Genomic DNA, 54,956 nt, shown 5'->3' with positions numbered 1-54,956 from the left:
CCTTCGAGTGTGATCAGTTTTCCTTCTGGCATTCTGGCTATATATCTAATTTATAATGAAAAAGCTTATCCATTTTCCAAAATAGTTTAATTACGGGATAATTTCGGAGGTAATCATGGACATCCAGACCACAACCCGCACCGAACTCATCGACATAACCGACCGCGTGCGCGCAGCGATAAAAGAAAGCGGCACAGAAAACGGCATCTGCGTCGTATCCACACGCCACAGTACGGGCGGCATAATAATCAACGAGAACGAGCGCGGGCTTAGAAGCGATATACTGGACATGCTTGAAGCGCTCGTACCGGAAAATAAGAGCTACGCCCACAACCAGATAGACAATAACGCAGATGCGCATCTGCGGGCCGTGCTGTTGGGAGCAAGCGCGGTCATACCGGTCGAGGGCGGACATCCTGTACTGGGAACGTGGCAGAGCGTATTCTTCGTTGAGCTTGACGGACCCAGGACCCGTCACGTTGATGTGAAAATACTAAAAGGGTAAAAAGAGAAAAATAGAGAGCTAAAAAGTATCCAGCTCTCCCCTGGCTATCATTTCTGTGACCTTGGTGATATCAGCAAGCCACTGGTCGATGATCGCCTCGGATTCTGATTTTATCACGCTCATATTCGCACCTGCTTCGGGTATCACCTGCGCGCTTGCGATAAGCGGCTGGTCTATCGGATGCCCTATCTGCGACAGGATGCGGATATGCACGTCCTCGATTCCCGGGACTTTTTCTGCGATATCGTTCGCCATCCGGTTGGAGAGGAGGTTGTACAGCTTGCCGACATGGTTTATCGGGTTTTTACCGCTTGTGGCTTCCATGCTCATCGGTCTGTTAGGCGTTATCAGACCGTTACACCTGTTCCCCCTTCCCACCGAGCCGTCATCGCCCATTTCCGCGGAAGTCCCGGTAACGGTCAGGTAAACGCACCCGCTTTCTTCATGATCGCCAGTATTAACAAAGACCTCCACTTCACGGTTGGTATATTTCATCGCAAGGTCGCATATTTTATCGCTGAGCTCTTCTTTTATGGAGAAATAGTGTGAAGCATCGTCTATGTACTTCCCTATCATTGCACAGGCGACGGTGAGGGTGATCTTATCGTTCTTCCTCATGCCCATGACCTTAATATCTGTTCCAATGGCAGGGATATCTTTCTTGAAATTCAACACCATTTGCCGCTCTGTATTATAGACTATATTCTCAGTTTCGGAGAAGGGAGCGAACCCCACACCGAAAGATGTATCATTTGCCATAGGCGCTTGTCCGCGCCTGAAAACGCTCTGGAGGTCTGTTGACCCGACGCCAAGTTTGCAGTCGATGATAATATCATGCTCAGAATCGATGTCCGGAAGGGTGTTTTTCAGGTATTGTTTCGCAGCCTTTACAGCCGTGGTATCAGTGGGGATTTTACAGTCCTGGAATTCTTTTGTCGCCCTCCCTACGAGAAGCACATACATCGGCGATATCAGTTCCCCACCTTTGTATTCCGGGCAGGAGCGTCCAGCCACGACCTCGACCTGATCGGTATTATGGTGAAGGACTGTTCCGCATTTTTTGATGTATTCATTGCATAGCGAGCGGCTTACAGCCTCAGCAAAGCCATCTGCCATGCTATCCGGGTGCCCAACCCCTTTTCTCTCTACTATCTCAATCTCCTGTTTTTCTATAGGAGTTTGTGTAAGTTTCTCCACACGAATGTTTCTTGGCATTAAATTACCTCTAATGGTTTACTCTATCTGATGTTATTTTGTGTATAATAGCTTTCGGTTTAGGTAAGGGTAGTTAGAAGCAAAATATCTTTTTAGGGGCGAGTTTATAAATAGGTCGGTGTATTTGTCTAATTCCGAACCGATGAAACCTATAACCGAATCAACAAAAGACCTCCTAAAAAAACACGGCTATCATCTCGCCGGCACCCACGGTGCAGTGAAAACATGCCTCTGGCTTAACAAAAGCCTGCGCAACGATGGGGACTGTTATAAATCAAAATTCTACGGTATAACCTCACACCGCTGCATCCAGATGACGCCCACCCTTGTATGCAACCACCGCTGCCTCCACTGCTGGCGCGCTGTTGAAGCGCCCGTGGAAGTCCCCGAAAAATGGGATTCTCCGCAGGACATAGTGGAAAGCTGCCTCGCCGGGCAGCACAGGCTTGTATCGGGCTATGGCGGCTCTGAGATTATGGATAAAACGAAGTGGAAAGAGGCTTTTACACCCAAGCATGTTGCTATTTCGCTTTCAGGTGAGCCGACGATATACCCTTATCTGCCCGAACTCATTGAAGAATTCCACAAAAAAGACCTGACAACTTTTGTAGTCACCAACGGAACAAACCCCGGAATGGTCGGAGATATCAAGCCCACGCAACTTTATATCAGCCTGAATGCACCTGATAAGGAGGCATATGGAAAGGTATGCAGACCGCTTGGAGACACATGGGAGAACATAAAGCATTCACTAGAAGTTATGAAGGATTTCAAGGCGAGGACTGCAGTCAGGATTACTCTGACAAAAGGTGTGAATGTGTCCGCGCCCGAAGGCTATGCGCGGCTTATAGAAGCGGCAGAGCCCGATTACGTTGAACTGAAAGCTTATATGCACCTTGGATTTTCAAGAATGCGGCTGTCGCGGGATAACATGCCATCCCACCGGGAGGTGCTGGAATTCTCAAAAGAGGTCGCTCTGGCGCTGGGCTATCTTATCGCGGATGAATCAGAGGCAAGCAGGGTTGTTCTACTGTCAAAAGACGGGGAAAAGCGGGATATTGTGTAATTATAATTCTCGGTCTTTTTGGGCATTATCAGATGTTCCGAGCATTCCTCATAAGCTCAAATAAGCGCTATAACCCATGCCAAGCCTTAAATAAATTTGAACCTATTAAAGAGCAGTAGATATATAACCCTAAACAGGATTGTATAGAAGAGATACATTAAAAACAACCGGAAGACTAAATCTGTAAATAAGGCAAAGTTTTCCGAATTCATATGAATTAAATATGTCCGAAGGAGAAGCAGTTCTAATCGAGGAAATACTGGAAGAACCTATCGAAATCCTTGTAAACATGGCGAAAAACGGGGAGATTGACCCCTGGAATGTCGATATAGTCGAGGTTACTGATAAGTTCCTGAAGCAGCTTGAGGCGCTGGAAAAAATGGATCTGCGCATCTCTGGAAGGACATTGCTGTATGCTGCCATACTGCTTCGCATGAAATCCAATGCCCTTGTGGACATAGAGGAACCGCAGGAAATAATCGATGACGATTACGAGCAATTCGAGATCAGTGATTATCCAGTGCCTGCGCTGCCGTTGCGCCGTACGTCCAGGCGGCCTGTGACGCTTGAGGAATTGCTTTCGGAATTAAAGAAGGCTGAGCTGATAGAGAAGCGGAGGCTGGAACGCTTTAAGAACATTAAGGACGAACGCCGCGCCACGCTCAAGGAGGTGCTGTCGATAGCCCACGACGAGGATGTCGAAAGCAGGGTCGGGAAGATGCGGAATTTGCTGGACGGGCTTTTTGAGAACCAGCAGAATATCAGGTTCTCAGACCTTGTCCGGACACTTGACAGGTCTGGAAAGGTAATGGCATACCTGGCGATATTATTCCTTGCAACAAAAAAGGAAATATGGCTTGACCAGGAAGAACTTTTCGGTGAGCTTTTCATTCGCAAACAGGGGGCATCGTGAGCGAAGGAAAGGAGATCATAGAAGCTGCGCTGTTCGCTTCGGGTGAACCCCTGGATGAGTTGCAGCTTCGTAACCTTACAAAATTAAAGAACGTAGGGGATATAGTCAGGCAGTTGATGGACGAGTACGCGCAGCGGGGCTCTGCCATAGAGATTGTAGAGATAGAAGGGAGGTTTGTGATGCAGGTCAAGCCTGAGTATGCGGAGAAGGTGCGGCATATAGCACCAAAGGAACTGCGCTCCCCTGTGCTTCGCACGCTATCTATGATTGCGTATCACCAGCCCATTACAGTGGCAGAGCTTGTTGACAGGAGAGGCGCCGCCGCTTATGATCATGTGAGAGACCTTGAGGAGAGGGGCTTGATATCGGCAGAACCACATGGCAGGACGCGGATGCTGCAAACTACGGCGCGGTTTGCAGAATACTTTAACCTTGATTCAGCAGACCCTGAAGCTATCAAACACAAGATAATCGAGCTTGCGCGCGAGCAGAAGATGGGGCTTGATAAATGGCTTGGGAAGCAGGGGATAGGCGTTACCCCGATGTATGAGTCGTTGATGGCACTTTGCGGGATCGCGGAATTTGAGGTGGTTAACCCGTATAACCCTACGGACGAGGAGCGGGACCGTGTGCAGGATCTCGGAGTCCTTGTGATTTCAAAAGGCTATGGAGAGAAGATCGGCAAGTATTTTGACGGCAGGATAATCGAGGTCTCGGCAGCAACGTTCGATGACCTTATCAATTCGATAAACTTGCTCGCCGAGTACGGGAGTAAAATAAAGGTCAAGGAAAGCATCGAACGTATCTCCGGTTTGAAGGATGAGTATATCGAGAAAACGTACTCTATCACCACGAAAGTGGCGCCGCAAACAGAGATGGTGTCGCGCATCGTCAATGAACTGCGCCTGGGGATCTCATCCAATGGCGTAAAGATAGCGCCTGATTACGGTACATCGAGTGAAGGCAAGGAGATAGGAGGCGGGGCTGATATCCTGGTTCCCACGCATAAGAATGCCGAAATGGATGTTGTGAAGAGGATATGCCAGAAGTACGATGCTGTGATCGAGGGATTAAAAAAGGTAAAGAAGTAATGGGTCAATACCCATACCGCGGCACTCCTGTACTTGTCATGTATGCAACTAACAATGCTGCAAGAACTACTGCTAGTATAATACCCAGTATTATCGGTATAAGTATAGCAAGAATTGCCCTTCCGGTAGTTAGCCCATGAAGCTGTCGAATCCCGATAATCTCCACAATTAATGACCATATCGAGGCGATTATGCTTACAAGCGGTATCCAGCCAAGCAGCAAAGACGGGGTTGCTCCATACATAACAGCTTTTATTGTTTGCACAATTCCTTTTCTTCCGCCCACAATGTAAACGAAGATATGAAGTATCGCTCCTCCTATGAATGCACCTGCTATTGCAAGTATCATAAACATCACAAAGAATACTACAGCTGCACCTATTCCGGCTCCGGCACCCATCATCATTCCAAAGTCCCTGAATCCCATCATAGAACCGAACAGGCTGCCTGCGAATGTAAACATTAATGCAAAAAGTGCTGAATACGCAACAGCAATAATTGCATAATATTTTAGAGCTTCTTCCAAGGTTTCATCTTTCAAAGAATCAAATGTCTTTGAAGGTTCCAGTAACAATCCTTTTACTTTTTCAAGGAAATCCATATAGTACCACAACCAATTAAAGAAGTATCTTATTATATATAATTTTGCATGATTACTCATCTGCAGCATTGATTTCTGCATATAAACCAACGGAAGCAAAAGTATATTTTGAATAAAATGGATTAAAATATCTGAAGCTGTGGGAATAAAGGTGACTCTAAATTATCTTTAAATCACAGTACATCATAAAATACGGCTGAATTAAAATCCGGTGTTAATTTATGAAAAAAATCCTGGCACTTACTTTACTAATTCTATTGACTTCCGCAGCCAATACACAGGCACAATCTGAACAGCTCCCTTTCAATATTACTTATGTCGTTTCCGTTCCCCATCTCACGCCGGGTGACAGGAACGTGGGACTGGAGTTCACGGTACAGAATAATATAGATGCGCCTGTGGATAATGTAAAAATATACCTTTTCCTGAGATACCCTTTCTCCGCATCTATACCTCCCAATAACAAACTCGGGGAGATCAGCTATCCGGGATACCTTATCGCAAGCGGAGGTTATGGGAATGAATATACGCAGTATTTCAACCTGGCCGCGGGGACCGCGCATAAGACTTTTTTCAAGATCGACGTGGAGAGGAACGCAACATACGGACAATACGACATACCATATACAGTTTATTACGGGCAGAATAAAGAATCCACAGGCAAGATAACGCTTGCTGTCAAGGGGAATACGCTTGTAGAGGTCAGGAGCGTGCAGGTTATAGCGAACAGCTCACAGGTCGAGCCCGGCGAACCGTTCAAGATGGCGGTCTCGCTTGAGAACGTCGGCGATAACGAGATAAAATGGCTGAAGCTGACGCTGAACCCAAGGGACAAAGAGCTCGTGCCGTTGTCCTCTGACTCCGAGCGTATTTTTAAAGACCTGTCCCAGGGAATGGAAAAAGATGCTGAATTCTGGTTCTCAATGGAAAAGAATGCAATTATCAAGAACTATCCTGTTGACCTTATCCTTGATTATATGGATGAAAGGGGCATTGAATACAACGAGACAAAACTCGTAGGTATAGTCGCAGCCGGCAGGGCAAACCTCGATATCGCGAAAAAGACAACTGAACCTGCAAGAATACAGGAGAATGAGCCCTTTACGCTGACGGTGAAAATCGAGAACACTGGCACGGGGGATGCAAAAGGCGTAACGGCGCGCCTTGAATCAGGACTTGAAGGCGATACCCTGGCATACCTGGGAGAAATCAAAAAAGACGATTATTCCAATGCCATATTTACCCTTGATGGGGCAGGGAGCGGTAAAAAGTCGGCAGTTTTGAACATAAGTTTTCAAGACGATTTCGGAAAGCGCGAGATACAAAGAGAGCTTATCCTGATAGTCGCTCCTGCTAACAGCAGTAACCCTCTTCCTGTTATAATCGGTTTGATCGCGATACTGGCTTTGTTGTATTTCTGGAAGCTAAGGAAACACTGATATCATGAAGGCGTGGCTTTTCCTTGCTATCAAGGACATGTCCAAAAGAAGGCGCGAGACCCTGATGGTCATCCTTGCCATAACTATTGGCGTAGTAGGTCCTATTTTTACAACCGCACTGAACAACGGGATGCAAAATGCGTTTGTAGGAAACGCAGTCGATGTTTTTCTCGGGCATATGCAGATACAGCCGAACACAGGTGATGATGTAATTGCGAGGTCTGAAAGCGTGGTATCAAAAGCCTCAGGTATAAAAGGCATTGTAGGGGTGGCGCCAAGGGTAACAGGGGGTGTGGAGATAGAATCGAAAACAGAAAAGATCGGGATCGCTATATTCGGTGTCAAACCGTCGCTTGAAGAAAAAGCCTCCACGCTCTCTAAAACCGTAGAAAGGGGGGAATTCCTTGACGATAAGGATAAATATGAACTGTTGATAGGGACTTCTCTTGCAGAAATCCTGAAAGTTGATGTGGGAGATACGGTTCTTATCCTGTACCAGGACAGAGAGCCCATAGAGTTCAGGATAAAGGGTATTATCAGCACCGGGACATGGGAGCTTGACAGGTACGGCATAATTGCTACATATGATACAGTCAAACAGCTTGTCGAAAAAGATGATGCTACCAGCATTCTTATACGGCTTGAAAATCCCGATAATTCATTAATGTATAAGACCATACTCCAGAAAGAGACTACTCTTCCGAACGTAAAGACCTGGCAGGAGCTTTCAGCCGGCATGGCGGGGATGATAGAGACCTTCGGCGCCATATCGCTGCTTACCTCGGCGATCCCCGTATTTGTCGCAGCTATCGCCATAAGCCTGATAATATATACTACAGTGAAAAACAAGATACGCGAGATAGGTGTTCTCAAAGCGATGGGGGCAAAAGGGTCTATGATACTGAAAATCTATCTTGCAGAGGCTCTTTTTATCGGCGTGATCGGGACTATGCTTGGCACCGTCGGCAGCATGTTCCTGGTAGAGGGCATGCGCCAGAATCCTCTTGTAATGGAGCCCGAATATGGAATGAAGCTTGTTATTATCCCGTGGATTTCTGCGCGGTCGATAATCGCGGCGGACCTGGCTATACTCATGACCTGCATCATAGGCGGTATGTACCCTGCATCGGTGGCGGCGAAGACGAATATCATAAAAGCCATATGGGGAGGATAGTTGATAGAACTTAAGAATATCCGGAAGATATATTACATGGGCAAGATAGAGGTACCGGCGCTCCGGGGCGTGGATTTAGATATCGGCAGGGGCGAATTCGTGGCACTCATGGGTCCTTCGGGGAGCGGAAAATCCACTTTGCTGAACATGATGGGGCTTCTGGATGCGCCAACATCGGGAAGCATCTTTATCGACGGTTCTGACGTATCCTCGTTGAACGAAAACGAGAGGGCGGATTTCAGGCTAAGGAAGCTCGGTTTCGTTTTCCAGTTCTTCAGCCTGCTTATGGAACTCAGCGCGCTTGAGAACGTCGCACTTCCCATGATCATGGATAACAGGAAATACGACCGGGCTGCCTCACTTCTGGAGCTTGTGGGACTGGGCGACAGGGCGGACCATACCCCGAATGAACTTTCAGGCGGACAGCAGCAGCGTGTTGCGATCGCGCGAGCCCTTGCGAACGAGCCGGCTATACTGCTTGCGGATGAGCCGACGGCTAACCTGGATACCGAGTCCTCAAACCAGATCGTGCAGCTTTTCAGGGAGCTGAATGAACAGCGCGGGCAGACCATAATCATGGTAACGCATGAGCCAGACCTGGGGGAAAAGGCGGACAGGATTGTAAGGCTGAAGGATGGGAGGGTTGTAACATAAGGTAAATTAATATCTCAGAAATTATTTTCTTAATTATAAAAATTACTCGAAGAAGCCCCAGCTTGAACCAGAATAAAGGGCGCGTCAAAAGACGCCCCCTGACTTTCATTTATTCCTTCTTCAACTCCGCATGCCCTCCATCGCCTTCCGAAGCCTCTGGCGCGCTTTTTCCGCCCATCATGTTATAGCCCTTAGCCAGGTTCGTGTTCACATGCAGCACTCCCTCGTTCAGGTGCGCGAACACGTAATCCTCAGTGATAACAGGCAGGGCATCAGCTACGGACTGATTGGAAACAATCATTCCAAGAGGCACATATCTGCCATCGGGGATGGTCACGCCCACAACCCTTGCCGCAGGCTCGATCACCACATTGTTACCAACCTTTGATTTGAACACGAACGCCTGCATGCCCACAAAGGTATCATCGCCCACGCTCGCCGGGCCGTGAACCTGCGCCTGATGAGCCAGTGAGACCCTATCACCGATGTACACGGCGTATTTTTGGCCTTTGACCTCGACCAGGTTCTTCTCTACCGGTTTTCCTTCCTCATCAGAGGTCTCAAGCGCATGTATCGAAACACCGTCCTGCACGTTCGTATCATTGCCTATATGGATTGGCATCCCTTCATCGCCCCTCACCGAAGCCTGTGGTGAGACCATTACGTTCTTACCGATGTACACTGCTCCTATTACGGAAGCCTGGGGATGGACATATGCTGAAAGCTCAATGTCAGGCTTGATGTTTTTATTGTTCCAGGGAGTCATAGGGCTTGCGCCTACACTTGATTTGCTGTAAACTTGTTCTACACGCTCAACGCATCCTGTTGCTAAGAGGACTGCCAGTACTATGAGTATAGATATTTTGATATGGTTTGGTTTAATAATTACCACCCGATATGTTTTCAGAACATTGCTACTACTTAAATTTTTTCAAAAAAATTCATCCATGTATTCTTATTCGGCTTGTTTTTCCTGGTCAATGGATTTTTCGAAGTGTTAAATCTGCCCGATTCCATGGTATTTTTCGAATTCTTTGAAATGATGGCACTTATCAGCCTTGTATTATTTGCGCGTGACTGGTATGCTGTATTAAAAACATGTGCGCATAAAAAATCCCTGCCGCAGGAACTTACTGACACCACCAAATATTAGAGCAAACTTCGGAAAATGGTTAAAAATCTTACAGATGTCAATCGATATATTAATATATAGCTAAATATATAGGTCAATAGTAGTTTTAAGATGGTGTCGAAATGGAAGAAAGATGTCCGAAATGCGGTGAGCCGTTAATAACCAAAACCATTAAAAAAGAACTTGGTCTTGGCAGCATTGATTACCCTGTTGCCAGGGTATGTCCGAAATGCAACTGGAACATAGATTTGACAGGCGCGAAAGATATAAAACCATCTGTAACGCCTGTGATTGAAGATGTTAAAAAAGTAGAGGTAAAACCTTCTGTTGTCGCAAAACCGCCGGTTGTACCTGTCCCTTCCGGAGCGCAGCCAGCAGCGGGGACAGGGGGTTTCAATAAGGTACTGACGATAGGTCTGGCAATACTGGTCATCGGGGGGCTTATCTGGGCATTTTCGTCTAATTCAGCAGCACCGAAACAGTCGACCCCGGCATCAACTTTATCTCCGACGCCGACTCCGGCAATTACGGCAACAGCGGCAACACCTGTGGTCACAGTGGTCACAGGCACCCAGTTCCCGGAAATTACTCCTACGGGAAATAAGACTTATATTACATTAGACCGCTACAGGATTTTTAGAGGCGCTTCTTTAAATCTCAGAGCAGGTGATGAAGTTATCTGGTCCAATGAAGGACTGGACCCAATTACTGTTGCAAGCGATGATATCCCGGGATTCACGGAAAAAGTCCTGGATAACGGCAGACAAACATCACCGTATATGTTCAAGACTTCCGGAACCTATATTTATTACGTTAAAAATAATAAAAATGTGAATGGAACTATAAAGGTAACTTAGACCATGGTCCAGTCAAGCTGGAAACCATCAAGGGTCATAAGGATTATTTTTTGCTTTATACCCGGAAGTTCATAAGGCATATCCTCATACCCTATATACAACTCCTCGCCAGGGTTAATCTCAGGCGGCGGGTTGAGTACTTTTCCAAAAAAGTATTTTTTATTTGTTTTGGTATCCACTACCACAACATTTCTCCAGCCTTTGGCCTGTGCAACACGTACGACTGTGCATTTCCTCTTGACTTTTTTTAGCCTTTTTTTTATTCCGTCAACCTCGGTTTCAACAGTCTGGATAACATCGGTATCTTTATCATTCATTTTCAGGTCACCTTAAGATACCTTGATATACCTGTCCATATGTATTAAAGCATACTATCCAGGTGATTTACATGGGACTTCCAGCCACCAAACGTTATTTGATTGAGTTGCTCCACAAACACAAACTTACATATGAACAGCTTGGCAATTATTCTGGAATAGACCCGGAAAGAATTAAAGCCATTAAGAAAGGTGAAGAAGCAACAGTAGAAGAAAGACTTAAAATAAGGAACCTAGCTTATTCATTATCCGACCTTCGCTCAAAAGATACGGGCGAAACGATGGATTAACTTTTTAAAAATTGCCGGGTATAAACCGGCAATTGATTTCTTTTAAATTGAAATATTTTACAGGGATTATACGAACATCCCTGTCACTTCGTCTTTTTTCTCCTTGATAATCATCTTATCATAAGCTTTCTTAAAATCTTCCACGGTTACCAGCTTACCTTTTCTTCTGATAACGTTCATGCCCGCTTCGGTAACAATGGCTTTAAGGTCTGCGCCGCTTAATCCTTCTGTCAGCTCTACAAGCTCGTCAAAGTCCACGTTATCAAGCTTCATGTTCCGCGAGTGTATCTTCAGTATCTCCAGGCGTCCTTCGGCATCAGGTCTGGGTACTTCGATTATCCTGTCAAACCTTCCGGGTCTTAATAAGGCGGGGTCAAGAAGATCGATACGATTCGTGGCTGCGACCACTTTCACATCACCCCGCTTATCAAAGCCGTCAAGCTCCGCAAGCAGCTGTACCATTGTCCTGTTAACTTCCGATGAACCCGTAGTGCCGTCGTAGCTTCTCCTGCTTCCGACCGCATCTATCTCGTCTATAAAAACGATACTTGGGGATTTTTCCCTTGCTATATCGAATACATCCCTCACAAGACGCGCGCCTTCCCCTATGTATTTCTGGACAAGCTCGGTTCCGCTCATCCTGATAAAGGTAGCCTTGGCCCTGTGTGCAACTGCTTTGGCTATAAGGGTTTTCCCGGTACCGGGTGGACCGTATAGCAGGATGCCATTGGGAGGCTCAACCCCTACTTCCGCGAAAAGCTCAGGATTCGTAAGCGGAAGCTCAAGTACCTCGATAACTTCATCTATCTGCCTGTTCAGACCACCTATCATATTATAATCGACATCGGGAGCTTCGATCAGCTCCATTACACGTGCTCTTACATCTGCCGATTTGGATAATACCCTGACGATCGCAAGGTTATTTGTAACCGCTACACGCGCACCTGCTTCTATTTTTGTTTTAATTTCATCAGGCACCCATGTGACGATCTCCTGGTTGCTGCCGTGCTGCCTTAGAAGCGCCATGTCATCAAGCAGTTCCACGACACTGCAAATGAACAGGGGCGGCTTTTTCAACTGCTCTATCTGCTTTTGATATTCCTGGATAGTCTGGACATATTTATTGTTCAGGATCGCTGCTTCAAGAAGCCTTGAATGCATCTCTTTTACCTGATCACGCAGGGATTCTACCATTTCCCGCAATTCTTTTATCTCTGTCCCGCTATCCTTTTGAATCGTACTGTCTGCAGCAGGATTTTTCGCTATAGCTTCTTCCATGAGCGAAGGAATATGATTTTATAGCATATAAATATTGGGTGCATAAGTTTATAAACTTCCAGCAGAATTAACCCTGCCCATGAAGATTATTGCATTTGTTGGAATGCCTGCATCCGGAAAATCCGAAGCGTCAAATATCGCCCGGAGCCTGAACATACCGGTCGTGAACATGGGCGACGTTGTAAGGGAAGAAACCGCAAGGTGCGGTCTACCTCCCACTGATGAGAATATCGGCGGCACGGGAACCAGGCTTCGCAGGGAAGAGGGTATGGATGCGATTGCAAGAAGGTGTGTTCACAAAGTCCATTTGCTTGATTCGCCTGTTATTGTTATCGATGGTACAAGGAATATAGAAGAGGTAAATTATTTCAAAAACCAGTTCGGAGACGATTTTAAGCTTGTAGCCATAGATGCTTCTTTTGATATCAGGTTTGAGAGGGTTAAAAAGCGCGCCCGTTCTGATGACATGTGCAGCACAGAGGAATTAAAAAGGCGCGATGAACGCGAGAAAGGCTGGGGACTGGATAAAGCGATAGAAATTGCGGATATAACTATAAGTAATACCAGCTCCCTTGAAAAATTCCATGAACAGGTCAAAAAATTGCTCATAAATTTATGATAGCAACAGTAAAGGTCTTTGCACTTGTACACCCTACGGAAGTCCGGGAAAAAGTTGAAACTGCGATCATGAATTTAATCCCTGTAAAACTTTTGCTACAGGATTTTGGTGTTCCGGGGCTCTACGGGGAGGGGGACATGGGAAGCCTTCGAAAGTTACATCAGCTTTTAAGGGAACACTGCATCCTTGATACGGCGCGCCAGGTATTCATGAATGGCATTGAAGTGAATACCATACAGTTCAAGCTGAATAAACAGGTAGCTTATGTGGGGAAAGTGAATTTCCCGGCTGGTGAGGAGAGCCTGGGTTCGATACATATTGAAATATCTGCCGGGAATAAAGAAGACCTCATGACCATCATCGACTGGCTTTCACCCCGCACGGTTGATGGCAAACCCGTCGAGGAGATCGAGCTGTAATGGGCTTTCCCGAATATCTGGCAGCAAGGGAGTCCCTGGCTATTATCGGGAAGCCGGTAATTACATATATTCTGATAATATCGTTATTACAAGGTATCCTCTCGTTTCTTTATATCATTAAGAGAAAAAATGTATATTACGATTATTTGATAAAATTTATATATATTAATACAGGTCTTTATGTCCTCGGCTTTATTTTTCTCATCCGGTTCCACATACAGATTTATAATACGGTTTTGATCGAATACCCGGCGGTTTTACGGCAATTGATACCCGTGGACAGCAGCCGCTTCATCATCCCGCTCTGGATCGAATCGGAGAAACTGTACTTCTGGGCTATGGTAGCCTTTATTTTTGTTCTGGTAATGCAGAGGCGAAAAGACATTATTGCCTTTATTGGCATAATTTTGTCGATCTTCTCAACGCTCATATTTTTCCTCTCCAACCCGTTTAAAGAACCGTTACCCGCCGTCCACAGCGAGATTACCATGTGGTATTCCGCGCTCGGAAGGGGAGATGGGACGATTTTCCAGGTAGCCGGGACATTATACGGGCGCATCACATACTACTACAATTCAGCCTATATGTGGACGCACCCGCCAATGCTGTTCATTGCATACGCTTCTCTTATAATTACCTTTGCTGCATGCGTTTACATGCTCATCAGGAAGGATAAGCTCTATGATGAGATCGCGTACAGGTATGCAAAGCCGGGATATATCCTGCTCACGGCGGGAATGCTTATCGGCTACCCATGGGCTATAGAGGCGTGGAAAGACAGCGCGTGGTGATGGGACCCCAAAATAAGCGGCTCGATAATGATGTGGGTGCTTTACAGCGCATACCTGCACGCCCGTATATACGCTAACAGGGATAAAATGTGGAGAACGACTGCGTATACAGGGATAATCTGCTTCGCATCCCTGGTATTTACTTACCTGCTTACCTATATCGTTCCGGGGATACATTCGGTGGTGCAGCCATGAGGCTTAAAAACTACGATTATTATCTGATAATCTTTACAACCCTTATTCTTTTTGCGATAGGTCTGGTCAGCGTTTACGGGATTACTTATTACAATTATCTTTCAGTTGACCCGCAGTGGACCCGGACTGCCCAGTACGGCAAGTATATAGATGAAATGAATTCGTACATCTACCCGTTCCTTTTGCTTCTGCTTATATCGCTTGGCCTGTGCATTCCCAAAAGGCTGTTTGAACAGGATATACTGGTAAAATTCGGTGCTGCAGTGCTGGGAGTGATGGTCATGCTGGTATTTTTAAGAGGCATAGGGACAGGATTGGGTTTTATGCTTGCGGTTATGATAGCGGTACAGGCTGTCATTCTTATCCTGACATTCAAAAAGAGCCAGGCGATCAGGTTCGAGAAAGAAGGATATATGATAAGGCTTGGCTCATCGCTCCTGCATCTGGGGATTGTTATACTGGTCTTTAATTTTGTAAGCTTAAGAGATAATCCTTTCCATATTCTGATATTCTGGACCGGGACGCTGCTTGTAGTCGCAGGGAACATTTTTTCCTTTTACCCGGAAAGGGTAACATCACTCATGATTTTGATAAAGTGAACGCAATCCTATAAATATTGAAAAACATAATTATTGATTGATGGAGCATATTCTGGAATTCGGGACAAAGAGGGTAAAGCCTAACATCAGAACGCTGTTCGATATGAAAGAGGTCGCTTATGACCGGGAATGGCTTTCCGGGGCGGGCAACATTGTATTGTATTATATGTACCGTGAGCTTTCCCTGAGTAAAAATGACGCGCTCACAATGCGCGAGCACGGCTTGAGATACGACATCACAGTCATTCCTCCCCGCATGCTGGGACGTGAATTCGTGAAGACCGCAGGGCACTACCACCCGGTTGTACCTGGCACCGGCATGACATTCCCGGAAATATATGAAGTCTTAAGCGGCGAGGCTCATTATGTTATGCAGAAGCCTGAGGGCAATAGGATAAAGGACGTAGTGCTGGTAAAAGCAAGCCAGGGGGATAAGGTAATTATTCCTCCCGGATACGGTCATCTCACAATCAATGCCTCTAATAAGGTGCTGAAGATGGCGAACTGGGTCGCGCGGGATTTTGAGTCCGTATATGCGCCAATAAAGGAAATGGGAGGAGGCGCTTATTTTATCCTGGAAAACGGGATCGTGAAAAACTCCCATTATATTGAAGTGCCGGAAATAAGGGCGCTTGCTCCCACAAATGTCCGGGAAGCAGGGCTGCAGAAAAACAAAGAAATGTACGGACTGGTAAGGGATATGAAGAAGCTTGAGTTTTTAACAAAACCCCAGGAGTATGCCTGGTTGTTTGAGGAAATTTACAGTTCCTTATAAGATTCATTTTTTGCGACCGGAATGGTTTGCATGAAAAGATATATTATTCCCCACGACTTGTTGAGCAGGAAGTGAAATAATGAAACTGGTAATACCGCATCCGGGTCATTTTTTAGCGCTGAAAGAGATATGCAAAGAGGCGACCGGGGACGCTTATGAGATCTATATGGCAGGTACGCCGGAGGTGCTCGGTAGCGGCAGGATTACACTGCACGCCCCAATGCTGGATGAGATTGTAACGCAAACCGAGTACCTGCATGACAGGAAACTGAAAATCGGTATCGTTATGAATCCTTCATGCATGGGGGGACAGCATTTGACTTCACAGGGTTACAATATGTTCAGATGGTATTTTGGGAAGCTGAACGATATCGGAGTGGACTCGGTGACGGTTGCCGAGCCTTACCTGATAGAAATGCTCAGGAAGGAATTTCCAGATATAAAGGTCGTGGTGTCTACCATATCTCATGTTGATTCGCCTGAGCGGGCAAGGTTCTACCTGGAACTCGGTGCGGATGCTATAACGCTGGATACCAATATCAACCGGAACTTCGATATCCTGGAAGCCATAAAGGATGTCGCGGACTGCGAACTGCGGCTTCTGGTGAATGAGGCGTGCCTGTACAAATGCCCGTTTCGGTATTCCCATTTCAATCTTTTTTCCCACATGACAGCTCTCGGTAACAAGCCCAGTATTTTCAGCGACTATTATTATGAAAAGTGCATGTCTTTCAGGGTCAGGTATCCGGAGCTGGTAATTAAGTCCCCATGGATAAGACCGGAAGACCTCGGTGCCTATGAGGCGCTTGGTATAGATTGTTTCAAGATGTCCGGGCGTGCCAACACGATACGCTGGATAATAGATTGCATGAAAGCTTATTCGAACCGTTCTTACGACGGGAACTTGATGGACCTGCTTGACTGCCCCAGTGAACTGCGCGATATGTTCTATATCCCTAACAAGGAACTGGAAGGCGCTGTAAAACAGTGGATGGGTTGCAAAAAATTCTGTCACAGGTGCGGATTCTGTAAAGCTACAGCGGAAAGAGTTATCAGGGTTTATGAATTTAAAGACCGGCAAAGAAAGACTTTGCCCTTAAAAGAGGTTAGAACAAAATGCGCGACTTCGTAACTAAGATCCCCGAGAACCGTGGAAAGCTTGAGAGCACCATCAGGAAATTCAAAGGAGCACCGGTCTATATAATAGAATTAAAAGTGTTTGGAACTGCGTGCGGGTGTATGGGCATGCTTGCGGATCTGAGGGGATTGCAGACAGAGGATCTGGAAGTTTACCGGAAACAATTCGTCGCTATCCTGTCTGAGATCAGCAAAGACCTCGGTCTGAAGCCTCATCTGATATATGCCCGTACCCTGCCCGGGTCTTTTGAGGTGGTGGCGTTCACGGCGCGCGAACTTTGCAACAGGTGCAAGAACGAGCTTGGAAGCTTTGAAAAACCAAGGCCGGATTTAATAATACTCGGTAATTATGCAAGGTCGTAATGATAAAGCCCGGCTGGCAGCCGAAATAAAGGACAAAAAATATATCGATAACTATATAGAGAAATGGCTGAACCTTGAGGCACCTGATAAACCGTACATTGAATGCGAGATATGCGGGTATATCAGTAATGCCTCTATCCACCAGCATCTCCTGGCACCTGAAGAGTTGGTCCCGAATTCCGGTGATAACCGCATACTCCACTTATGTTCAAACTGCAATTACGAGCTTCGCACCCTTATAGACAGGCACCTTACCGGGGTAGTGCCTGGGATGATACAGCAGGTATGTGAAGAGGCTTTTAACAGGTTAAAAGATATGAAAAAACAATACAGGGACGCGCATAAGAACTTAGAAAGGATAGAGGTTTGACTTTTTAGCAACCCGGACATCCCATCTTCTGCCCTGGAATCACCTTAGCACATGATATTCAAAACCCTGGGTGGTTACCAATCCATAGGTTCACCGCTATAAGCAAAGAGGCATTATCGCTATATTTTAAGACCTCTTCCCTGACCTGCGAAGGGATTATAATTTTCGAGTATAATTCTTTCAAGAGATTGAGCTTTCCAATCTTAGCCAGCAGAAGAAGCGGACTGGCGTCACTTACCACGGGCATATTCTAAATCTTCTTTTAACTCTTCAAGATCATATTGAAAAACGATCTTTTGTTTTGGTAACTCAGCCAGTAGTTCAGCCAGAGAGACCCCGGCGATCTCAGCGGCTCTCCAGAGCGTTATCTCCTGGTTCTGGTACATTCTGAGCACTTTTTGTATTTTCCACTCGCGCAGCCCCTCGTCTATAAGCTTTAATATGAAAGAGTCAGTATCGGTTCTTTCTTTTTTGGACCAATACTCGATCTCTTTTAATATATCTGCTGGAATCTCGTTTGCTATCGTGGACATTTCCATTCATCCTGGATTTGCAATAGTAACACTGACTTCTGACTTTAATAAGTTTTCCGAAAGTCTGAGAAGGAAATGGTTCCTGAACTGCCTTATTTAGCCGGGAATGAATTTGGCGTTGGGCAGAAACGAGATATGATGTCCAGATATGAACTTAGCCAAGAGGAATCAATAAGTTTACGAGGTTTGTAACGATGATTTGAAGAACTGAAAGGTTTGGAATTAAAAGCGCAACACTTTGATAATACTTTTTGACAATCCCGGCGCAAGAGTACCGCTTCCTCCAATAGTTCCGTCCGGTCCCATGTTGAATCCTGAAGGAAGAGATGTTCCAGCAGCAATTGAAAATTTATATGGTGGGTTTCCTCCCGTCACAAACCCCGTACTTAATGTACGAGGCCTGTAGCTATTGATTTTGCATGGTGTTTATCCTGCGTTTCAATATACTTCTGTACTACCTCCCATCCTTGCCCTACGGACCCGTGGAAGCAACTCGGTGCCCAGAAATGATCGCCGCACCAATCCCTGAGATGCGGAAATTCCTCTCTCAGTATCCTGCTCGACCTTCCTTTTAATTTCTTTGCAATAAAGCTCAGCGAATACTTAGGAGGATATTTAAAAAAAATGTGAACATGATCAGGATTCACAGCTATCTCTATTATCTCAATACCCATCTCTACACAGGTTTTGCAGATAATCCCCTCAGCGATCATCGCCACATCTCCCACGAGGACCTTTCCTCTATATTTGGGAGAGAACACAAGGTGGTCTGTCAGCAGTGATACCGTATGCCTGTCATGCCTGAGCTCTTTCTTGTTACCATCCATATAACCGATACACTGACGCCTATACATAAAGTACTTCAGCAAGAGCGGCGCGAAAGTATTCCTTAGAAAAAGCGAGAATAGATACGTACACCCTAATATAATAAACTCCCCATTCACTTTCGCCCCGCTCCCGCAACAATTTTTAACCCGTAGCGCCTTTTAAGTCCCAATGAACTTCATCCATGCGAGCGATTTTCACCTGGGTTATGCTCAATACGGGCTCCCCGAGCGCTTCCGTGACTACGCCCGCGCTTTTCATACTGTCATTCAGCACGCCATTGATCACAGGGTGGAATTCATCCTTATCTCAGGTGATTTATTTCACAAGCGGAACATAAACGCGCCCACCTATAGGCAGGCGCACAAGGTACTTTCGGAATTAAAAAAGAAAAGTCCTTCCGCAGGCGTTTATGTCGTTGAGGGAAATCATGATCTGGCATACCACCAGGATGGCTATAGCTGGCTTGATATGCTGAATTCCGAGGGTCTGCTTAAAGTTATAAAGCTGAAAGAGGCAGAGGCTGACGGCGTCAAACTAATGGGTGATTTTATCGAACTGGACAACGTCCGCATCTTCGGTGTGAAATACATCGGCTCAAGCACTGTTTCTGTAATTCCCCAGATAGCAGAGGAGATAAAAAAAATAACCGCCGCCCGGGGAGAAAAATACACGATACTGATGATGCACTTCGGCATGGCGGGGCAGATGAGGCAGGAGGCTCCAGGGGAGATCCATTATAACTCTCTTTTACCCTTAAAAGAAGTCGTGAATTACCTCGCGCTCGGGCACTATCACATGAATTACGAAATTGACGGCTGGATTTTCAATCCGGGCAGCGTTGAAATGATCGCGATGAATGAATATGGTTTACCGAAAGGCTTCTATCACGTAAGGGACAGCGGCACAAAACTCATAAGCCCGGTAACCCGCCCTGTGAGGCGCATCAAACTGGACATAAGCAGCATCGCCACCCCGGATGAGCTGTATTCGAGTATTGGTTCAAGGCTGGACAGGGAACCATCAATCCCACCGGACCCGCTGATTGAACTTTTGCTCTACGGCAACATGAATTTTCCAAAATCCGATATAAACCTGGAGCGCATAAAGGATATGCTGTCTGAACAGTTCAAGCCTCTCTGGTCGGAAATAAAGATACTGAAAAGCAACTCGCAATACACGCTCAACGAGGGGGACGTGCGCGGGCTGACGCGCGAGGAGATAGAGCACCGCGTTTTCTCAGACAGGGTAAAACTTGACGGCAGGTACAGGGACAATGCGGAAGAGATAGTGAAAACGATTATCGAAGCAAAAAGGATGGCTGCAGCAGGGGTTGAAGAGAGCGCGATCCAGACGGAGTTGAGATGGTGTTTTGAAAAAATAAAAAGCTCTCTGCCGGATAATGAAGATAAGACGGGTAAAAAAGCTGCCGGTCCAGCACAGAAGACTCTCCTTTCACGGATAGGGGATGCCTGAATGCTGATAAAATCGGTTGAATTAAAGAACGTAAAATCCTACAGCCATGAGACAATCGAATTCCTTGAAGGCATCAACGGCATCTGCGGTCAGAACGGGCACGGGAAAAGCACTATCCTTGAAGCTATCGGCTATGTGTTGTTCGACTATCCTCCCTACAAAAAGATAGATGACTTCCGCAGGCACGGCGAAAAATCAGGCTATGTCGCCATAACCGTAGAAGGCAGGGATGAAATTGAATACACGATAACCAGGAAATTGGGCGGAAGCGAGTATTATATTAAAACGCCTGTCAGCGAGATCAAAGGAAAAAAGGATGTCACGGACTGGATAGCATCCAATCTCCTGTATAATGTCAGGTCAACGGGGGACGTGCCCTCTATTTTTGAAAATGCAGTAGGGGTTCCCCAGGGCACGTTCACGACAGCGTTCCTCCTGAACCCCGAGCCGAGAAAGAAGATCTTTGACAATATCCTGCGGGTGGAGGAATATAAAGAAGCATACACTAACCTGCGGGAGGTAACTGCGGCTATTGAAAAGACGATTGATTCGATGGACAGGGGGCTGATACCCCTGCGAACCCGCACAGAGAAGTATCCTGAATTGAAAAAAGAAAAAGAAGACATGCAAAAAGAGGTTGAAGAGCTGAAATCTGATATCAAAGAGATAAACAAAAAGCTCTCCTCTCTAAATAGAAAAAAAGAAGAACTGACAGGCAAAAAATCCCGGCTGGACGCTCTTACGTCACAGATAAAAAGCGAACGCATCCGCCTTGAAGAGGTAACAAAACAATTTGAGAGAATAAACTCAGACCTAAGGCGTGCGGAATCAGCCCGGAAGATCGTAAACGAACTGGCTCCTGTTGAGGAAATGTATAAAAAAGAGAACGTTACGCTTAAAGAATTGAACGGCGACCGCCTGAAGAGGGATAAGCTAAAAGAGGATATAACGAAACTTGATCTTAAAATAAACTCCTTTACGGAAAAGCTAAAATGCTCATCCAAACTTACACTGGAAAATAAAGAGCTTGAGGGAAAAAAGAAACAGCTTACCCCAAAAATCGAAGCCGCGCACAAACTTGAAGAATCCATTGGCAAACTTCAAAAAGAATTGAAAGAGCCCATGAACGATATAATCTCACGCCTTTTGAACCTCAGGGAGAAATCAAAGCGCATAGAGGATATCAGGCGCGATATCGAGGAGCAAAAGACCAGAATATCACATCTTTTACCCCTGAAAATTAAGCAATCGGAGCTTGAAGCCAGGATAAAGGATCGGAAAGATAGCCTTGAGGTGCCGCTTCGGGAGCTGTCATCCGCAATTCCAGTGCTAAAAGAGAAGGAAGCCCGGGCCGAAAAATTGCGAAGTGAAATATCACACCTTGTATCCAGGAAGAACCAGCTTCTTCCGGCAGTAAAGAGGCAAAAGGTGCTTGAGGATGAAATGAAATCTCTTTCTTCTTTCCTGGATTCGCTCGGGAAACTTGGCTTTGAATTAAGACAGGCAACTGAAAAAGAGCAGCGAGCGAACGCGTTATTGGTAGAGATTGAGCAGCTTGGAAATAAGATTGCTGCGCTTCTTCCTCTTGTCGAACAGCAGACAATGCTTGAGGCGCGCCAGCAGGAACTGAACCAGAAGCATGCTGCTGTAAGCTCTTTGCTTAAACAAACCCGCAGCAACATGAAACTTGCCGGAACGCAGGGTTTATGCCCGATCCTGAATGGGATTAAATGTACTTCGGTCAGCGATTTTACCCGTTATTTCAATGATGAGATAGAATCCCGGGAAAAAGAACTAACAGAAATAAAGAGCCAGTTAGACCTGATATCAAAAGAATCAAAACAGCTCAATAATCCCATAAAACAGCGCGACGATATGCTGGTGCTTATAACAGCTAAAAAGAAAGAATTCGGCGCTTATAACGGTGTTTATATTGAGGTAATTTCGTGTCGTTCAAGAATTGAGGCTTTGGTCTCATCGTATCCCTCGCTCGGGATTGATATACTTACCGGGAATGAGGATGAACAGAAGGCAGTTTCCCTTAAGCTGCAATCCCACAAAAAGGAATTGGAAAAAACACAAAAATCAGTTACGGAATTTGAAAGCGCAGAGGCTCTGATAACATCAAAAAATAAAGACCTTGAAGACCTCTCCAGCGTTCCCGCTGCCCTGGCTGAGTGCGGTGAGAAGATAAAAGAACTGAATTCCAGGTTCGGATTGAGTGCTGAAATCGATGGTGTTAAAGCCGCTCTTGAAAAAGTTATGCTTGAAATAAGCTCGCTTGGGGCATCTTTAAAAGAAATGAACGACCCCTCCGGGCAGGTAGCCACGATAGAGTCGCTGGTAGCGTCAAAGCAGGGGGATTTGACCTCTTTGAAAGAAGTCCCTGCGATGATATCCGCCTGTTTAAAAAAGCTCGAAGAACTTAATAAGAAGTACAATTTAAAAGACGCACTGGAAGGAAACCCTGCCGAACTTAAGCTGGTGGATGAACTGATCGAATCGAAAACCAGGGAACTCAAAGCGCTGAACTCACCCGATAAAGAGTTTGAGAACCTGAACGATATTATCGGAAAAAACCTGAAAGATCTGAAAGCTCTTGAACATGTTCCTGCATCGCTTGAATCGTGCAGGCACGAGCGGGATGCAATTGCAGCCGGGTTCCTCCTGACATTTGACGGGCTTGATGAAAAAATCGCATCTGCGCAGGATAATATAACAAAGCTTGAACCTGAGCACAACAAATATTTGCAGGCTCTCCCGCTGGCATCAAAAGCGAGTGAATATGCGCAGGAGTGCGGAAAACTTAAAGAAAATATATCATCGATCAATTCTGCGTTGAACGAGGCTCTGCGCAAGTATGAGGAGCTTTCACGGGAATTCAGCGAGCCGCTTCTTAACGATACTATCTCGCAGCTTGAAGAACTTGGAAAAACCGTAAGCAGTAAGGCGGAAGCTACAAAGGGGAAAAACAAGAGCCTTGAGAAGCTTGTGCGCGAGATCGCAGGCATGGAATCGGAGATCACAAAAATAAATGAGATAGAAAAAAAGCTGGAGAATGAAAAACAATTCCTCTCGTTCTCAAATTTCATACGCGATACCATCAAGAACTCCTCTGAGTTTATCGCCAATGAATTTATCGGGGAGATAAGCCAGGAAGCAGGTAACATTTATTCCGAGATAATGGATGACTATACCTGCGGGCTTAAGTGGCAAAATGATTACGATATCGAGGTCGAATCCGGCGGAGAAGTAAAATCGTTCAGGCAATTAAGCGGTGGGGAACGCATGGGCGCAGCGCTCGCTGTGCGGCTTGCGCTCCTGAAAGCACTTTCAAGCTGCGATTTCATATTCCTTGATGAACCCACGCAGAATATGGATGAGTTAAGACGGGAAAAACTCTCGCAGGAGATTATGAAAATCCGCGGGTTCAAACAGGTATTCGTTATATCCCATGACGACACATTCAATGAAAAATATGCAAATGTTGTGAGGATACAGAAAATCGATGGTGAAAGCAGGGTGCAGCAATGCTCGACCTGAAAAACATTTCTTTGCAGTTCGATTCAAAGCTTGAGGCGATAAAGTCATACGATGCCCAGAGGTCCGAGCTTGCGAAAGAGTACAGGGAAGAGCTTGGGAAACTGAATGTCATTGACTTTAAAATGAACGAAGCGCTGCCCTCTTACAGCGGCGCGAAACTTCTTGAGCCGGGGAAGCTCATCCGTCCTTTTCAATTTAACTGGAAAAACAGGCATGAGGCGCTTGAATGGATTAATTCCGTGCTCTCAGGCGTCGCTGTCGGGGCTGTAGACGGCAGCCAGATATATTCGGATAAAAATTACGAAATACCTTTAGCCGTTATACAGACCTCGCGCATATTTAACAGGCATACAAATGATTCGGATTATAAGCAGGAAACTGAAGCCTCAATTATCACCCCGGATGAGTTCGAGGCGGCAAGCGTATATTCCTTCGGGAGCGAGTACGTGGATGCGCGGCGCTTTGCTGCGGAATGCGATAGCATGGTTCAGTTGATGAAAGAGCATGAAAAGCTCTACGTTCTGCTTGACGGCGCGCTCATCCTGTCACATATAAACGTGCTTAATGCTAATATCCGTCAGATTTATGTCAATGCGATAACCAGGCTGCTTGAAGCCTCGGAAAGTACGAAAAACCCTGTTATCGGTTACATCGATACAACGATGTCCCGGGACGTTACCCTGATGATGCACCACATTTTCGAATTAAAAAAGAGTAAGCTTTCTGACACGCATCTTTTCTCTAATATTTTATGGGGGGAGCGGACGGCAGCTTTCCTCTGCGACAGGGATGACAGGAGGGGTGGGGATTCAAAGGCGGTGCTTGACTACTACGGCAGGTTCAGGAACGGTATAGCGTTCTTTTATATGAGTATGAGCAATGGGCTTCCTGTGCGCGTGGAATTTCCCTCATGGGCGTACCAGGCAGGTCAGGTCGATAAGATAGCAGATATAATCAGGGCAGAGTGCGTGATACGCGGCAATTATCCCGACATCCTGATGCGGGCGCACGACGCTGCGCTGATACGGATGAGCGAGCATACACTTTTTTATGGTATGCTTGACAATTTCTGCAAGGCGCACGGGATCAAAATACACAAAAGTGCCAAACATTTTCATAAAATGATGAACTGGAAATAAAAAACAGGAAATAATGAAAGGAGGATATGATGGTATTAGGAGATGTAATCAGGGTAGAGGATGCGAGTACATACGTGGTGAAAATACCGCCTGACACACAGAAGGAGTGTGTCGGCAGGCTGGTGAAAATAAAAAAAGACGATAGGATCATAGTGGGTGTGATAAAGAACATCAAACATACAGTACGTGAAGAACTTATCCCGTATATTGAGCCGCAAATGCAGCCCAAGTATGCTCCTTTTAATGAGGATTTCAAGAATAGCTATTATACAATTCATGGGCTTGGGACGATCAGCAACGGAAATGTGAAGTACAGCATAGATTCACCGCCCGATATAGGTGATGAGCTTCTTTTGCTAGCCCAGGACGAGGTAAGGGATTTCCATACATTGAATGGCAAACCCAGCATCGCCTATTTCCAGGCGAACCGTGATGCCCTTGGCAGGTCTGTTCTTCTTGGCATCGTGGAACAGGTAGAGAAAAACTACCCTGAATGCTGCGCTATGCTGAAACTTATCAGGAAATACATCGAGAGGGGCACATGATAGGAACTGTCAGCTCCTCGGATGAGGATGGTTTTAATTTCATCTCGTGCGAGCGCCTCCCGAGAGGTATGTTCATCAGCTATACCGATGCCGGGAAAAAAGTTCTCTGCCGGGTGAAATGTTGTGAGCCGCTGAACCGCTATCCGCAGGAGTTCCTTATGGATATGAGCATCGAGGCTGATACAGTATCGGGGTTTTACGGCCTTGACCCCACGGATTTTAAATACTATTCTTATTCAGCCGACGTGGTGGGCTATTTTGATGCCGCGATGGGTGAGTTCATAAATCCCAGAACAAACCCGGAAAACGGTGTAAGGATAGAGCCTGCGGGAAAGGATATCCTTAAAGACATAAGCAAGGTGAAACAGGGTGAAAGGGGTTCGGCATCCATTGGTACTGTTCTTGGGGCAGAGGCAGATATAGTCATGTCGGTGCGGGATATGGTGAGCCAGCACGTTTCGGTCATTGCATCCACGGGAGCCGGGAAATCGTACACCGTAGGCGTCCTTGTTGAAGAATTGCTAAAACCCAAAAACATGGCGCCCGTCCTGATTTTTGACCCTCACGGCGAATACTCTACGCTTGCAGAAATATCGAACCAGCCTGAATTTATTACACCCTCATACCGCCCGAAGGTCAGGATAGTGAAGCCCGAACATATAAAAATCCGCGTAAGTGACCTGCTTGTAAGCGATTTTATAAGCATAATGGATGACGGCACGATGTCCGATAAGATGAAAACACTTTTCCGGTCTGCTTTTCACAACCTCAAGAACAACAGCAAGAAACAATTCACCCGCAATGAACTGAAGCAGGAGATAGAGGCGCTGCGAAATTCAAGTAACGAGTCCACGATAGACGGGATCATCTGGAGGTTCGGGAAACTCTCTGCGCCGATATTCGATGATTTTCAGACCATTCCGCTGGCTGAATATTTCAAGGTCGGTCAGCTTACTATCATGGATGTCTCAGGGATCGAGGAGACATACCAGCAATTGATAGCATCGGTTATGCTGCGCCGGCTTTTCGATGCGAAGATGGGCACCGAGAATAACAGGTACAACGAATCCCATGTGGATAAGTTCCTGCCTTATCCTGTATTCGTGGTCATCGAGGAGGCGCACAGGTTCGCACCCCATAGCGGCGAGGCTAAATCAAAGAGCATCCTGAAAACGATTCTCTCTGAGGGCAGGAAGTTCGGCATTGGCATATGCATGGTTTCGCAGCGCCCCAGCAAGCTGGATGCTGATTCGCTCTCGCAGTGCATGACGCAGATAACGATGCGCATAATCAATCCCACAGACCAGCAGCAGATTGCCCAGAGCATCGAATCTGCAAGCAGGGAGCTTATCTCGGAACTGCCCTCGCTTGCCAAAGGTCAGGCTGTGATCTCAGGGGTGGCAATAAATACCCCCACGCTGGTCAGGATACGGAAGAGGCTTACGAGCGATCTTAAGGGCAGGAGCAAGGATGCGCCGGCGCTGTGGAAGTCACAGAGGGAATATGAGGAGAAGCATGAGAAGCCTGCGGTGAGGGCGGATGAGGAGATGGATATCGGGGTTTAACATAAGATGGATTATGATAATTTGAATTATGTTAATTCACCTTAAAAAATTTATATGACATAACGCAATCGAAAGACCATCCGCCGAGTCATCAGGCTGCGGCAGTTCATCCAGGTTCAGCAGCCTCTTGATCATCTCCTGCATCTGTTTCTTATCAGCGCACCCGGAGCCTGTTATCGCCTGCTTTACCTGGTTCGGGGTATATTCAAAGAGGGGTATGTTCTTTTGCTGCGCTGCAAGAAAGATAACGCCCCTTGCTTCGCTGACGCTCATCGCGTTCGTGACGTTCTTATTAAAAAAAAGCCTCTCAACCGCGACAGCTGTGGGATTATATTTTTCAAAAAGCGCGCTGACTTCGTTATATATTTCCATGAGACGTTCAGGCGTCTGTTTTTCGGCTGAGGTCCTTATGCATCCGTAACTCACTGGCGTTGGCGTGATGCTGTTATCCTCTTTCCGTATTACGCCGAAGCCCACGATTGCAAGCCCGGGGTCAATGCCGATAACGATCATATGCCTCTATGCAAGCTTGCTCCTCACTTTCTCGTAGAACCCGTCCTTCCTTGTTTTCACGAACCTGGCGGGTTTCTCAGCCTTCGTGATGAATATCTTATCGTCCTCATTTATCTTCTTTGTGTACTGCCCGTCTATCACGATCACAGCTTCTTTTTTCGGAGTAGTGAGTTCCATCCTTATCTCGCTTTTTGCCGGGACAACCCAGGGGCGCGCGGATAGTTTAAACGGCGCAAGGGGCACTATCACCATGCCGTCCACCCGCGGATCAACTATAGGACCTCCGGCGCTCATCGCATAAGCGGTCGAGCCTGTGGAAGTGGCAAAAACGATTCCATCAGCCCGCAGCTCCTCAAGCTGGTTTTTATCCACGAAAATCTTATAGGAAAGTATCTTGGCGGGATTTGCCGTCAGGACTACGACCTCATTGGTAGCTGGCGGCAGCGGCTCGTCATTGACCCTGATAGCGAGCCGGGAGCGCTCTTCCACCTCAAAGCCTGAAAGCATCTTATCAATGACCTCGCGCGCTTCATCGGGGTTCACATCGACAAGAAATCCGATGGTGCCCATATTTATCCCGAGCACAGGAAGCGGATCGTCCATTTTCTGTATTCCGCGCAGCACGGTCCCGTCGCCTCCTATCGCGATAATGAATTCTACGCCCTTTTTTCTCATCTCCACCATCGGCATGCCTTTTTGATTTAGCTTTTCAGCGGTTTTTGTATCGATGAATACCTCTGCTTTTGTTTTGAGATAATCCACGAGGTTCCCGACAAAAGCTATCACATCATCCCTGTCGCATCTTGAAATTACTCCTATACGTCTCATATGCACCTACACAAGTTCAAGTAATTTATCATGAGCCTTCCCGTTGCTGGCAACTAAATTCACCCGCTTCTTCACATCAAGCGGGGTTGATAAAAGCTCCCCATTCCCGTCCGTTATCATACCACCAGCCTCTTTGACTATCAGTTTCCCTGCCGCTATGTCAGTGATACGAAGCATCCCGCGCATATCGATAAATGCATCGAATACCCCTGATGCCACATAGCATAGTTCAAGAGCAGCGCATCCGAACACCCTTACTCTCCTGGCAATATGGTTGTTGATAGCGACGGCATGGGGGCGGTGGCTGTAGGATATCACGCTCAATTCGGAAAGCTCGGAACGGGAGGATACGTGTATTGGTTCGTTATTGAAAAACGCGCCTTTTCCCCTTTCTGCCGTATAGATATCCCCGGTAACAAGGTTTTTCACATATCCGTACCTGATATCGGATAAATCGGAGCCGCATATCGCGATCGGCACGCAGTAAAAGGGGATGCTGTGTACAGCATTGAACGTGCCATCTATAGGATCAAGAACAAAAGTGAATTCAGGCTCTTTGCCGATCGTTTTCTCGCCAAGTTCTTCGCTCACAAACCGCATCGATATGCCGTCTCTCTCAAGCACCTGAAGGGCTGCGTTCTCAGCGGTTTCATCTATCTTTTCTGTCGGCGTGCCGTCAGCGCCGATACGGAGCACCATACCGGCTTCGGGTTTTCCTACCAGTCCTGAAACAGCCTGCTCAATCGACGCCGCAACATCGTTGCAAAGGTCATAAAATGTATTATGTTTCATTAAGTTACATGCTTCCTTCAATTTACTATCGGTAGGATTGCAAACAATAAAAAGCTTTATTGTTCACGATATGGCCGGGTTTGAAATTATCCTCTACACTTTTACGAGGCTGTCGGTATTTAAATATATAGCCAGTACAGGACAATGATAATGGTAGTAAAGATTATATAATAACAAAATCAACTGATATTTGATGATCGGAACTCCAGAATTGATTTTGATCTTGATCGCTGCTCTGTTCTTATTCGGTCCGGATAAACTTCCGGAAATGGCACGTTCGCTGGGAAAGGCTGCCGGGGAGTTCAAGAAAGCACAGATCGAAGCAGAACATGAGTTAAAAAAGATAGATAAACCTTTAAATGAACAAGACATAAAAGTACATAATTTAGCTATTGAAATGGGTATAGATGTGAAAGGTAAAACAATCGAGCAGCTCGTTGAAGAAATACGCAGTAAGGTAAAATCCAGTGAAATGCTGCCTGCAAAACCGGCTGGTGCGTAATATGGCAATAGGACCACCTGAGATAATATTAATAGTGCTGGCAATCCTCATCTTATTTGGTGCAAGTAAGATCCCGGAGCTTGCCCGTTCACTCGGTAAAGCCACAGGCGAGTTCAAGAAAGCAAAGATAGAGACTGAAAATGAGTTAAAGAATACCGAAACATCACTTAAAGAAAAACCTGCCGAAAGTAAGATAAAGCAGATGGCAAAGGACCTCGGAATCGCGACTGAAGGCAAGAGCGATGAGCAGTTACTGGATGAAATCCAGAAAAAAATGCCAACTGTAAAATCCAATACTTAATTAACCATACTTAACTAACGATTACTAAAAATGAAAAAATAAACAAAGAAGAATCATTTGGTTCTCTTTGTCTTCTCCTTTTCTTTTATAAGGAATTTCAATAAATCCTTGCTGAGACGTGTTTCTCTTCCCAGTCTGTCAAGTACGGAGGACTCTGATAAGCCCTCACCCTTAAGCTCCTGCATCCTGTCGAAAACTTCAGGTTTGATCTCTGAATATTCGTTTATATCTTTCCTGTGTCCCCACACATCCCCTTCCAGCAGTGAGATCCCCTGCATATCCAGAAACATCTTGGTCGAATTTGATATCGTCCTGATGTATGAACTTGGTATATGTATCGCTTTCACATTAGGGCATGCCTGCACCAGCGCAAAAATATCCTTGTTCGATGGCCTGAAGGCAAGATGAATGATCTTTTCCCCCGATCCTAACGAATTAATTTCCTCTTTCGAACTAACTACCCGTATTCTCATAATATTTTAACCTCCTAAGTGTTATACGTTTTTCATACTATATTACTTTTTCACTTGTTATAGAAATTTGTTCGAGATAGAAAAACATATATATCCATCAAAAAGCTTTTTACCATCTCACGATATAAATAATTTTCTCAATTATTTTCTCAATTAAAAAGATATTTGGAATAAATGGATTTGGAATAAGTGGTATGGTACTATCAGGCATATTATGCCGATTTTTCTATTTTATTCCTATTTTTCGCTGCCAGGTTCGCTATCCTTGCCGCAAAAGCCCCTGCCACGAATCCTGCATCGATGTTCACTACGGTCAGAACAGAACAGGATTGCAGCATAGAAAGAAGCGCAGCCTTCCCTTCCCCTCCTGCCCCGTAGCCCGTGGAGACCGGGACACCGATAACAGGTACATCTACAAGACCCGACACTATCGCCGGGAGCGTTCCCTCGCGTCCGGCGGCAACAACGATGGCATCTACGCCAGTCACAATAAGCCTGGTCAGTTCGGGAAAAAGCCTGTGGATGCCTGCGACGCCGACATCGTATATAGCAGTAACAGAGCAGCCCATCTCTTCGGCTATTATTCTTGCTTCCTCAGCCACCGGGATATCAGCCGTACCTGCCGAAACAATACCGACCCTGCCGCCTGTCTTGTCGACCGGTTCGCCTATAGAGATCACGCCTGCGCGTCTTGAACTCCTGATCAGTAGTTTCATCTCCTTTGCCAGCGATTCAAGTGCCAGGTACTTTTCATCACTCGCCCGGGTTACGATAACTCTCCCCTCATTTTTTAAATGAACCTGCGCGATGGATACGACCTCATCGCAGGTCTTGCAATCAGCTATGATAGCTTCGGGGATGCCTGTTCTCTTCGCCCTGTGGGTATCAACTTTTGCAATATCAGATAAAGTTTCAAAATTAGTTATCCGAAGCTGCTTTTCAGCTTCTTCAAGGGTTATTTCGTTATTTTTTAATTTTTTCAGGGTATCGGAGAGATCCATGTACTTAAGTAAATCTGCATATAGATTATTCTTATGCATTCCGAAGGCATGGCAAGGTCAGCTTTAAACTTATTTAGAGCTATTTATAAGATTTAATTGAGGTTGGAGGTCAAAACGCGGCTGACTGACAAATATATTCGTTACACTAACTCTTCCCAACCTCAATCAATTGGTTTCGGTGACATCGTAATAAATGTTGGTAGCAACCGTTGCTACCAATTTAAAATCAGGCAAATGGTTCGAAGCGACAGCCAGCACACGCAAGGTTTATCTCCTGCCAAGCCGTTATTAAATCAGGGGAAGAAAGAGGTGTATGAATCAGGAAACAACAGGTAATAAACTGTACATACTTCTGGTTATTCTCTCAATTGGCATTGTGATAATAATTGCGGGTTTATACGTAAGCGCCGCAGGTGCGAATGCAAAGCTGGGAGCTTCTGAACAGAGGGAGCTTTCTGTTTCCGGCTCTGCATCGGAATTTGTGGTGCCTGATACTGCATCCATAAACATCGGTGTCCTGACGCAGGCCCCTACTGCCGGGGAAGCCTCGCAGAAAAATAACAATGCTATGACATCTGTGATAAATGCCCTTAAAAGCCTGGGGCTTGGCGACAGGGAAATCCGGACATCCTTCCTGTCCATCCAGCCATTGTACAAATCTCCAGCGGAAGGTGAAGCGCCGAACATCACCGGATATTCGGCTTCCAATAATGTACAGGTAACCACGAAGATACCCGGCAACCTGAGCGACATCGTAGAAAAAGCAGTCGCCGCCGGCGCGAACCAGGTCAGCGGGATATCTTTTACAGTATCCGAAGAAAAGCAAAGACAGATCAGCGACGAGCTGCTTGTAAAGGCTGTAAATGACTCATCTGCTAAAGCAGGCCTGCTTGCTCAAAGCCTGAAGGTCAGGATAACCGGCGTGAGAACGGCGTCGATAAGCGAAGGCGCGCTTCCTCCCGTTTTGCACCGGCAGCGGTGGAAAAACCGGCACACCCATCCAGCCGGGCGAGTCGCAGGTTTCGCTTTCTGTCCAGGTGACCTATATGATAGAATAATCGGGGAGCCAGAAGAACCAGAGGAATAAACCGTTTACCTGAATTCGTAAGTTTCCGGCATGTGCTTTCGGCATGTGCGTCCAGTATATGCCTTGCGTTCTTAACGTTATTTAAAGAAATGAGAACTAACGAAATATCGAGTGGGGGTAGTATGAGTCTTACAAACAAATACGGTGAAGTGAAAAACGTAAGCTTGGTGATACCGACATTGAACGAAGAATCGAATATAAAAGAGGTTTTCCCGTACATCCCTGAATTTATAGATGAGGTAGTAGTTGTGGACGGTAATTCCACAGACAGAACAAGGGATGAAATATTAAAATACAGGAAAGATGCGAAAATCATTGTAGAAAAACCCCGGGGAAAAGGCGCGGCAATGAGAACCGGGTTTGAGAATGCGACCGGGGATATATTGATAATAATGGATGCGGACGGAAGCCACGATCCCAAAGAAATCCCGGGACTTTTAGAACCTGTGCTGGACGGATATGATGTTTCAAATGGCTCACGCATGATGCCTGGCGGGGGTTCGGCAGATATCACGCCATTCAGACGATTGGGTAACAGGTTATTCGTCACTATGGTGAACATGCTATACGGTTCAAACTACACAGACCTGTGTTATGGTTATAGGGCATTTAAGAAAGAGGCAATTAAAAAGATATACTGCCAGTCAAAAGGGTTCGAGATCGAGACTGAACAGTCAATACGCATGAAAAAAGCGGGACTCAAGGTGAAAGAAGTACCATCCTTCGAAGCCTGCAGAAAGAACGGGGATTCCAATCTTAACTCTTTCAGGGACGGATGGAGAATATTTAATACAATACTCAAAGAGTATTTTAATTCTTAAGAATGCCCGCTAGCCGGTGCTGACAACAGCCTTAGAACTTGACCGCACCGAGACTGAACTTGATGACCCGTTCCGCGAGGAGTTGATAACAACCACCTGTCTGGAGTTATTTGTGACGGAAACTACTGTCACATTGCTGCCGTCCCGGGTGACAGTTGCATTGCCGCCTTCTGTTTGCACTGAGACGTTCCCGTTGATTGAGCTGACATTAATCCTGCTCCCTCCTGCGGAACTGCTTGCCTCGATGATGCTTTGCTGGACTACGCTGGCTCTCAGTGAACTTTTTAAATTTTTTGTTCGGTTTTTATGGCTCTCAATCCTTTCTTTTATACCTACGTTAATCTTTTTTGTTCCATTATCGGCGTTCTTTTCTATAGCCCCATGGAGTTCTTCCAGTTGCTCTGTATATTCATCCATGGCTTTTTCAAACGCTTTTGAATTATTTTCCATCTCCTCAGCTTCAGCCAGCCGTTCTTCGGCAAGGTCAAGCATTTTCAGGTCTTTCTCTTCCTGGCTGGAAATTAGATTGATGCTGAGTTTCTCCATCCACACTTTTAAAGGATAAAGGAAACTTTCAGGGCCTACCCAGCCGGAATCTCCTTTTGCCTCCACACTCTGGACGATCAGTAACATCACAATTACTACCGCGATAGCTCTCATTTTCCCACGTCCTTTTTATTTAATCTCTTATAATTCCTCTTAAGATAGGATATTATACCTGCTATCCCAAAAACCAGTATGACTGCTGCGGATAAACCCGGGATTTTACGCTTCGGTTCGTCGGCTGAGAGATTGGCTATTGCCTGGGTTGTATTTTGCTGGTCTGGAGACACGGGCATATCAAGTACAGACATCTTGCTGCCTATCTGTTCTTTGGTTGCAACGATTGCAAAACTGCTGAAGTTGCCTGTAAGGCTGGCGTAATAAGTGTAATTTGATTTGTTTTCTGCAATCTCGGTATCCAGTTTGACCCAGGTTCCCCGCCATTTATAAAGGCTTATATCCGCCGGATCGATGTTATTTTCTGCCAGCCAGCTGTTGTTGACCCGGTATGCCACAACCCCGTTACTTACTTTCCGGCTGAAGCCGCTTGTGCCTACAAAGACATTGAAGTACTTGTATAGTTTGCCCGGAGCATCTTCACCGATAAGCTTTGATCTGTTCCTGAGCACTTCAACAACAACAGGCACTGAGTTCTCGCTTGAGCTGCTTTCAAACCCAACAACCATGACCGGATCTACAGATTTAAATACGTAAGTTGAGGCTGATTTCGCGTAAACGGCCATTTCCCTGACCTCTCGCGCCTCAATGTTATTGAAATCCTCACTGCTGGCAGGCGCGCCTCCGCCGCCACCTCCGCCGCCACCTCCGCCGCCACCTTCACTTGATACGTAGATACTCTCTGGAATATTCCCTTTCCAGCACTTATTTACGCATATCTCCACATAGTCGGTATCATTGATTGGATAACCAGATTCATTTTTCGCACTAAAGGTCGCCATATTTATAATATATGGGAATCCCATTTCTGATTCTTCTGATTTGAACCTGGATAAAGCGCCGATGGTTGCCGGATATTCATAGCTCAGGCTGCATGGGATCTGTTTTTGATTTTCATTGTAACAACGCGAGGTATTGCCACTGACTTCATATCTTGAGATATTGAAATATTTTTGCGGATATAACGGATCAAAAATAGAGATATTCGTCATATTGACCGTACTGTTAGCTTCAAGGACATATGTAATTGTGGTTGTCTTTCCCTCGCTAACGATGGCAATAGCCGCATCAGTTTGCTTTATTTTGAAAACAGGGATTATCGGGAGATGTATAGTAGTAAGGTTGGTGTATTTTAATACAGGGGTTTGATTTATATACCCGTTGACATCTATTTTCAGGGAAAAATCGAAAACTCCTTCTTTAACTCCTTCCGGTTCTATTTCAAATTTCACCCTGCATATACTGGTTCCATCAGGACATGATTTAGACTCGTTTTGTCCAAGCGTTACTTTATATGTATCATTGGTCGCATTATTACCGATCTCGGTAACATTGAGAACCAGCCTGACATCTGCTGCGTTCTTAAATGTACTGTTGTAACCGATAAGTTTCCCTATATGTCCGATATTTGCATCCTGCCATATCCCAACCGACGTTCCGTTCTTATCCGTTACTACTATCGGTTCAAGAAGCCTCAGGTCAAGCTCAAGAGGGTTTTTTACTTCGACCGTTATTATCTCACTGTCTATTCCGCCGTAGCTGTCGCTGCTGTTAAATCCCCAAACATATACCCCTGCGTCCCCATCTCCGGGAGTCCATGTGTAAGTTCCCGTGTTGCTATCAAAACTGCCTTTGCTTGCGTTCGTCCCGTAGCGTATAGGGTCTGAATCAGCATCGGTTGCACTTAAGCTGAATGTCAGTAGCTGACCTTTGTATATGGTCTTATTTCCTATGGGAGCCTGAACGGGGGGGTTATTCGGTATGGTAGCGTTGAACCATACAAGTGTCTGGTTGATAATTCCTTTCGTATCCACCGTCTGTGCACTGATATTCTGAGTATAATGCGGTTGCCACTGAAGATTAAGGTAATTAGCCGGGGAATAAACTTTTTGCAATTCGGTGCCGTTACTGTACATAAACAACACGTAACTGAAATCCGTATCTGTGGGATTGACCCAGCTATTGTTTACAAAAAAGTTGCCTGCTACTGTATTTGGATTAGATACCGAAGCAGGCGAAGTAGTATCATAGATTGTTTTATTCGCATTAATATAATTTGCGCCATTGATTGTAACTTCTAAATAACCCGTATCAAATCCGGTCTTAGAATAACTGAAGTTATAAGTGCCGTTAAGAAAACCAGTTATCAAATAATAGCCGGATGCTGACGTAATACCTTGGTTGCTGCCGCTCTGAACCTGAACACCTCCAAGTCCCGAACCTGAATTATCGAACACATAGCCGCTTACATCATATGTAGGTATTGGGACAACAGCCCAGTTCCAGGTTTTTGAGATAAGATAATAGCCGTCAGTAGCATTTGCAGTAACAGTGTGTGTTCCAACGCCTGCCGTAGAATTTGTATAGCTTGCCGATGCCGCATTTTGATTGGTCTGGACTACAAAACCATCAATATACCAGGTAGTGGATGCGCTTCTATTGAGATTTATTTCAAATTTCTGAGGCGTACCGACCTGTGTGGTTGGGTCATCAACAGGGGAAAGTGATATGATTGATAGGGGCGGCGGAACGTTACTAATAACAAAATTGCGGGTCACAGTTGTGGTATTGGAAGAGGTTATATTCTCATTTATAGCGTTCACTGTTAGCGTATAACTTCCATCAGCAAGTTCAGCAGTATTTAAAGAATATGCAAAATCCTCCCCTGAATCGGGAGTATTTCGATTGGGGGTCGTAAAATCAGATCTGACAGTTCCGGTTGTGTTAGTAATAATGAAATCTACCCTGTTTAGATTCTCGTCTGGACTGGTAATATGGGCAACAAATTGGAAATTACCGCTAATGGTTTCACCATCACTCGCTGGTTGTACAATAACAACAACCGGGGATGCTGCCATAACAATGAAAGCAACACTCATAATTACCAGTAAAAAAACAAATCCTTTAATAATTTTATTAATGGTGATACCCCCCGGCAACTTTTGCAGACGATATTGAATCACACATCGTTATTCTCGCATCAATGTAATGCGCTCTTAACCTCAACGAGAATAGAGATGGTAAGAATACCAAAAGTGTAATAATGACCTTTTTATTGCTCATCGGCAAACCCCCTTAGCTATTATATTTTTTATGGGCCAATGCCTTGATTCCTACTTTCCAAAGTTATGGACAGCATTCATACCTGGCACCAATAATTTTCCAAATCCCAGTTGGTTTATACATGAACTGCCTGCATATATAGATTTCTCTTTGAGATTCCTTTTTGGAATAAATTTCCACATCCATATCAGTTGCGCCTGATATTTTATGGATGGTAACTGTGATGAGTGGCGAGCATCAGGTTTTTGATATTTATTAGCTGTTACCTGATTGCTCGCCTTTGTTTTTTTACTAACGCCCACGTTTTTTTATTCGTTATTCATTCGCTCATAACCTTCATCTCGATGCTGTTCACCTTTATATCCTCCAGGGGCACTTTCACTACTTTATCTATTTCCTTCATCGATTGAACTGTGTAAGTGCCGAGTTCAATGTTCCGCTTCGAAGGCATCTTGATCTGCCAGTTCTGTGTATTGTCTGCATTGACACTACTGCCCTCAAGACTGACTATATCGACCTTCGAGACAAGGTCCATTACAATCGTGGCATTGTAGGTCTTTTTCCCAAAATTATAAGCGCGGAACTTTATGCTGAGGTTGTTATCATCGGTCCTGGTCATGTTCCACTTCGTAAGGATCACATGGAGCGTAAGGTTCTCAGATGGAAAAACATCGTAGTTCTCCTGAAGAGCTTGAAGCTTATAAAAATCACTTTCAGTTGCTTTCCCATCGTATATCTTTTTTGCAAATTTATCGGCACAGAGAGGTAATCCTGATCTATTGTTCACCGCCTTACCGCAGAACCACCATGCTCCGTTCTCCCTTTCTACCTGGGCAGTCTGCTGGTCAGGGAAGAGGATATTCTTCAACCCTCCTACGACCTGCTTCAAATACAGGTTGGAGGAGTTCCTGATATAGATCGTCTGATTCACATCACCATTTATCCAGTTCGTTGTGTTGATTTCATCTCCTATCTGGTCAAAATAAAATGACCTTTCTTTATATTTCATATCTCCGGATTCTCCCCATTGCAGGATGCTTCCGTTCCCTATGTTTTCATAAGAAATGGTCTGGGTGACAATTCCATCAGAGGAGTAACCTATCTGGCTGGATTCTGCTTCATCAAAGCCAGAAATATCTGCCTCCTGGCTTGAATCACCAATCCTGTCTACAGCAATCTGAGATAGCTGGGCAGAGCTCAGTTCTTCATCCGCAACAGCTATGCTGACCGATATCATCAGGCCCGCGACCAACAGACAAATCCATTTCATAGTGCCCACTCCTCAATCGATAATCACTATAATATCCTGACTCAATGTCTGTACGTTGTTATCTACAAGAACATTAATACTCTGGCCAATGCTTCCGCTTCCTGAGTTATTCCCGTACTGGTCCAGATCAATCCTGATAACATTACGCCCTTTCATTGTATTGTTTACAAAGGCTGAATAATCGGAATCAGAAATAAGTGATCCACCTAAAAGCGTCATACTGTCCTGGTCTATCATCTGGTAATTTCCTGTTACTTGCACACTCATATCCTGGTTTATATCTCCGGAACCATAATTCCAGGCAATCTGATCTACCTTAACTATCACCGCATTCTCGCCGTTCAGTCTTGCCTTTTGACCGACATCTGCAAGTGCGGGAATAGTAAGTATTAAGATCACTCCCAGCACAACCAGTATCTTTTTCATGCTACTCACCTCCAATTTTTGACGACTCTACATAAAAACAAAAAGGATAGAGGAAGTTTCCCCTCCCCTATACCTTAGAGCCGTCTTTGATTATGCAACTGCATCGCTATTCTGCGACTACAGATTTATTTCTGCCTCTTCGTCGCCGGATGCTACGATTGCTGACTCATCTTCTACTTCATTGCCTTCAACGATTGCAGAATCTTCGATAGTCAGTACGAGTTCCTCGACTTCATCGATTATCTGAACGATGTCCTGTGTGGTTGTTATTTCTGCAGTGGCGATCTGTACGAGTGAATTTTCCTGGAAGTTATCACCATTGTCTGCATCTCCACCATCTGCAGCAGCGAGAGAGCCCGCATTTCCAGAGAGTACATTGGTCGCACCGGAATTATCCAGACCGCCGATATTATCCTCTGAATCATCGCCGCTTCCGACATCGTGGCTGCTCTGGTCCTGGGCATTTGCATTAGCATTTGCTTCAGACTTTGCTTTGGCATCGCCGCCAAGGGCAATCTGTGCGTTGTTGTTGACCAGGTCACCTGAATTTTCCTGGCTTTGAGCTATCGTACTGGTTGCCCAGTTCGTTGCGTCCTGATCGTTATTAACTACCTTCTTAATATGCGGATTTGCCATTGCTGGCATTGTCATTCCGATTACTGTTGACATTAACAGTAATGCTATCAAAACTTTCTTCATATTTTTCCTCCTTTTATATTTGTATATGTTTCAACTCGGTTGCGGTGGCAGGGACCACTTTCTGCTGCCGCAGGGACTACTTTCTGCTGCCGCAGGGACTGCCGACCCGATTTGACCGAGCGAATGTGCCTCTGGGACTTGAACCCAGTTATTTCGCCTTCTCGACAGGCACCCCCCAGGAAAGATTCCATGCAGCTTTTTTTACCACAGTACCGTTATCTGAAATCTGGACGAACATGTGGACATAACTGGTATTCTTATTCGGTTTTATAGAGAAATTCTGAGTCCAGTTGCTGTTGGAAATGTAAGTTATATTGGTCTGGTTGTACCATTCCTTCCCCGAACCGGGCTTAAACACGGTTGTAACGGTTTCGTTCAGCCTCGGATTTGTGATCTGTAGCGTTACAGGAAGCCTGCCTGTCCTGTTAAGCTCCTTAGGCCGGAGAATCAGACGTACTGAGTTTGGTTTCAGTTTGCTGATGTTCTTTGATTCACTGATGCTAACGGATTCATTCTGGTCCGGGGCACTTTGCACCAACGTCAGTCCACCACCGTTATCTTCCTGGGCAGTGAGTTCCGCATTCGGTTTATTCTCCTTACCGATGCATCCTCCCAAGATAGATATGAGCATCAATATTCCCAGAATCCTCCACAGTCTGGATTCCGAGAATATCACTGCTGTAATCGATCTTTTGTCCAATTTTTTTCCTCCATTTCAGCCCTTATTCCCCACATTGCTTTTCCAGAACTCTCTGGCCTCCGGGTTCCCGATGGGATTTCCGGGGGATTTTAAATTGTGGTATAACCAATCAATATTATTACTACCTTAAAAAACATTAAGAAGTCTGAGAATATTGCGGGACTATGTAGTGACGCTACATAGTAAGGTTACATATGGACAATACATATACGCCGTACATAGCAAATAAACTATAAATTATATATAATAGTAAAAAACGTAGTTTATAAACGCGGAATTTAATTATGATCATGAACTCTATCGATAGAATACTGGAGCAACTTCAAGACATAAACTGGCATAGCCTTGATGAAATAAAAAAGGTTATTCCCATGCCAGCGCATAAGTTAAATGAAGTGCTCTGCTTCCTCCAAAAACAGGCACTTATCGATAAAAAAAATGAGGAGCTGCGGATTACGTGCACGGGACTGAAATTTTTGCAGCTAAAATATTAGCGTAATATTTCCTCAACATTCTTCAATCTCTTCAATAATTCCCTTCCTTTCTCTGTTATCCCATAGTTCCCCTTTCCGGGGTTCGTGCACTCTGCTATAAAGCCTTCTTCCAGCAAGAAGTCGAAATATTTCTGTAAATCTCTCCAGTTAAGACATGCCCTCTGCATGATCCTTGTCTTTTTCATATTCTTCTCTTCTATCAATACTTTAAGCATGTCTTCGATTATTTCCCACCTGCTTCTTTCTTTTCTCATTCCTGCACTCTCTTTGTTTTTCTGGTATATCAGAATAGTGCCCGGGCTTGTGCTTGCAATTATCAATTTACCTGTGCCCGAATCGACAAGATTATTCTGGAACGTTATAACCATCATTTCAAAAGTTCTCATGATCATTGTCGATATGGTCGAAATTATCTCGCTGTGGGTTATCGTGGAACCTATCAGCAGCCCCCCAATACCTACAACAATAGCTTCCTCACCATACTTACCTTTTAAATCGGCAAGTGTACATCCCGTATCAGCTTTCATTGAGTGTTCCCCCTTGGTACCGTAGCATACTACCAATGAGTATAATGGGTTCTTCTGTACATATGAAGCTTTCTATTTGTACATGATGTATGTAGTTTGAACCCCTGTATATACAGGGTAATTATTTCAGAAAAATAATTTAAGTATAGTGTAGCTATAACTTCACTATACTTCATACACTTCAATACTAAAAGTCGGTCATTATCCTGTACTGGTCTATCTCAGGCTGCCTGAGTTCTTCCAGGAACTGCTCTGTCATTGAGCGGACATCCTTGGCTTTGGTGATAGCACGTCCGACTACGATAATATCAGCGCCTGACTTGAGGGCTTCCCTGACAGTATCCACGCGGATGCCTCCGGCGACAGCCACCAGCATTCTTTCCGATAGCTTCTTCATGGCAGGTATGTCTCCCCATGCATGTTCTGCTTTGTTCTCAGTGTCAATCGCCCTGTGAAGTTCAACCACATCCGGCTTTATGCCCAGCGCTTTTAACACGGAGAGCGGTTTTTCAACGTTCAGCATGTCTATAACAGCATAGATGCCCGTCTTCTTTGCTTCCTTTATCGCTTTCTCGATAGTGGATGCCGGGGCAAGTCCGGATATCACAACTGCATCCGCTGTGGCATCCGCAACCATGCGCGCCTCGAGGTTGCCCGTATCCAGCGTCTTTAAGTCAGCCACCACAAATGCATTGGGGCGCACCTCTCTTATAGCCTGGACGATGTTCACGCCGTACCTCTTGATAAGCGGCGTCCCTGCCTCGATAATAAGATGGTCACTCTGGGGTATCTGTTTTATTATGCTTTTCACGGCATCAACGTCAGGTATATCTATGGCGACCTGCAGATATGGCGGGTTCCATAACCTGATTACCTTGAATCCCATGATCGGGTGCATGGTGCGGTCTTTCTCGTACATGAGCGTCTTGGTATCCGGGAATCCCTGCATCGCTCTCTCTACAGCAAGTTTCGTGGCGCCGTAATTGTAGCGGTATATCTTATTGTAATCCTTTGCCTCTGGATGGATAAATACACTGACCACGACCGCGAGGTCTTCGACCTGGTCTTCCGGTATAACCCCTTCCTGGACTGAATCCGCAACAGCTCTTGCCACCGCGGTCTGGGCAGGACCGAATATCTGTGCTGCCTGAGCCATATTCTTCACAGTTACTTTCGGCACTATGAGCGTGGCAGGTTTTGCAAGCAGGTTGGGCCTGACGACAGACAGGAGAGGCGTATGTCCCATTGACAACTGTGTAAATCCGTTCGCAAATGCCTGTCCGACCGGACCTGTTTTTTCTCCGATGATCAAATCAATATGAGCCAGTTCCGGTTCCTCACCGATTAGTGCCTCGCCTACTAAAAACACATTATTACCTCGGGGCTTAACATAGAGAATTTAGTATATATGTATTTCTGCAAAATAGTTCTGCCTGGTTGCCGATTGTTTAAAAAATAAGTAAAAAGTTGATTGATAGCAGTATTCCGGACACTAATCCTAAGCTATGTAGCTGGCACTTGACCTGTCAAAGCCGTACACAAGCTCAAGTTTCGTTTCGTCAGCTTTCCAGGCTGCGCCAGGATATACGAGATTCTTGAAGAAGCTGGTGGTATCTGCAGCGAACCGGGTAGCTGCATGGTCATCTCCCAGAATATTTTTACATATCTTATATACCTGTTGTCTTACCATATTTTCATCCAGGTATCCAAGCGAATGTAAATACTCATGCAACATGACATGGAAGGTATAGGGCTTATAGAGCTGCGGGTCAGTTTCTTTTATCCTTTCAAGAGGTACTTTGTTCATCACAATGATATTGGAACCCACAGGATAGAAAGCTCCCATGAATCCCTGCGGGTCATTCCCCAGGTTCGCAAGTCCCAGCATGAGCCCTCCGCGGCTCGTTCCCATGCTATCCTTTACAGCGTCCTTCACAATTTCAAAGATATCTGCAAGCGTCCTTGCATTCTCAAGTCGGGTTTGGAATTCTTTTTTCATGTTTTTCTTTTTTATCTCCTCATTTTTTATCTGATATATTCGTTAATATTCGTTAGATTACGAACATATTTCTATCGACCGATCTTAAGTACTTTTCGGTCATCTTCCGGAGCTGCAGACAATGAGAACAATATCGCCTGGCGCTTATCTCATAGATTGGCCTGGTGGCATAAAACATTTGTATTAAGTGCAACTATTATAGAAATAATGTGGAGTGTAATCCAGGAAAAATTCAAAAGCCATCCCGCACAGGAAAAGGTGATAAGACTGCTTTTAGAGAGAGGTTTCCAGATAAATGACAAAGGCAGGGTTGTCTCAGGAAATATTGAAATACCTCACACCCAGATCGCAAATGAGATCGGGGTGGACAGGAGGGTGGTCGATGCCACCTGTGAGACGATCCTGAACGATGCGCAGCTTATGCAGATATTCCGCAATGTCAGGACGATCCCGTTCCTCAGGGATGTTGCGCCATACCTCGGTCTTGGCGTCATAATCATCCTGCCTGACAATGCTGCGCGCAAAGGGCTGCTGGGTGCTGTGGCGACCGCTGTAGCCGAACACGGGGTAGTTATCAGGCAGGCTGTATCGGATGACCCTTACCTTACTGAAAATCCCATGCTTACGATTATCATCGAGGGCAGGGTTAGCGGTGAGCTTGTGAATACGCTGACGAGGATAAAAGGCGTGAAGAGCGTTACAGTGTATTAGGATTATAGTTTTTAAACTATAAATCATGCTGTTTTTTGAGTTTATTTGTATATTATAAAGTAATAACGATCATAATAAAGCATAATGCCACGAACCAATAATTCAATACATGCTTCAAGGAAACAATATGTAATTTGAAAAACTCTTCACTGGCTCAGGAATCCTCCAAAAATAATAGATGTCCCCCGGCAATACCAGAACACAGACCTTGCGCTTACAGGGATAACGAATAAAGCCGGCGTGCGTTATACCATTCGCTTGCTTAATGTGCGTCTTGCAGAGCGCAAGCCTGTTAATACGGAAATACCTGTTCCATGAAGATAAGCAGTTCTATCCCGAAAAGCCGTAGGTTCAGGCTGAAATCTGCAGGAACCTGAATATGGCCATTACAATATTAATGAAAACTGTATATCCTATGGGTCGTAAATGTAGTCGGGATCGGGTATACCCCAACCATCTAAAATTAGATTCATATGTATTACTTTTCTAAAACCAACTTAATGCGCCGCATAGCTATAGCCTAATATAATGATATATGGTGCACTATAATAGACAAATAGCTCATAATTAAAATTATTGGATGACAGTCCGGGTAAAATTTCCCATCAAAGATCAGGTAATTTCCAGCATCGTAAACCCGTAGAACAGCTTCTTTTCAGTATCATTCAGACCCTCAAGGTCATCTTTCTCTACAGTCACGCCATTTGCAGATATCAGGTTCCCGTCGACCTTTGCAGTTTCATGCACCACTATCGAATTCGCTGTCACTTTGCCAAGAACCCTGCAATTCCTTCCTATCTTCACAGTCTCTCTTGAGTCAAGGTTCCCGTGTATGGTACAGGCTGCGCCTGTAGTGATGCTGCCGGTAGTCCGGATACTGCCAAACACTGTCACATGGTTCCCTACCGAGGCTGAGCGGGCGCGGACATTGCCCAGAAGGCGGCAGTGGCTGCCAATCACGGCGCGCGAGGTGGTCTTAATGGCTTCAAGGCTAATCTTCGTCCTGTTGGGTATTGACATGAGCTTTTCCGATGGCGCATCATCCGCGAACATCTCTTCAAGCGCCTTTTCGACCTCCTCCTCATTCCCCAGGCGCAGCAAAGCCATCATGTAGAAGAATATGAACATGACGACAGGCAGGGGATTGCGGACAACAAGCCATCCTTTTACTTCATAGCCGCCGTTTATCTTCACATTGTTCCCGACATCAAGGTTGCCTGCGGCAAAGAGTTTCCCCGAAATATTGACAAATTCGCCAAGATATGCATCGGTCTTTGTCCTTACATCCCCTGTTATCTCAGACCACAGGTCAATCCGAATATCATTCTCACTGAGTATGCTGCCTGTAATCTTCACATGCTCCCCTGCCACTACGGTCTTTGCAATAATGCCGTAGCCCAGTTCTGCATAATTTCCGACCAGGACGTCACCGTCCACTATAATAGAGTGCTCCTCCATCACGGTATTGTCCGGTATTATCAGTCCCTTCAGTTCGGCAATATCAAAGTCTCCACTCCATTATAGTTGCAGGGTATGATAAATCTTAATATCAACAAGGCTGAATTAGCAACCATGTGCGAACTGAAGGTAATTCATAAAGGAAATATCATAATGGAAGATGTCGTAAGGATAACTGCCGACAGGGATTCTATCAAACTCTACGGTATGCTGGGTGAAACAAAGACCGTTACAGGTAAAATAAAGGATATTAATATAACAAAACAGGAAGCTATAATAGATTGATAATTAATGTGAAGCTGGGAGATAAAAGATGACAGCGAAAGTAGCGATAAACGGTTACGGAACAATAGGAAAACGTGTGGCAGACGCGGTAGCAGCCCAGGATGACATGGAAATCGTCGGTATTGTAAAGACAAGACCGAGTTTTGAAGCTAAAATCGCGCAGGACAAGGGGTATGCACTTTATGCCGCTGCAAAAGAGAATATAGAGGATTTCAAGAAATCGAAGATGGAAGTCAGCGGAACACTTGACGAGTTACTGGACGAAGCGGAGATAGTGGTAGATGCAACGCCCGGCGATACCGGGGAGGAATACAAAAAGCTCTATGAAAAGCACGGGGTCAAGGCTATCTGGCAGGGCGGGGAAGAGCATGAGCTGACAGGATTCTCATTCAACTCTGAGGCAAATTACAGCGAGGCTCTTGGAAGGGATTTTACCAGGGTCGTCTCATGCAACACGACCGGGCTTGTAAGGGTTTTATACGCCCTTGATACTGCATTTGGAGTAAAGAAAGCCAGGGTGACGCTGATGAGGCGCGCCGCAGACCCCAATGACATAAAGACAGGTCCGATAAACGCTCTCATCCCCGACCCGATCAAGCTTCCTTCGCACCACGGTCCTGATGTGAACTCGATCCTTCCGCATATCGATATTACAACGATGGCCGTGAAGACCTCCACTACCCTCATGCACCTTCATGCGCTGAATATCGAACTAAAAAAGAAATGCACCGAAGATGATATCGTAAATGTCCTGAAAGAAAGGCCGCGCATAAGGCTTGTGAGCAGCAAGGACAGGATAAAATCAACAGCCGAGGCGATGGAATTCGCAAAAGACCTGGGAAGACCGAGGGGTGATATGTGGGAGAACGTGGTATGGAAGGATTCGATTGCAATAAACAAGGGCGAACTTTACTTCTTCCAGGCGATACACCAGGAAGCCGATGTCGTTCCTGAGAACGTGGACGCTATCAGGGCAATGCTTGAGATTGAAAAAGACGGGGCAAGTTCGATAAAGAAGACAAATAAAGCCCTTGGAATATAAATATTGAGTAACATTTATCATGGTTCACATATAATTCAAGCTTATGCAAAAAGTACCGTCACTAGGGATTCTCATCATATTGCTCGCTGCCACCAGCGCAGCAGCTCTGGTTTCCATAGAAAATTTAAGGAAACTCGATATAGCGGAAACCCAGCTATGGGACCCTGCTCTCAGCCCGGATGGGACGAAGATAGCCTATATTGCCTATGATGATGCCAACGACCAGCAGGTATTTGTAATAAACGCGGACGGTACCGGGGAAACAAAGCTAACCGGCGGTGCCAACAAAAAGTGGGGAATCGCCTGGGGACCTGATAAAATCGCCTATGTGTCATTCGGAGAAGACGGGCTTGAGAAGATATTCGTAATGAACCCGGACGGCACCGATAACAAGCGGCTCATCCCGGATAATACAAGGCAGGGCAGCTCATCTGAAGATAAACCGCCTGTATGGGCCGCTCCATCATGGAGTCCTGATGGTAAGTCTCTGGCATATACGGCGCCTGATGAGGTGCAAAGACAAAAAATGTATATCATCAATTCAGACGGCACAGGAAAGAGGCAGGTACTTAACGATGACTCAAGGCAGTGGAGCCCCGACATAAGTCCTGATGGAAAAAGTATAGTGTACGTATCGTACAATGACAAGCTGAAAGAAGAGCTTTTCATAGTAGATATAAATGGGACCGCTAAAAGACAGCTTACCTTTGACGAGATAAAGAAGAATTACCCGGTCTGGGGACCGGACGGCATCATAACATACGTTTCTTACGAAAACCTGACATCATCAGGTGAAAAGATCTTTGCAATAAACCAGGACGGGACTGATAAAAGGCTGTTCGTTGATGGTGATTACAGGCAAAGAGGCCCGTCGTTCAGCAGTGACGGCAGGAAGTTCTCATATGCGGGGATTAATCCTTCCGGTATAGTGAAAATCACTACTGGAGATACGGCCGGCATAACAGCCACGTCTGCGCCAACAGTATTAACCCCGGCAGAGACAACCCCGGCTATAACAGAAACTGCACATCCGACCCCGGTCGCCACGAAGACACCGGCAGCAGGCGGAGTGGATCTGACCACGATGCTCCTCATGCTTGTCATAATAGCTATAGTGCTGCTGGCAATCCTGATAATTGCAAATACCCTTTCAAAAAAATAATCAGTCCACTTTGATTGGCAGCAAACTTTTCTTTTTAACCCACCAGTAGGCAGCCCATGTTGCGAGTACCGTGGACGCAAAGAGAAGAACCGAATACCATACCCTGTCCTCAGGTCCAAGGGCAAAGGCGGGATTGCTGAGTATAGTCGCAAGGGTGTTCGGCACCAGCACAGCCGTACCCAGTATTGTAAGCCATGTCATAACAAAAGCAAGCCTGTTGTTCAATATCTGGAGCTGGTTGTTATAGATGCTCTGGAGCACCTCAAGACCCGAAGCGAGCACCTCTGACATATGCTCGCTGAGCGATATATGCCTGTTCACATCGTCTGAAAGTATCCCGATGCGGGCCAGCAGCTTGGGATTATCTGTAATGAGTTCAGCATCACCATGGCGGAGAGAGTTAATGACATCAAGGGTAGCCCAGAGCGTATCCAGGTAGCTTATAAGGGCATGTTTCATATTATATATTTCCGGCGCGATCAGGCCTCTTGACGCCATCGGGTCAAGAAGATTCTTGCTCAGTTCATCTCCCTGCGCTTCAAGCTCTCGCAGATGCTCAAAATTCAAGTTATTATTTTCATCGATAATCCTTGTGAGAATTATTGACAATTTATCCTCTTGCGTGAGGTTGGGTTTGATTTTTCTCATGAAAGCATCGGCATAGCGGGAAAGCCGTATCAGGCGGTTTACGTTTTCAGCATGGATCGTGACTATCAGGTCTTTTCTTATTAAAATCAATACCGGGCTGATAAGGACATCAAACTTCTTAACCATCACGGCAGGCAGCATTAACCCCATTTCAGTGTCGCGGTCTTCGTATGCTGACAGGTAACTGGAGAAAAGCGTGGGCACAAGGGAAGAACTGAAACCCAGAGACATCGCAATGATATCAGCATCTTTCTTTATGTCTTCTACAGGAAAGTTTAACCAGGCTATAGATGATTCTTTTAGAAAAGGTATAAACTCATGCGGGTTATCACCTGTCATTTTTAATGGTTTTCCCCCTGATAAAGGCAGGGCTACACAGAGAGCACGCTTGCCGTTAATTTGGGGTACAGTGACCGCGTTCTGTTCTTTTTTCTCCTCGGCAATTATTGTAATCCCGGTGGTTTCCTCAGTCATATTTGCCTCTTTAGTACGGCAGTAGTAGGATTATTTTTGATATTAATCTTTTCTCATAGTATATTTTTGAGAACGGTGTTTTATTCAGGAATACTGAAGGCTGGCTTTTTCAAGTTTTACCGATGCCTCGGTTATCTTTTTTCTGATAAGTTTGATACCTTCTCCGAACCCTGCCAGCTTTCTCCCTATCACGGTTACCTGGCGCTTTGTTTCTTTCGGTGCAGGACCGCCCTGAACACTTCTTTTCTTAATATTCCCCATAGGGTCAAGGGCTTCCAGGATATCTTTTTCAGAAAGACCCCTGTCGCTTAATTTCTCGTTAAGGATGTTCAACGAGAGGTCATCAATATCCGAAAGTGTCGGGATTTTCCCGGATCTGGCGCATGAGCCCACGATGTGGTGTGCTGTCCTGAACGGGATACCTGTGGTGCGAACAATGGTGTCCGCAAGCTCCGTAGCGGTCATGAACCCTTTATCCAGCGCGCTTTCCAGGTTCTCTTTTTTAATCTTCATGGTACTTATCATACCCTGAGCCATGCGCACAGAAGACCTTACATTGTCCGTGGCACGCCAGAGATGGGGTGTGGCTTCCTGAAGGTCACGGTCATAGCTATATGGAAGAGCTTTGCATATCGTTAACACCGACATGAGGGCGCCGTCGACGGTCCCCGTCTTTGCACGCATGAGTTCTGCGATATCCGGGTTCTTTTTCTGCGGCATTATTGATGAAGTGGATGAGTACTTATCGTCCAGTTCTATAAAATCAAACTCTGACGAACTCCAGAGGATGAGTTCTTCCGCAAGGCGGCTCAGGTCTGTCATCAGGTTGGAATAGCAGCCCAGGCTCTCGATCATAAAATCACGCGTGCTTACAGCATCCATCGAATTCTCAATCACGGAATCGAATCCGAGAAGTTCTGCTGTTCTCTTCCTGTTCACCGGGAAGCCTGTGGACGCGAACGCAGCGGCACCAAGAGGATTCCTGTTCGTTCGCTCGTAAGCACCTTTTAACCGTTCAAGGTCGCGCAGATAAGCACCGGCATGCGCCAATAGATGATGCGCAAGCGTGGTGGGCTGGGCATGCTGGGTATGGGTGTACCCTGGCATGATGGTCTCATGATGCTTTGCGGCGGTATTGACCATTGCAGAGACAAGGTCATGTACTTCTTCCATCAGGTCTAAGAGTTCCGCGCGCAGTGAAAGCCTGATACACGCAGCCACCTCATCGTTCCTTGAACGGGCTGAATGCATCCTGCCGCCCGTGTCCTCGCCAACGAGTTCTATAAGCCGTGCTTCAAGGGCTATATGGACGTCCTCGTAGGAGGTATCCAGGGCCAAGATGCCTTCCTTTTTTAATTTATCAAGACCTGAGAGGATAGCCGAGCAATCATCTGCCCTGATGATATTCTGCTCCCTCAGCATGATCACGTGTGCCTTGTCCACTTCGATATCAGCATCGAATATGCGCTTATCAGCTTCCATGGATGACGTGAAGTTATTAATATCCCTGTCCGGCTCTACAGACAGCCGCCCTCGTCTTAGTATATTCATAAAGCGACACCTCGCTTTATCCGGTCTGGGGGTATGGTCTTGTGACCATACCCCTTCGTTTGATAAACCTTTCTTAAAGGTTTAGCGACACCTCGCTTTATCCGGTCTGGGGGTATGGTCACAACACCATACCCCTTCGTTTGATAAACCTTTCGTAAAGTTTTTTCATATAATCTCTTTAATTCATGTTATTATGTATAAATATAATCTGATGTAAGTGAATAGAAAATATTTCTTTCCTGATAAAAATGCTAAATTCCCTGATAAAAACTATATACTCCCCTATGGTTTATAGGGTCAGTTATATGATAGAAAATATCCTCTGGTTGGCGCTTGGATTGCTTATAATAGCCTCGATCATCCCCAGGAATTACAGACTCAAATTCACCGTTGCGGGCGCTGGCTGGGCTTTTTTCGCTGTGCACTGGGCTTTCCAGTGGCAGCATTACGCTGAAGTGGAAGACTATGTCAATGTAGCCCTGACCATACTCACCGCTGTTATCTGCATTTTTATTGGCTATATCCTGATGCGGCAGGATAAAAGGATACTCAGGGACATAAATGGCGTAAGTACCACGACTTCGCTTTTCATGGCTACCACTGCCGCGGCCATAGGCGGGATATCTTATTTCGCATTTTCTGAAATCCAGGCGATGAACACCTGGCTCATATCTACTGTGTCTGGCCAGACAATCCAGGTTGCCTCGCTTTTCGGGATTGCAATGACAAGGGTTGACTGGAACCTGATAGCTGTGAACGGTTACAAGGTCGAGATCATCCTTGCATGTACAGCCATCGAAAGCATAGCCCTGTTCACCGGTATAATCGCAAGTGCCAATGCGCCGTTCAAGCGGCAGGCGGCAGCCTTCCTTATATCGGTCCCCGTGATTTATGGCTTGAACCTGATAAGGAACGTTTTCATAGTCGCTGCGTACGGGATGACCTGGTTCGGTGACCCGGAAACCAGTTTCTATATTGCGCATACCGTGATAGCAAAGGTAGGTTCTCTTATGGCACTGTTCCTGATAGCCTATGCTGTTATGAAAATCCTTCCTGAGATCCTGGACATGATAGATGGTATTTTAAAGCTGTTCGGAGGCATATTCAAGCATGGTGGCTAAAGGCTCGCTCCCATGGATCGGCGGCGCACTTCTGTTCACCGCTGTGATGGCATATATCTCAACGCTTTCCGGCGGGCTTGTATCTTATTTTTTTCTATTCCTGTTCATTATCGGAGCCGTCCTGACGCTCTTTTTCTTCGTGTTTTTCCGCGACCCTGAGCGCAAGCCTCCGGGGGATGAGGATGATGCTGTCTCCCCGGCGGACGGCAGGGTGATCTCCATAAAAAACGGGACTATCAGCATTTTTATGAACATACATAATGTCCATGTGAACCGCGCTCCGCTTGCAGGCACGATCACACATATCGATTATAAACCTGGCGGATATATTCCTGCGTTCAATAAGGATTCACAGGTAAACGAGCGCAACCATGTAGTAATAAATACAGAGCATGGGATACTTGAATTGACGCAGATCGCTGGCATCCTCACCAGGCGCATAGTATCCTACATCAGTGAAGGAAGCTATGTAAAAAGGGGTGAACGCATCGGTATGATACGCTTTGGCTCACGTGCGGATGTGATAATACCGCAGGGATACGAGTTTACGGCTAAACCGGGTGACAAGGTAAAAGCAGGCGAGACCATAATCGCAATGAGAAAAGAGAAAATAAGGGCATAGAGAGAGGTAGAAATGAGCGAGAACATCATTAAACTTATCAAGCCTGCGGATATAATCACATTGATAAACGCGCTCCTCGGTTTCGCATCCGTGATAATGATAGTTCAGGGCAGGGTCGATGAGGCTCTTGTTCTAATCCTCCTTGCGGTAATAGCGGACGGCGCGGACGGTGCATTTGCAAGGTACACAGGCACGGGCGTTCTTGGCGCTAACCTTGATTCGCTTGCCGATGTGATAGCGTTCGGAGTTGCGCCTGCAACTGCGGCTTTTGTTTTTCTCGGTAGCCCGGCGGCATGGGTATTTTCAGGATTTTTCCTGGTTTGTGGCATACTGCGCCTTGCCCGGTTCAATGTTGCAGGAAAAAAAGACGGTTTTGAGGGAATTCCCATAACAGCAGGCGGTTTTATCGTCGCCCTGTTCCTTCTTATGAGGGATTATCTGCGGTATTTCGAATACGTATTCCCCCTTCTCCTTGTCCTCTTATCCCTGCTCATGGTCAGCACGATAGGTTATCCCAAAATAAAAAAGCTGTCCGTTCTGGCGCCCATGGGAATACTTCTTGCAATAGATATCGCGAGTTTTTATCTGAATTATGCAGGGATAGTTAAGCTTGTATCCCTGTTCTTATTTGTGCTGGCATTTGTGTACATTCTGATCCCGGCAGGAAGGAGGTTTTATGGCAGAAGTAAATGAACGTGACAGGGCTGTGTTTGAAGCTGGAATAAAACTTGGTGCGCTGTATCACCAGTTCGTCGGCATGCCCATCAGTCTTGAGACGATAGACGACCTTGAAAGGACAATCGAGCAAAGCGTGGCTCTTCAGCCGTACGTCAGGAGCATCAGTGTTTCAATCGACCGCGAGATGGTGCAAAAGAAGCTGAACCCTAAGTTCAAGTACTGCGAACTGGAAGGGCGGATGCTGAATGTGAGCTTGCAGATATTGTATAAGAATACGATAGCGCAGGCAGAGCTTGTGTATGATGAGGGGCAGGATTATCCGCTGATGAGTGTGAAGAAAATAGAGGAAATGTGAGCCTGTGACAAATTTGATAATATTTTTTATTTTCTAATTTTAAGCAAATCAAACGCTTATCTCCATAATAAATTACAGGCGAAGGTAATGTTGGACAGGATTAATTTGTGGCGCTTACACAAAACCGATGCGCCGTCATATCGCTTTGTGAGCCAGCGATGCGTTGAAGAAATTAACAACGAACTCACAGCGAACTCAATACGAACTCACGACGACCTGAGTTAGTACGAGTTCGTACCAGTTCGTTGTTGATTTTGCTTTAGGCTCATGTAAGACTATTAAATATCAAACACAGACCTCAGTATCAGCAGTATGTTCCTCTTTCTCTCCCTTACCCTGCGCGTAGTATAGGGGAACCAGTTCTTACCGTAAGGGATGTAATCAACAACGGCGAAGCCTTCTCTTACAAGCTTGCGTTTAAGCTCATCCCTCACTCCCATGAGCATCTGGAACTCAAGCCTCTTTTGATGGGTTTTATTTGCCTCGATCGCTTCGTTAATCAATCTATCATCATGGGTTGCGATAGCAAAAAAAGGGCTTTTGTAGAACAGGTATGCCATAAGCTTTGAGAAGTTGCGCGTTATATCGCTTCTGCTTGTGTATGCTATCTCCATTTTCTCACTGTACGCACCCTTGACCAGGCGGATTATACCCATTGATGCAGCTATCCTCGCTATGTCGCTTTCGCTTCTTTTCAGGTTAGCCTGTATCGCAATGCCCGCGTTCTTATGCTTTTTAATGATTTCAAGATAAATATCAACGGTGCCCTGTGCATAAGGCGAATTCTCCATATCTATCCAGACAAAGATGTTTTTTGAAGATGCAGTGCTGACGATTTTTTCTACCTTCGATAAACAGAGGTTCTTGTCGATATCAAGTCCGAGCTGCGTTGGCTTTATGGAGAGCGAAGCTTTGGTTTTTGATTCTTCTATCGCTCTGAGTATCCGCAAGTTCTCCTCTACGTTATTATCCGCTTCTGCCTCATCTTTTACATGCTCCCCGAGGAAATTGATGATTGCGCGTATCCCAGCATTGTTCTTTTTCTTCGCCTGCGCTATGGCATCATCCAGCGTCTCGCCAGCGATCCACTGGCGCGCAAATCTTGTTAGGAAGCTCATTCGGATAAAATTGGATATTGTGTAGTCCCGAAACCTTTGGCTTTATATACCCATCTTCTCGGCATGGGAAAACGAAATAAGGTGGTAAA

General features: G+C 45.7%; 62 protein-coding genes and 1 pseudogene (1 of these 63 running past the window's edge). 36 read left to right on the top strand and 27 right to left on the bottom strand.

The features are described 5' to 3' along the window. Window positions 1-32, bottom strand: partial view of a dTMP kinase gene (locus MNV_RS21050; RefSeq protein WP_306453657.1) — the 5' portion only. The gene continues 118 nt to the left of window position 1, outside the view; 32 of the gene's 150 nt are visible here — the first part of the coding sequence; it begins with the start codon at window positions 30-32; its stop codon lies beyond the left edge, outside the window. Window positions 33-115: 83 nt separating this feature from the next. Here MNV_RS21050 and MNV_RS15145 point away from each other — a divergent pair, with 83 nt between their 5' ends. After that, a complete protein-coding gene (locus MNV_RS15145) occupies window positions 116-505 on the top strand; it encodes a secondary thiamine-phosphate synthase enzyme YjbQ (RefSeq protein WP_096206786.1) in 390 nt (129 codons plus the stop codon). 18 nt (window positions 506-523) lie between these two features. Here MNV_RS15145 and MNV_RS15140 read toward each other — a convergent pair whose 3' ends face one another. After that, entirely contained in the window at window positions 524-1,720 is a 1,197-nt protein-coding gene (locus tag MNV_RS15140) for a methionine adenosyltransferase (RefSeq protein ID WP_096206785.1), read from the bottom strand. 142 nt (window positions 1,721-1,862) lie between these two features. On the opposite strand from MNV_RS15140, the gene twy1 reads away from it, so the two are divergent. From twy1 to scpB, 3 genes are all read left to right on the top strand, one after another. Further along, window positions 1,863-2,786 carry a 4-demethylwyosine synthase TYW1 gene (twy1, locus tag MNV_RS15135; RefSeq protein ID WP_096206784.1) on the top strand — a complete coding sequence of 308 codons (924 nt, stop codon included), beginning with the start codon at window positions 1,863-1,865 and terminating at the stop codon, window positions 2,784-2,786. Between the two features lie 223 nt (window positions 2,787-3,009). Beyond that, entirely contained in the window at window positions 3,010-3,699 is a 690-nt protein-coding gene (locus MNV_RS15130; RefSeq protein WP_096206783.1) for a segregation/condensation protein A, read from the top strand. Then, complete coding sequence (gene scpB / locus MNV_RS15125) at window positions 3,696-4,790, top strand: SMC-Scp complex subunit ScpB (RefSeq protein ID WP_096206782.1); 1,095 nt, start codon at window positions 3,696-3,698, stop codon at window positions 4,788-4,790. The genes MNV_RS15130 and scpB overlap by 4 nt, the downstream gene beginning before the upstream one ends. 4 nt (window positions 4,791-4,794) lie before the next feature. Here the strand turns inward: scpB and MNV_RS15120 are convergent, their stop codons facing one another. Further along, the gene (locus MNV_RS15120; protein ID WP_179294017.1) at window positions 4,795-5,391 is read right to left on the bottom strand and encodes a YIP1 family protein; all 597 of its coding nucleotides are present in this window, start codon (window positions 5,389-5,391) and stop codon (window positions 4,795-4,797) included. A 221-nt stretch (window positions 5,392-5,612) separates the two neighbouring features. Here MNV_RS15120 and MNV_RS15115 point away from each other — a divergent pair, with 221 nt between their 5' ends. From MNV_RS15115 to MNV_RS15105, 3 genes are read left to right on the top strand one after another with little or no spacing between them, the layout of a single operon-like run. Then, complete coding sequence (locus MNV_RS15115) at window positions 5,613-6,830, top strand: COG1361 S-layer family protein (RefSeq protein WP_096206780.1); 1,218 nt, start codon at window positions 5,613-5,615, stop codon at window positions 6,828-6,830. 4 nt (window positions 6,831-6,834) lie between these two features. Beyond that, on the top strand, window positions 6,835-8,004 hold the full coding sequence (locus tag MNV_RS15110; protein ID WP_096206779.1) for an ABC transporter permease: 1,170 nt from the start codon (window positions 6,835-6,837) through the stop codon (window positions 8,002-8,004). Beyond that, on the top strand, window positions 8,005-8,658 hold the full coding sequence (locus MNV_RS15105) for an ABC transporter ATP-binding protein (RefSeq protein WP_096206778.1): 654 nt from the start codon (window positions 8,005-8,007) through the stop codon (window positions 8,656-8,658). It abuts the gene before it with no gap. Window positions 8,659-8,767: 109 nt separating this feature from the next. On the opposite strand, the gene MNV_RS15100 is transcribed toward MNV_RS15105, so the two are convergent. Next, the gene (locus MNV_RS15100) at window positions 8,768-9,550 is read right to left on the bottom strand and encodes an LbetaH domain-containing protein (protein ID WP_218838044.1); all 783 of its coding nucleotides are present in this window, start codon (window positions 9,548-9,550) and stop codon (window positions 8,768-8,770) included. 123 nt (window positions 9,551-9,673) lie between these two features. On the opposite strand from MNV_RS15100, the gene MNV_RS19845 reads away from it, so the two are divergent. Then, window positions 9,674-9,811 (top strand): hypothetical protein, encoded by a 138-nt coding sequence (locus MNV_RS19845; RefSeq protein WP_179294016.1) that lies wholly within the window; start codon window positions 9,674-9,676, stop codon window positions 9,809-9,811. A 101-nt stretch (window positions 9,812-9,912) separates the two neighbouring features. Further along, window positions 9,913-10,647 (top strand): cupredoxin domain-containing protein, encoded by a 735-nt coding sequence (locus tag MNV_RS15095; protein ID WP_096206777.1) that lies wholly within the window; start codon window positions 9,913-9,915, stop codon window positions 10,645-10,647. On the opposite strand, the gene MNV_RS15090 is transcribed toward MNV_RS15095, so the two are convergent. Beyond that, on the bottom strand, window positions 10,644-10,964 hold the full coding sequence (locus MNV_RS15090; protein WP_096206776.1) for a hypothetical protein: 321 nt from the start codon (window positions 10,962-10,964) through the stop codon (window positions 10,644-10,646). The genes MNV_RS15095 and MNV_RS15090 overlap by 4 nt on opposite strands. A gap of 71 nt (window positions 10,965-11,035) precedes the next feature. Here MNV_RS15090 and MNV_RS15085 point away from each other — a divergent pair, with 71 nt between their 5' ends. Continuing rightward, complete coding sequence (locus tag MNV_RS15085) at window positions 11,036-11,254, top strand: hypothetical protein (protein ID WP_096206775.1); 219 nt, start codon at window positions 11,036-11,038, stop codon at window positions 11,252-11,254. A gap of 66 nt (window positions 11,255-11,320) precedes the next feature. Here the strand turns inward: MNV_RS15085 and MNV_RS15080 are convergent, their stop codons facing one another. Next, window positions 11,321-12,532 (bottom strand): proteasome-activating nucleotidase, encoded by a 1,212-nt coding sequence (locus MNV_RS15080; RefSeq protein ID WP_096206774.1) that lies wholly within the window; start codon window positions 12,530-12,532, stop codon window positions 11,321-11,323. Between the two features lie 79 nt (window positions 12,533-12,611). Here MNV_RS15080 and MNV_RS15075 point away from each other — a divergent pair, with 79 nt between their 5' ends. The 8 genes and pseudogenes from MNV_RS15075 (at window position 12,612) to MNV_RS15035 (ending at window position 17,800) form a co-directional block, all read left to right on the top strand. After that, the gene (locus MNV_RS15075; protein ID WP_096206773.1) at window positions 12,612-13,151 is read left to right on the top strand and encodes a dephospho-CoA kinase; all 540 of its coding nucleotides are present in this window, start codon (window positions 12,612-12,614) and stop codon (window positions 13,149-13,151) included. Beyond that, a complete protein-coding gene (locus tag MNV_RS15070; RefSeq protein ID WP_257000085.1) occupies window positions 13,148-13,570 on the top strand; it encodes an RNA-binding domain-containing protein in 423 nt (140 codons plus the stop codon). Before MNV_RS15075 ends, MNV_RS15070 begins: the two co-directional genes overlap by 4 nt. Then, a pseudogene (ccsA, locus tag MNV_RS15065) lies at window positions 13,570-14,556 on the top strand (cytochrome c biogenesis protein CcsA). The gene MNV_RS15070 and the pseudogene ccsA overlap by 1 nt, the downstream one beginning before the upstream one ends. Further along, window positions 14,553-15,155: a hypothetical protein gene (locus MNV_RS15055; RefSeq protein ID WP_096206770.1), complete on the top strand. Its 603-nt coding sequence runs from the start codon at window positions 14,553-14,555 to the stop codon at window positions 15,153-15,155. The pseudogene ccsA and the gene MNV_RS15055 overlap by 4 nt, the downstream one beginning before the upstream one ends. A gap of 40 nt (window positions 15,156-15,195) precedes the next feature. Then, window positions 15,196-15,930, top strand: a complete 735-nt coding sequence (locus MNV_RS15050; protein WP_096206769.1) for a glucose-6-phosphate isomerase family protein — start codon at window positions 15,196-15,198, stop codon at window positions 15,928-15,930. A 79-nt stretch (window positions 15,931-16,009) separates the two neighbouring features. After that, window positions 16,010-17,062: a peptidase U32 family protein gene (locus MNV_RS15045; protein ID WP_096206768.1), complete on the top strand. Its 1,053-nt coding sequence runs from the start codon at window positions 16,010-16,012 to the stop codon at window positions 17,060-17,062. After that, a complete protein-coding gene (locus tag MNV_RS15040) occupies window positions 17,047-17,430 on the top strand; it encodes a DUF5402 family protein (RefSeq protein WP_096206767.1) in 384 nt (127 codons plus the stop codon). The genes MNV_RS15045 and MNV_RS15040 overlap by 16 nt, the downstream gene beginning before the upstream one ends. Beyond that, window positions 17,417-17,800 (top strand): hypothetical protein, encoded by a 384-nt coding sequence (locus MNV_RS15035; protein ID WP_096206766.1) that lies wholly within the window; start codon window positions 17,417-17,419, stop codon window positions 17,798-17,800. Before MNV_RS15040 ends, MNV_RS15035 begins: the two co-directional genes overlap by 14 nt. Before the next feature lie 58 nt (window positions 17,801-17,858). Here the strand turns inward: MNV_RS15035 and MNV_RS15030 are convergent, their stop codons facing one another. The 3 genes from MNV_RS15030 to tnpA all read right to left on the bottom strand — a co-directional run bounded on the left by MNV_RS15030 (window position 17,859) and on the right by tnpA (window position 19,160). Continuing rightward, complete coding sequence (locus tag MNV_RS15030; RefSeq protein WP_096206765.1) at window positions 17,859-18,047, bottom strand: hypothetical protein; 189 nt, start codon at window positions 18,045-18,047, stop codon at window positions 17,859-17,861. Further along, entirely contained in the window at window positions 18,031-18,333 is a 303-nt protein-coding gene (locus MNV_RS15025) for a UPF0175 family protein (RefSeq protein ID WP_179294015.1), read from the bottom strand. Before MNV_RS15025 ends, MNV_RS15030 begins: the two co-directional genes overlap by 17 nt. A 386-nt stretch (window positions 18,334-18,719) precedes the next feature. Further along, window positions 18,720-19,160, bottom strand: a complete 441-nt coding sequence (tnpA, locus tag MNV_RS15020; RefSeq protein WP_179294014.1) for an IS200/IS605 family transposase — start codon at window positions 19,158-19,160, stop codon at window positions 18,720-18,722. Between the two features lie 169 nt (window positions 19,161-19,329). Here tnpA and MNV_RS15015 point away from each other — a divergent pair, with 169 nt between their 5' ends. From MNV_RS15015 to MNV_RS14995, 5 genes are read left to right on the top strand one after another with little or no spacing between them, the layout of a single operon-like run. Beyond that, on the top strand, window positions 19,330-20,634 hold the full coding sequence (locus MNV_RS15015; protein ID WP_096206762.1) for a metallophosphoesterase family protein: 1,305 nt from the start codon (window positions 19,330-19,332) through the stop codon (window positions 20,632-20,634). Next, entirely contained in the window at window positions 20,635-24,177 is a 3,543-nt protein-coding gene (locus tag MNV_RS15010) for an AAA family ATPase (protein WP_096206761.1), read from the top strand. Beyond that, on the top strand, window positions 24,165-25,316 hold the full coding sequence (locus MNV_RS15005) for a DNA double-strand break repair nuclease NurA (RefSeq protein ID WP_096206760.1): 1,152 nt from the start codon (window positions 24,165-24,167) through the stop codon (window positions 25,314-25,316). Before MNV_RS15010 ends, MNV_RS15005 begins: the two co-directional genes overlap by 13 nt. 26 nt (window positions 25,317-25,342) lie before the next feature. Further along, window positions 25,343-25,861: a hypothetical protein gene (locus MNV_RS15000; RefSeq protein WP_143311821.1), complete on the top strand. Its 519-nt coding sequence runs from the start codon at window positions 25,343-25,345 to the stop codon at window positions 25,859-25,861. Beyond that, window positions 25,858-27,426, top strand: coding sequence for an ATP-binding protein (locus MNV_RS14995; RefSeq protein ID WP_179294013.1), 1,569 nt, complete (start codon window positions 25,858-25,860; stop codon window positions 27,424-27,426). Before MNV_RS15000 ends, MNV_RS14995 begins: the two co-directional genes overlap by 4 nt. Window positions 27,427-27,462: 36 nt before the next feature. Here the strand turns inward: MNV_RS14995 and ruvC are convergent, their stop codons facing one another. From ruvC to MNV_RS14980, 3 genes are read right to left on the bottom strand one after another with little or no spacing between them, the layout of a single operon-like run. Next, entirely contained in the window at window positions 27,463-27,939 is a 477-nt protein-coding gene (gene ruvC / locus MNV_RS14990) for a crossover junction endodeoxyribonuclease RuvC (protein WP_096206757.1), read from the bottom strand. A 6-nt stretch (window positions 27,940-27,945) separates the two neighbouring features. Beyond that, window positions 27,946-28,767 (bottom strand): NAD(+)/NADH kinase, encoded by an 822-nt coding sequence (locus tag MNV_RS14985; protein WP_306453656.1) that lies wholly within the window; start codon window positions 28,765-28,767, stop codon window positions 27,946-27,948. A gap of 6 nt (window positions 28,768-28,773) precedes the next feature. Beyond that, entirely contained in the window at window positions 28,774-29,559 is a 786-nt protein-coding gene (locus tag MNV_RS14980; RefSeq protein WP_096206755.1) for a bifunctional fructose-bisphosphatase/inositol-phosphate phosphatase, read from the bottom strand. A gap of 193 nt (window positions 29,560-29,752) precedes the next feature. Here MNV_RS14980 and MNV_RS14975 point away from each other — a divergent pair, with 193 nt between their 5' ends. Continuing rightward, the gene (locus tag MNV_RS14975; protein WP_096206754.1) at window positions 29,753-30,061 is read left to right on the top strand and encodes a Sec-independent protein translocase subunit TatA/TatB; all 309 of its coding nucleotides are present in this window, start codon (window positions 29,753-29,755) and stop codon (window positions 30,059-30,061) included. A gap of 1 nt (window position 30,062) precedes the next feature. Then, window positions 30,063-30,362 carry a Sec-independent protein translocase subunit TatA/TatB gene (tatA, locus tag MNV_RS14970; protein WP_096206753.1) on the top strand — a complete coding sequence of 100 codons (300 nt, stop codon included), beginning with the start codon at window positions 30,063-30,065 and terminating at the stop codon, window positions 30,360-30,362. 53 nt (window positions 30,363-30,415) lie between these two features. On the opposite strand, the gene MNV_RS14965 is transcribed toward tatA, so the two are convergent. Both MNV_RS14965 and larB read right to left on the bottom strand, forming a co-directional pair. Then, the gene (locus MNV_RS14965; RefSeq protein ID WP_096206752.1) at window positions 30,416-30,835 is read right to left on the bottom strand and encodes a DUF1699 family protein; all 420 of its coding nucleotides are present in this window, start codon (window positions 30,833-30,835) and stop codon (window positions 30,416-30,418) included. Window positions 30,836-31,047: 212 nt separating this feature from the next. After that, window positions 31,048-31,836, bottom strand: a complete 789-nt coding sequence (gene larB / locus MNV_RS14960; RefSeq protein WP_096206751.1) for a nickel pincer cofactor biosynthesis protein LarB — start codon at window positions 31,834-31,836, stop codon at window positions 31,048-31,050. Window positions 31,837-32,149: 313 nt separating this feature from the next. On the opposite strand from larB, the gene MNV_RS14955 reads away from it, so the two are divergent. Together MNV_RS14955 and MNV_RS14950 are read left to right on the top strand one after the other, a co-directional pair. Beyond that, window positions 32,150-32,923: an SIMPL domain-containing protein gene (locus tag MNV_RS14955; protein ID WP_096206750.1), complete on the top strand. Its 774-nt coding sequence runs from the start codon at window positions 32,150-32,152 to the stop codon at window positions 32,921-32,923. A 122-nt stretch (window positions 32,924-33,045) separates the two neighbouring features. Then, window positions 33,046-33,744 (top strand): glycosyltransferase family 2 protein, encoded by a 699-nt coding sequence (locus MNV_RS14950; RefSeq protein WP_096206749.1) that lies wholly within the window; start codon window positions 33,046-33,048, stop codon window positions 33,742-33,744. A 9-nt stretch (window positions 33,745-33,753) separates the two neighbouring features. Here the strand turns inward: MNV_RS14950 and MNV_RS14945 are convergent, their stop codons facing one another. From MNV_RS14945 to MNV_RS14915, 6 genes are all read right to left on the bottom strand, one after another. After that, window positions 33,754-34,404 (bottom strand): DUF5667 domain-containing protein, encoded by a 651-nt coding sequence (locus tag MNV_RS14945; protein ID WP_096206748.1) that lies wholly within the window; start codon window positions 34,402-34,404, stop codon window positions 33,754-33,756. After that, window positions 34,401-37,343 (bottom strand): PGF-pre-PGF domain-containing protein, encoded by a 2,943-nt coding sequence (locus MNV_RS14940; protein WP_096206747.1) that lies wholly within the window; start codon window positions 37,341-37,343, stop codon window positions 34,401-34,403. The genes MNV_RS14945 and MNV_RS14940 overlap by 4 nt, the downstream gene beginning before the upstream one ends. A 503-nt stretch (window positions 37,344-37,846) precedes the next feature. Next, on the bottom strand, window positions 37,847-38,797 hold the full coding sequence (locus MNV_RS14930) for a hypothetical protein (RefSeq protein WP_096206745.1): 951 nt from the start codon (window positions 38,795-38,797) through the stop codon (window positions 37,847-37,849). A 12-nt stretch (window positions 38,798-38,809) separates the two neighbouring features. Next, window positions 38,810-39,223: a hypothetical protein gene (locus tag MNV_RS14925; protein ID WP_096206744.1), complete on the bottom strand. Its 414-nt coding sequence runs from the start codon at window positions 39,221-39,223 to the stop codon at window positions 38,810-38,812. A gap of 117 nt (window positions 39,224-39,340) precedes the next feature. After that, window positions 39,341-39,922 carry a hypothetical protein gene (locus MNV_RS14920; protein WP_096206743.1) on the bottom strand — a complete coding sequence of 194 codons (582 nt, stop codon included), beginning with the start codon at window positions 39,920-39,922 and terminating at the stop codon, window positions 39,341-39,343. A gap of 148 nt (window positions 39,923-40,070) precedes the next feature. Beyond that, on the bottom strand, window positions 40,071-40,622 hold the full coding sequence (locus MNV_RS14915; RefSeq protein ID WP_096206742.1) for a hypothetical protein: 552 nt from the start codon (window positions 40,620-40,622) through the stop codon (window positions 40,071-40,073). A gap of 290 nt (window positions 40,623-40,912) precedes the next feature. Between MNV_RS14915 and MNV_RS14910 the strand changes: the two genes are divergently transcribed. Then, window positions 40,913-41,116: a hypothetical protein gene (locus MNV_RS14910; RefSeq protein ID WP_143311819.1), complete on the top strand. Its 204-nt coding sequence runs from the start codon at window positions 40,913-40,915 to the stop codon at window positions 41,114-41,116. Here MNV_RS14910 and MNV_RS14905 read toward each other — a convergent pair. The 3 genes from MNV_RS14905 to MNV_RS14895 form a co-directional block, all read right to left on the bottom strand. After that, window positions 41,113-41,643, bottom strand: coding sequence for a DUF4364 family protein (locus tag MNV_RS14905; RefSeq protein ID WP_096206740.1), 531 nt, complete (start codon window positions 41,641-41,643; stop codon window positions 41,113-41,115). The two genes, MNV_RS14910 and MNV_RS14905, sit on opposite strands and share 4 nt — an antisense overlap. Before the next feature lie 187 nt (window positions 41,644-41,830). Further along, window positions 41,831-43,012, bottom strand: a complete 1,182-nt coding sequence (locus MNV_RS14900) for a bifunctional 5,6,7,8-tetrahydromethanopterin hydro-lyase/3-hexulose-6-phosphate synthase (RefSeq protein ID WP_096206739.1) — start codon at window positions 43,010-43,012, stop codon at window positions 41,831-41,833. Between the two features lie 129 nt (window positions 43,013-43,141). After that, window positions 43,142-43,642 carry a hypothetical protein gene (locus MNV_RS14895; protein ID WP_096206738.1) on the bottom strand — a complete coding sequence of 167 codons (501 nt, stop codon included), beginning with the start codon at window positions 43,640-43,642 and terminating at the stop codon, window positions 43,142-43,144. A gap of 207 nt (window positions 43,643-43,849) precedes the next feature. Between MNV_RS14895 and MNV_RS14890 the strand changes: the two genes are divergently transcribed. Continuing rightward, the gene (locus tag MNV_RS14890) at window positions 43,850-44,353 is read left to right on the top strand and encodes an amino acid-binding protein (protein ID WP_096206802.1); all 504 of its coding nucleotides are present in this window, start codon (window positions 43,850-43,852) and stop codon (window positions 44,351-44,353) included. A gap of 612 nt (window positions 44,354-44,965) precedes the next feature. On the opposite strand, the gene MNV_RS14885 is transcribed toward MNV_RS14890, so the two are convergent. Continuing rightward, a complete protein-coding gene (locus tag MNV_RS14885) occupies window positions 44,966-45,790 on the bottom strand; it encodes a polymer-forming cytoskeletal protein (RefSeq protein ID WP_179294012.1) in 825 nt (274 codons plus the stop codon). 96 nt (window positions 45,791-45,886) lie between these two features. Between MNV_RS14885 and MNV_RS14880 the strand changes: the two genes are divergently transcribed. Genes MNV_RS14880 through MNV_RS14870 form a run of 3 tightly spaced genes read left to right on the top strand, consistent with a single transcriptional unit; the run spans window position 45,887 to window position 48,300 of the window. Next, window positions 45,887-46,096, top strand: coding sequence for a CooT family nickel-binding protein (locus MNV_RS14880; RefSeq protein ID WP_096206736.1), 210 nt, complete (start codon window positions 45,887-45,889; stop codon window positions 46,094-46,096). A gap of 28 nt (window positions 46,097-46,124) precedes the next feature. Beyond that, window positions 46,125-47,138: a type II glyceraldehyde-3-phosphate dehydrogenase gene (locus MNV_RS14875; RefSeq protein WP_096206735.1), complete on the top strand. Its 1,014-nt coding sequence runs from the start codon at window positions 46,125-46,127 to the stop codon at window positions 47,136-47,138. Window positions 47,139-47,181: 43 nt separating this feature from the next. Beyond that, window positions 47,182-48,300: a TolB family protein gene (locus tag MNV_RS14870; protein WP_096206734.1), complete on the top strand. Its 1,119-nt coding sequence runs from the start codon at window positions 47,182-47,184 to the stop codon at window positions 48,298-48,300. On the opposite strand, the gene MNV_RS14865 is transcribed toward MNV_RS14870, so the two are convergent. After that, the gene (locus tag MNV_RS14865; protein WP_096206733.1) at window positions 48,301-49,422 is read right to left on the bottom strand and encodes a CorA family divalent cation transporter; all 1,122 of its coding nucleotides are present in this window, start codon (window positions 49,420-49,422) and stop codon (window positions 48,301-48,303) included. It abuts the gene before it with no gap. An 84-nt stretch (window positions 49,423-49,506) separates the two neighbouring features. Beyond that, window positions 49,507-50,973 (bottom strand): argininosuccinate lyase, encoded by a 1,467-nt coding sequence (argH, locus tag MNV_RS14860; RefSeq protein ID WP_096206732.1) that lies wholly within the window; start codon window positions 50,971-50,973, stop codon window positions 49,507-49,509. A 305-nt stretch (window positions 50,974-51,278) separates the two neighbouring features. On the opposite strand from argH, the gene artA reads away from it, so the two are divergent. From artA to MNV_RS14840, 4 genes are read left to right on the top strand one after another with little or no spacing between them, the layout of a single operon-like run. Continuing rightward, the gene (gene artA, locus MNV_RS14855; RefSeq protein WP_096206801.1) at window positions 51,279-52,094 is read left to right on the top strand and encodes an archaeosortase A; all 816 of its coding nucleotides are present in this window, start codon (window positions 51,279-51,281) and stop codon (window positions 52,092-52,094) included. Next, the gene (locus MNV_RS14850; protein ID WP_096206731.1) at window positions 52,084-52,716 is read left to right on the top strand and encodes a phosphatidylserine decarboxylase; all 633 of its coding nucleotides are present in this window, start codon (window positions 52,084-52,086) and stop codon (window positions 52,714-52,716) included. The genes artA and MNV_RS14850 overlap by 11 nt, the downstream gene beginning before the upstream one ends. Window positions 52,717-52,728: 12 nt before the next feature. After that, window positions 52,729-53,409, top strand: a complete 681-nt coding sequence (gene pssA, locus MNV_RS14845) for a CDP-diacylglycerol--serine O-phosphatidyltransferase (protein ID WP_096206730.1) — start codon at window positions 52,729-52,731, stop codon at window positions 53,407-53,409. After that, a complete protein-coding gene (locus tag MNV_RS14840) occupies window positions 53,393-53,749 on the top strand; it encodes a dihydroneopterin aldolase family protein (protein ID WP_096206729.1) in 357 nt (118 codons plus the stop codon). Before pssA ends, MNV_RS14840 begins: the two co-directional genes overlap by 17 nt. A 278-nt stretch (window positions 53,750-54,027) precedes the next feature. Here the strand turns inward: MNV_RS14840 and MNV_RS14835 are convergent, their stop codons facing one another. Then, window positions 54,028-54,867: a proline dehydrogenase family protein gene (locus tag MNV_RS14835; RefSeq protein WP_096206728.1), complete on the bottom strand. Its 840-nt coding sequence runs from the start codon at window positions 54,865-54,867 to the stop codon at window positions 54,028-54,030. Between the last annotated feature and the right edge of the window lie 89 nt (window positions 54,868-54,956).

Source organism: Candidatus Methanoperedens nitratireducens (assembly GCF_900196725.1).
In the GTDB taxonomy this organism is placed as follows: Archaea; Halobacteriota; Methanosarcinia; order Methanosarcinales; family Methanoperedenaceae; genus Methanoperedens; species Methanoperedens nitroreducens_A.
This window is presented reverse-complemented; position numbering and strand designations above follow the sequence as displayed.

What these genes read in the sequence shown, in the direction of transcription:
- MNV_RS15145 (WP_096206786.1), top strand. Translation starts at nt 116, where the DNA reads ATGGACATCCAGACCACAACCCGCACCGAACTCATCGACATAACCGAC.
- MNV_RS15140 (WP_096206785.1), bottom strand. Translation starts at nt 1,720, where the DNA reads ATGCCAAGAAACATTCGTGTGGAGAAACTTACACAAACTCCTATAGAA.
- twy1 (WP_096206784.1), top strand. Translation starts at nt 1,863, where the DNA reads ATGAAACCTATAACCGAATCAACAAAAGACCTCCTAAAAAAACACGGC.
- MNV_RS15130 (WP_096206783.1), top strand. Translation starts at nt 3,010, where the DNA reads ATGTCCGAAGGAGAAGCAGTTCTAATCGAGGAAATACTGGAAGAACCT.
- MNV_RS15120 (WP_179294017.1), bottom strand. Translation starts at nt 5,391, where the DNA reads ATGGATTTCCTTGAAAAAGTAAAAGGATTGTTACTGGAACCTTCAAAG.
- MNV_RS15115 (WP_096206780.1), top strand. Translation starts at nt 5,613, where the DNA reads ATGAAAAAAATCCTGGCACTTACTTTACTAATTCTATTGACTTCCGCA.
- MNV_RS15110 (WP_096206779.1), top strand. Translation starts at nt 6,835, where the DNA reads ATGAAGGCGTGGCTTTTCCTTGCTATCAAGGACATGTCCAAAAGAAGG.
- MNV_RS19845 (WP_179294016.1), top strand. Translation starts at nt 9,674, where the DNA reads ATGGTATTTTTCGAATTCTTTGAAATGATGGCACTTATCAGCCTTGTA.
- MNV_RS15095 (WP_096206777.1), top strand. Translation starts at nt 9,913, where the DNA reads ATGGAAGAAAGATGTCCGAAATGCGGTGAGCCGTTAATAACCAAAACC.
- MNV_RS15090 (WP_096206776.1), bottom strand. Translation starts at nt 10,964, where the DNA reads ATGAATGATAAAGATACCGATGTTATCCAGACTGTTGAAACCGAGGTT.
- MNV_RS15085 (WP_096206775.1), top strand. Translation starts at nt 11,036, where the DNA reads ATGGGACTTCCAGCCACCAAACGTTATTTGATTGAGTTGCTCCACAAA.
- MNV_RS15080 (WP_096206774.1), bottom strand. Translation starts at nt 12,532, where the DNA reads ATGGAAGAAGCTATAGCGAAAAATCCTGCTGCAGACAGTACGATTCAA.
- MNV_RS15075 (WP_096206773.1), top strand. Translation starts at nt 12,612, where the DNA reads ATGAAGATTATTGCATTTGTTGGAATGCCTGCATCCGGAAAATCCGAA.
- MNV_RS15070 (WP_257000085.1), top strand. Translation starts at nt 13,148, where the DNA reads ATGATAGCAACAGTAAAGGTCTTTGCACTTGTACACCCTACGGAAGTC.
- MNV_RS15055 (WP_096206770.1), top strand. Translation starts at nt 14,553, where the DNA reads ATGAGGCTTAAAAACTACGATTATTATCTGATAATCTTTACAACCCTT.
- MNV_RS15050 (WP_096206769.1), top strand. Translation starts at nt 15,196, where the DNA reads ATGGAGCATATTCTGGAATTCGGGACAAAGAGGGTAAAGCCTAACATC.
- MNV_RS15045 (WP_096206768.1), top strand. Translation starts at nt 16,010, where the DNA reads ATGAAACTGGTAATACCGCATCCGGGTCATTTTTTAGCGCTGAAAGAG.
- MNV_RS15040 (WP_096206767.1), top strand. Translation starts at nt 17,047, where the DNA reads ATGCGCGACTTCGTAACTAAGATCCCCGAGAACCGTGGAAAGCTTGAG.
- MNV_RS15035 (WP_096206766.1), top strand. Translation starts at nt 17,417, where the DNA reads ATGCAAGGTCGTAATGATAAAGCCCGGCTGGCAGCCGAAATAAAGGAC.
- MNV_RS15030 (WP_096206765.1), bottom strand. Translation starts at nt 18,047, where the DNA reads ATGCCCGTGGTAAGTGACGCCAGTCCGCTTCTTCTGCTGGCTAAGATT.
- MNV_RS15025 (WP_179294015.1), bottom strand. Translation starts at nt 18,333, where the DNA reads ATGTCCACGATAGCAAACGAGATTCCAGCAGATATATTAAAAGAGATC.
- tnpA (WP_179294014.1), bottom strand. Translation starts at nt 19,160, where the DNA reads ATGGATGGTAACAAGAAAGAGCTCAGGCATGACAGGCATACGGTATCA.
- MNV_RS15015 (WP_096206762.1), top strand. Translation starts at nt 19,330, where the DNA reads ATGAACTTCATCCATGCGAGCGATTTTCACCTGGGTTATGCTCAATAC.
- MNV_RS15010 (WP_096206761.1), top strand. Translation starts at nt 20,635, where the DNA reads ATGCTGATAAAATCGGTTGAATTAAAGAACGTAAAATCCTACAGCCAT.
- MNV_RS15005 (WP_096206760.1), top strand. Translation starts at nt 24,165, where the DNA reads ATGCTCGACCTGAAAAACATTTCTTTGCAGTTCGATTCAAAGCTTGAG.
- MNV_RS15000 (WP_143311821.1), top strand. Translation starts at nt 25,343, where the DNA reads ATGATGGTATTAGGAGATGTAATCAGGGTAGAGGATGCGAGTACATAC.
- MNV_RS14995 (WP_179294013.1), top strand. Translation starts at nt 25,858, where the DNA reads ATGATAGGAACTGTCAGCTCCTCGGATGAGGATGGTTTTAATTTCATC.
- ruvC (WP_096206757.1), bottom strand. Translation starts at nt 27,939, where the DNA reads ATGATCGTTATCGGCATTGACCCCGGGCTTGCAATCGTGGGCTTCGGC.
- MNV_RS14985 (WP_306453656.1), bottom strand. Translation starts at nt 28,767, where the DNA reads ATGAGACGTATAGGAGTAATTTCAAGATGCGACAGGGATGATGTGATA.
- MNV_RS14980 (WP_096206755.1), bottom strand. Translation starts at nt 29,559, where the DNA reads ATGAAACATAATACATTTTATGACCTTTGCAACGATGTTGCGGCGTCG.
- MNV_RS14975 (WP_096206754.1), top strand. Translation starts at nt 29,753, where the DNA reads ATGATCGGAACTCCAGAATTGATTTTGATCTTGATCGCTGCTCTGTTC.
- tatA (WP_096206753.1), top strand. Translation starts at nt 30,063, where the DNA reads ATGGCAATAGGACCACCTGAGATAATATTAATAGTGCTGGCAATCCTC.
- MNV_RS14965 (WP_096206752.1), bottom strand. Translation starts at nt 30,835, where the DNA reads ATGAGAATACGGGTAGTTAGTTCGAAAGAGGAAATTAATTCGTTAGGA.
- larB (WP_096206751.1), bottom strand. Translation starts at nt 31,836, where the DNA reads ATGGATCTCTCCGATACCCTGAAAAAATTAAAAAATAACGAAATAACC.
- MNV_RS14955 (WP_096206750.1), top strand. Translation starts at nt 32,150, where the DNA reads ATGAATCAGGAAACAACAGGTAATAAACTGTACATACTTCTGGTTATT.
- MNV_RS14950 (WP_096206749.1), top strand. Translation starts at nt 33,046, where the DNA reads ATGAGTCTTACAAACAAATACGGTGAAGTGAAAAACGTAAGCTTGGTG.
- MNV_RS14945 (WP_096206748.1), bottom strand. Translation starts at nt 34,404, where the DNA reads ATGAGAGCTATCGCGGTAGTAATTGTGATGTTACTGATCGTCCAGAGT.
- MNV_RS14940 (WP_096206747.1), bottom strand. Translation starts at nt 37,343, where the DNA reads ATGAGTGTTGCTTTCATTGTTATGGCAGCATCCCCGGTTGTTGTTATT.
- MNV_RS14930 (WP_096206745.1), bottom strand. Translation starts at nt 38,797, where the DNA reads ATGAAATGGATTTGTCTGTTGGTCGCGGGCCTGATGATATCGGTCAGC.
- MNV_RS14925 (WP_096206744.1), bottom strand. Translation starts at nt 39,223, where the DNA reads ATGAAAAAGATACTGGTTGTGCTGGGAGTGATCTTAATACTTACTATT.
- MNV_RS14920 (WP_096206743.1), bottom strand. Translation starts at nt 39,922, where the DNA reads ATGAAGAAAGTTTTGATAGCATTACTGTTAATGTCAACAGTAATCGGA.
- MNV_RS14910 (WP_143311819.1), top strand. Translation starts at nt 40,913, where the DNA reads ATGAACTCTATCGATAGAATACTGGAGCAACTTCAAGACATAAACTGG.
- MNV_RS14905 (WP_096206740.1), bottom strand. Translation starts at nt 41,643, where the DNA reads ATGAAAGCTGATACGGGATGTACACTTGCCGATTTAAAAGGTAAGTAT.
- MNV_RS14895 (WP_096206738.1), bottom strand. Translation starts at nt 43,642, where the DNA reads ATGAAAAAAGAATTCCAAACCCGACTTGAGAATGCAAGGACGCTTGCA.
- MNV_RS14890 (WP_096206802.1), top strand. Translation starts at nt 43,850, where the DNA reads ATGTGGAGTGTAATCCAGGAAAAATTCAAAAGCCATCCCGCACAGGAA.
- MNV_RS14880 (WP_096206736.1), top strand. Translation starts at nt 45,887, where the DNA reads ATGATAAATCTTAATATCAACAAGGCTGAATTAGCAACCATGTGCGAA.
- MNV_RS14875 (WP_096206735.1), top strand. Translation starts at nt 46,125, where the DNA reads ATGACAGCGAAAGTAGCGATAAACGGTTACGGAACAATAGGAAAACGT.
- MNV_RS14870 (WP_096206734.1), top strand. Translation starts at nt 47,182, where the DNA reads ATGCAAAAAGTACCGTCACTAGGGATTCTCATCATATTGCTCGCTGCC.
- MNV_RS14865 (WP_096206733.1), bottom strand. Translation starts at nt 49,422, where the DNA reads ATGACTGAGGAAACCACCGGGATTACAATAATTGCCGAGGAGAAAAAA.
- argH (WP_096206732.1), bottom strand. Translation starts at nt 50,973, where the DNA reads ATGAATATACTAAGACGAGGGCGGCTGTCTGTAGAGCCGGACAGGGAT.
- artA (WP_096206801.1), top strand. Translation starts at nt 51,279, where the DNA reads ATGATAGAAAATATCCTCTGGTTGGCGCTTGGATTGCTTATAATAGCC.
- MNV_RS14850 (WP_096206731.1), top strand. Translation starts at nt 52,084, where the DNA reads ATGGTGGCTAAAGGCTCGCTCCCATGGATCGGCGGCGCACTTCTGTTC.
- pssA (WP_096206730.1), top strand. Translation starts at nt 52,729, where the DNA reads ATGAGCGAGAACATCATTAAACTTATCAAGCCTGCGGATATAATCACA.
- MNV_RS14840 (WP_096206729.1), top strand. Translation starts at nt 53,393, where the DNA reads ATGGCAGAAGTAAATGAACGTGACAGGGCTGTGTTTGAAGCTGGAATA.
- MNV_RS14835 (WP_096206728.1), bottom strand. Translation starts at nt 54,867, where the DNA reads ATGAGCTTCCTAACAAGATTTGCGCGCCAGTGGATCGCTGGCGAGACG.